Origin of the sequence: Paraliobacillus sp. JSM ZJ581 (assembly GCF_044383835.1) — a bacterium.
Lineage (GTDB): Bacteria > Bacillota > Bacilli > Bacillales > Amphibacillaceae > Paraliobacillus.
Window position 1 is genome coordinate 1 of record NZ_JBISEP010000014.1, and the last position, 57671, is coordinate 57671.

58 protein-coding genes (1 of these 58 running past the window's edge) are annotated in these 57671 nt (G+C 33.8%); 13 read left to right on the forward strand and 45 right to left on the reverse strand.

Annotated elements, in window-relative coordinates; translation table 11 throughout:
- Nucleotides 1–219: 219 nt before the first annotated feature.
- The 5 genes from ACH6CY_RS09130 to ACH6CY_RS09150 form a co-directional block, all read right to left on the reverse strand.
- Complete coding sequence (locus ACH6CY_RS09130) at nucleotides 220–1116, reverse strand: FMN-binding protein (protein WP_374067030.1); 897 nt, start codon at nucleotides 1114–1116, stop codon at nucleotides 220–222.
- A 201-nt stretch (nucleotides 1117–1317) separates the two neighbouring features.
- The gene (locus ACH6CY_RS09135) at nucleotides 1318–2235 is read right to left on the reverse strand and encodes a glycine betaine ABC transporter substrate-binding protein (RefSeq protein ID WP_374067031.1); all 918 of its coding nucleotides are present in this window, start codon (nucleotides 2233–2235) and stop codon (nucleotides 1318–1320) included.
- Between the two features lie 137 nt (nucleotides 2236–2372).
- Nucleotides 2373–3284 (reverse strand): glycine betaine ABC transporter substrate-binding protein, encoded by a 912-nt coding sequence (locus ACH6CY_RS09140; RefSeq protein WP_374067032.1) that lies wholly within the window; start codon nucleotides 3282–3284, stop codon nucleotides 2373–2375.
- A 78-nt stretch (nucleotides 3285–3362) separates the two neighbouring features.
- The gene (locus ACH6CY_RS09145; RefSeq protein WP_374067092.1) at nucleotides 3363–4208 is read right to left on the reverse strand and encodes an ABC transporter permease; all 846 of its coding nucleotides are present in this window, start codon (nucleotides 4206–4208) and stop codon (nucleotides 3363–3365) included.
- Nucleotides 4201–5397, reverse strand: coding sequence for a quaternary amine ABC transporter ATP-binding protein (locus ACH6CY_RS09150; protein ID WP_374067033.1), 1197 nt, complete (start codon nucleotides 5395–5397; stop codon nucleotides 4201–4203). The genes ACH6CY_RS09145 and ACH6CY_RS09150 overlap by 8 nt, the downstream gene beginning before the upstream one ends.
- Before the next feature lie 340 nt (nucleotides 5398–5737).
- Here ACH6CY_RS09150 and ACH6CY_RS09155 point away from each other — a divergent pair, with 340 nt between their 5' ends.
- From ACH6CY_RS09155 to ACH6CY_RS09165, 3 genes are all read left to right on the forward strand, one after another.
- Nucleotides 5738–6226, forward strand: a complete 489-nt coding sequence (locus tag ACH6CY_RS09155; protein WP_374067034.1) for a GbsR/MarR family transcriptional regulator — start codon at nucleotides 5738–5740, stop codon at nucleotides 6224–6226.
- A gap of 143 nt (nucleotides 6227–6369) precedes the next feature.
- Entirely contained in the window at nucleotides 6370–6909 is a 540-nt protein-coding gene (locus ACH6CY_RS09160; protein WP_374067035.1) for a DUF3267 domain-containing protein, read from the forward strand.
- Nucleotides 6910–7013: 104 nt separating this feature from the next.
- Nucleotides 7014–7193: a hypothetical protein gene (locus tag ACH6CY_RS09165; RefSeq protein ID WP_374067036.1), complete on the forward strand. Its 180-nt coding sequence runs from the start codon at nucleotides 7014–7016 to the stop codon at nucleotides 7191–7193.
- 76 nt (nucleotides 7194–7269) lie between these two features.
- On the opposite strand, the gene ACH6CY_RS09170 is transcribed toward ACH6CY_RS09165, so the two are convergent.
- Nucleotides 7270–7353: a YjcZ family sporulation protein gene (locus ACH6CY_RS09170; protein WP_374067093.1), complete on the reverse strand. Its 84-nt coding sequence runs from the start codon at nucleotides 7351–7353 to the stop codon at nucleotides 7270–7272.
- Nucleotides 7354–7553: 200 nt separating this feature from the next.
- Here ACH6CY_RS09170 and ACH6CY_RS09175 point away from each other — a divergent pair, with 200 nt between their 5' ends.
- On the forward strand, nucleotides 7554–8438 hold the full coding sequence (locus tag ACH6CY_RS09175) for a peptidylprolyl isomerase (RefSeq protein WP_374067037.1): 885 nt from the start codon (nucleotides 7554–7556) through the stop codon (nucleotides 8436–8438).
- Between the two features lie 110 nt (nucleotides 8439–8548).
- Nucleotides 8549–9775: an HD domain-containing protein gene (locus tag ACH6CY_RS09180; RefSeq protein WP_374067038.1), complete on the forward strand. Its 1227-nt coding sequence runs from the start codon at nucleotides 8549–8551 to the stop codon at nucleotides 9773–9775.
- A gap of 153 nt (nucleotides 9776–9928) precedes the next feature.
- Here the strand turns inward: ACH6CY_RS09180 and ACH6CY_RS09185 are convergent, their stop codons facing one another.
- The 7 genes from ACH6CY_RS09185 to ACH6CY_RS09215 all read right to left on the reverse strand — a co-directional run bounded on the left by ACH6CY_RS09185 (nucleotide 9929) and on the right by ACH6CY_RS09215 (nucleotide 19368).
- Complete coding sequence (locus ACH6CY_RS09185) at nucleotides 9929–10480, reverse strand: GbsR/MarR family transcriptional regulator (RefSeq protein WP_374067039.1); 552 nt, start codon at nucleotides 10478–10480, stop codon at nucleotides 9929–9931.
- A gap of 206 nt (nucleotides 10481–10686) precedes the next feature.
- Nucleotides 10687–13647 carry an ATP-binding protein gene (locus ACH6CY_RS09190; protein WP_374067040.1) on the reverse strand — a complete coding sequence of 987 codons (2961 nt, stop codon included), beginning with the start codon at nucleotides 13645–13647 and terminating at the stop codon, nucleotides 10687–10689.
- Complete coding sequence (locus ACH6CY_RS09195) at nucleotides 13647–14873, reverse strand: metallophosphoesterase family protein (protein ID WP_374067041.1); 1227 nt, start codon at nucleotides 14871–14873, stop codon at nucleotides 13647–13649. Before ACH6CY_RS09195 ends, ACH6CY_RS09190 begins: the two co-directional genes overlap by 1 nt.
- Before the next feature lie 186 nt (nucleotides 14874–15059).
- Entirely contained in the window at nucleotides 15060–16325 is a 1266-nt protein-coding gene (locus tag ACH6CY_RS09200) for an ABC transporter permease (RefSeq protein WP_374067042.1), read from the reverse strand.
- On the reverse strand, nucleotides 16318–17217 hold the full coding sequence (locus ACH6CY_RS09205) for an ABC transporter ATP-binding protein (protein WP_374067043.1): 900 nt from the start codon (nucleotides 17215–17217) through the stop codon (nucleotides 16318–16320). The genes ACH6CY_RS09200 and ACH6CY_RS09205 overlap by 8 nt, the downstream gene beginning before the upstream one ends.
- A 211-nt stretch (nucleotides 17218–17428) precedes the next feature.
- Nucleotides 17429–18784, reverse strand: coding sequence for an IS1182 family transposase (locus ACH6CY_RS09210; RefSeq protein WP_374067044.1), 1356 nt, complete (start codon nucleotides 18782–18784; stop codon nucleotides 17429–17431).
- Between the two features lie 224 nt (nucleotides 18785–19008).
- Entirely contained in the window at nucleotides 19009–19368 is a 360-nt protein-coding gene (locus tag ACH6CY_RS09215) for a YlbF/YmcA family competence regulator (RefSeq protein ID WP_374067045.1), read from the reverse strand.
- A 234-nt stretch (nucleotides 19369–19602) separates the two neighbouring features.
- On the opposite strand from ACH6CY_RS09215, the gene ACH6CY_RS09220 reads away from it, so the two are divergent.
- Complete coding sequence (locus ACH6CY_RS09220; protein WP_374067046.1) at nucleotides 19603–20499, forward strand: PucR family transcriptional regulator; 897 nt, start codon at nucleotides 19603–19605, stop codon at nucleotides 20497–20499.
- A gap of 124 nt (nucleotides 20500–20623) precedes the next feature.
- Nucleotides 20624–21727 carry an ABC transporter ATP-binding protein gene (locus ACH6CY_RS09225; RefSeq protein ID WP_374067047.1) on the forward strand — a complete coding sequence of 368 codons (1104 nt, stop codon included), beginning with the start codon at nucleotides 20624–20626 and terminating at the stop codon, nucleotides 21725–21727.
- 43 nt (nucleotides 21728–21770) lie between these two features.
- Here ACH6CY_RS09225 and ACH6CY_RS09230 read toward each other — a convergent pair whose 3' ends face one another.
- The 6 genes from ACH6CY_RS09230 to ACH6CY_RS09255 form a co-directional block, all read right to left on the reverse strand.
- Nucleotides 21771–22025 carry a hypothetical protein gene (locus ACH6CY_RS09230; RefSeq protein ID WP_374067048.1) on the reverse strand — a complete coding sequence of 85 codons (255 nt, stop codon included), beginning with the start codon at nucleotides 22023–22025 and terminating at the stop codon, nucleotides 21771–21773.
- 92 nt (nucleotides 22026–22117) lie between these two features.
- The gene (locus ACH6CY_RS09235) at nucleotides 22118–22318 is read right to left on the reverse strand and encodes an alpha/beta-type small acid-soluble spore protein (RefSeq protein ID WP_374067049.1); all 201 of its coding nucleotides are present in this window, start codon (nucleotides 22316–22318) and stop codon (nucleotides 22118–22120) included.
- 76 nt (nucleotides 22319–22394) lie between these two features.
- On the reverse strand, nucleotides 22395–23786 hold the full coding sequence (fumC, locus tag ACH6CY_RS09240) for a class II fumarate hydratase (RefSeq protein WP_374067050.1): 1392 nt from the start codon (nucleotides 23784–23786) through the stop codon (nucleotides 22395–22397).
- Between the two features lie 110 nt (nucleotides 23787–23896).
- The gene (locus ACH6CY_RS09245) at nucleotides 23897–24733 is read right to left on the reverse strand and encodes a M15 family metallopeptidase (RefSeq protein WP_374067051.1); all 837 of its coding nucleotides are present in this window, start codon (nucleotides 24731–24733) and stop codon (nucleotides 23897–23899) included.
- A gap of 162 nt (nucleotides 24734–24895) precedes the next feature.
- Nucleotides 24896–25141 (reverse strand): IDEAL domain-containing protein, encoded by a 246-nt coding sequence (locus tag ACH6CY_RS09250; protein ID WP_374067052.1) that lies wholly within the window; start codon nucleotides 25139–25141, stop codon nucleotides 24896–24898.
- Nucleotides 25142–25265: 124 nt separating this feature from the next.
- Nucleotides 25266–26489 carry an MFS transporter gene (locus tag ACH6CY_RS09255; RefSeq protein WP_374067053.1) on the reverse strand — a complete coding sequence of 408 codons (1224 nt, stop codon included), beginning with the start codon at nucleotides 26487–26489 and terminating at the stop codon, nucleotides 25266–25268.
- A 219-nt stretch (nucleotides 26490–26708) separates the two neighbouring features.
- Here ACH6CY_RS09255 and ACH6CY_RS09260 point away from each other — a divergent pair, with 219 nt between their 5' ends.
- The gene (locus tag ACH6CY_RS09260) at nucleotides 26709–27587 is read left to right on the forward strand and encodes a cation diffusion facilitator family transporter (protein ID WP_374067054.1); all 879 of its coding nucleotides are present in this window, start codon (nucleotides 26709–26711) and stop codon (nucleotides 27585–27587) included.
- A gap of 197 nt (nucleotides 27588–27784) precedes the next feature.
- On the opposite strand, the gene map is transcribed toward ACH6CY_RS09260, so the two are convergent.
- From map to ACH6CY_RS09320, 12 genes are all read right to left on the reverse strand, one after another.
- The gene (gene map / locus ACH6CY_RS09265) at nucleotides 27785–28540 is read right to left on the reverse strand and encodes a type I methionyl aminopeptidase (RefSeq protein WP_374067055.1); all 756 of its coding nucleotides are present in this window, start codon (nucleotides 28538–28540) and stop codon (nucleotides 27785–27787) included.
- Between the two features lie 101 nt (nucleotides 28541–28641).
- Nucleotides 28642–28767 (reverse strand): hypothetical protein, encoded by a 126-nt coding sequence (locus ACH6CY_RS09270; RefSeq protein WP_374067056.1) that lies wholly within the window; start codon nucleotides 28765–28767, stop codon nucleotides 28642–28644.
- Nucleotides 28768–28778: 11 nt separating this feature from the next.
- Nucleotides 28779–28877, reverse strand: a complete 99-nt coding sequence (locus tag ACH6CY_RS09275) for a YjcZ family sporulation protein (RefSeq protein ID WP_079709084.1) — start codon at nucleotides 28875–28877, stop codon at nucleotides 28779–28781.
- A gap of 172 nt (nucleotides 28878–29049) precedes the next feature.
- Nucleotides 29050–29808 carry a (S)-benzoin forming benzil reductase gene (locus tag ACH6CY_RS09280; RefSeq protein WP_374067057.1) on the reverse strand — a complete coding sequence of 253 codons (759 nt, stop codon included), beginning with the start codon at nucleotides 29806–29808 and terminating at the stop codon, nucleotides 29050–29052.
- A 516-nt stretch (nucleotides 29809–30324) separates the two neighbouring features.
- Nucleotides 30325–30618, reverse strand: a complete 294-nt coding sequence (gene qoxD, locus ACH6CY_RS09285) for a cytochrome aa3 quinol oxidase subunit IV (protein ID WP_374067058.1) — start codon at nucleotides 30616–30618, stop codon at nucleotides 30325–30327.
- 1 nt (nucleotide 30619) lies between these two features.
- Nucleotides 30620–31216, reverse strand: a complete 597-nt coding sequence (gene qoxC, locus ACH6CY_RS09290) for a cytochrome aa3 quinol oxidase subunit III (RefSeq protein WP_374067059.1) — start codon at nucleotides 31214–31216, stop codon at nucleotides 30620–30622.
- Nucleotides 31216–33159: a cytochrome aa3 quinol oxidase subunit I gene (gene qoxB / locus ACH6CY_RS09295; RefSeq protein ID WP_374067060.1), complete on the reverse strand. Its 1944-nt coding sequence runs from the start codon at nucleotides 33157–33159 to the stop codon at nucleotides 31216–31218. Before qoxB ends, qoxC begins: the two co-directional genes overlap by 1 nt.
- 29 nt (nucleotides 33160–33188) lie before the next feature.
- Nucleotides 33189–34124: a cytochrome aa3 quinol oxidase subunit II gene (qoxA, locus tag ACH6CY_RS09300; protein ID WP_374067061.1), complete on the reverse strand. Its 936-nt coding sequence runs from the start codon at nucleotides 34122–34124 to the stop codon at nucleotides 33189–33191.
- A gap of 345 nt (nucleotides 34125–34469) precedes the next feature.
- The gene (locus tag ACH6CY_RS09305) at nucleotides 34470–36260 is read right to left on the reverse strand and encodes a diguanylate cyclase (RefSeq protein ID WP_374067062.1); all 1791 of its coding nucleotides are present in this window, start codon (nucleotides 36258–36260) and stop codon (nucleotides 34470–34472) included.
- 373 nt (nucleotides 36261–36633) lie between these two features.
- On the reverse strand, nucleotides 36634–37728 hold the full coding sequence (locus ACH6CY_RS09310; protein WP_374067063.1) for a GerAB/ArcD/ProY family transporter: 1095 nt from the start codon (nucleotides 37726–37728) through the stop codon (nucleotides 36634–36636).
- Nucleotides 37729–37982: 254 nt separating this feature from the next.
- Nucleotides 37983–39182: a Ger(x)C family spore germination protein gene (locus ACH6CY_RS09315; RefSeq protein WP_374067064.1), complete on the reverse strand. Its 1200-nt coding sequence runs from the start codon at nucleotides 39180–39182 to the stop codon at nucleotides 37983–37985.
- A gap of 14 nt (nucleotides 39183–39196) precedes the next feature.
- Nucleotides 39197–40693 (reverse strand): spore germination protein, encoded by a 1497-nt coding sequence (locus ACH6CY_RS09320; RefSeq protein ID WP_374067065.1) that lies wholly within the window; start codon nucleotides 40691–40693, stop codon nucleotides 39197–39199.
- A gap of 151 nt (nucleotides 40694–40844) precedes the next feature.
- On the opposite strand from ACH6CY_RS09320, the gene ACH6CY_RS09325 reads away from it, so the two are divergent.
- Together ACH6CY_RS09325 and ACH6CY_RS09330 are read left to right on the forward strand one after the other, a co-directional pair.
- Entirely contained in the window at nucleotides 40845–41747 is a 903-nt protein-coding gene (locus tag ACH6CY_RS09325) for a cation diffusion facilitator family transporter (RefSeq protein ID WP_374067066.1), read from the forward strand.
- 16 nt (nucleotides 41748–41763) lie between these two features.
- Nucleotides 41764–42072, forward strand: coding sequence for an ArsR/SmtB family transcription factor (locus ACH6CY_RS09330; protein WP_374067067.1), 309 nt, complete (start codon nucleotides 41764–41766; stop codon nucleotides 42070–42072).
- A 65-nt stretch (nucleotides 42073–42137) separates the two neighbouring features.
- Here ACH6CY_RS09330 and ACH6CY_RS09335 read toward each other — a convergent pair whose 3' ends face one another.
- The 6 genes from ACH6CY_RS09335 to ACH6CY_RS09360 all read right to left on the reverse strand — a co-directional run bounded on the left by ACH6CY_RS09335 (nucleotide 42138) and on the right by ACH6CY_RS09360 (nucleotide 47140).
- Nucleotides 42138–43556, reverse strand: coding sequence for a SpoVR family protein (locus ACH6CY_RS09335; RefSeq protein WP_374067068.1), 1419 nt, complete (start codon nucleotides 43554–43556; stop codon nucleotides 42138–42140).
- A 94-nt stretch (nucleotides 43557–43650) separates the two neighbouring features.
- The gene (locus ACH6CY_RS09340) at nucleotides 43651–43911 is read right to left on the reverse strand and encodes a metal-sensitive transcriptional regulator (RefSeq protein ID WP_374067069.1); all 261 of its coding nucleotides are present in this window, start codon (nucleotides 43909–43911) and stop codon (nucleotides 43651–43653) included.
- A 27-nt stretch (nucleotides 43912–43938) separates the two neighbouring features.
- Entirely contained in the window at nucleotides 43939–44304 is a 366-nt protein-coding gene (locus ACH6CY_RS09345) for a rhodanese-like domain-containing protein (RefSeq protein ID WP_374067070.1), read from the reverse strand.
- Between the two features lie 150 nt (nucleotides 44305–44454).
- Nucleotides 44455–45825 carry a dipeptidase gene (locus ACH6CY_RS09350; RefSeq protein ID WP_374067071.1) on the reverse strand — a complete coding sequence of 457 codons (1371 nt, stop codon included), beginning with the start codon at nucleotides 45823–45825 and terminating at the stop codon, nucleotides 44455–44457.
- Nucleotides 45826–45917: 92 nt separating this feature from the next.
- Nucleotides 45918–46385, reverse strand: a complete 468-nt coding sequence (locus ACH6CY_RS09355; protein ID WP_374067072.1) for an S-ribosylhomocysteine lyase — start codon at nucleotides 46383–46385, stop codon at nucleotides 45918–45920.
- A gap of 146 nt (nucleotides 46386–46531) precedes the next feature.
- On the reverse strand, nucleotides 46532–47140 hold the full coding sequence (locus ACH6CY_RS09360) for a YhcN/YlaJ family sporulation lipoprotein (RefSeq protein WP_374067073.1): 609 nt from the start codon (nucleotides 47138–47140) through the stop codon (nucleotides 46532–46534).
- A 234-nt stretch (nucleotides 47141–47374) separates the two neighbouring features.
- On the opposite strand from ACH6CY_RS09360, the gene ACH6CY_RS09365 reads away from it, so the two are divergent.
- Complete coding sequence (locus ACH6CY_RS09365; protein WP_374067074.1) at nucleotides 47375–47614, forward strand: YhdB family protein; 240 nt, start codon at nucleotides 47375–47377, stop codon at nucleotides 47612–47614.
- A gap of 83 nt (nucleotides 47615–47697) precedes the next feature.
- Here the strand turns inward: ACH6CY_RS09365 and sigI are convergent, their stop codons facing one another.
- Both sigI and ACH6CY_RS09375 read right to left on the reverse strand, forming a co-directional pair.
- A complete protein-coding gene (sigI, locus tag ACH6CY_RS09370) occupies nucleotides 47698–48459 on the reverse strand; it encodes an RNA polymerase sigma-I factor (RefSeq protein ID WP_374067075.1) in 762 nt (253 codons plus the stop codon).
- Between the two features lie 247 nt (nucleotides 48460–48706).
- Entirely contained in the window at nucleotides 48707–49519 is an 813-nt protein-coding gene (locus ACH6CY_RS09375) for a S1C family serine protease (protein ID WP_374067076.1), read from the reverse strand.
- An 851-nt stretch (nucleotides 49520–50370) separates the two neighbouring features.
- On the opposite strand from ACH6CY_RS09375, the gene ACH6CY_RS09380 reads away from it, so the two are divergent.
- Entirely contained in the window at nucleotides 50371–50919 is a 549-nt protein-coding gene (locus ACH6CY_RS09380; RefSeq protein WP_374067077.1) for a beta-class carbonic anhydrase, read from the forward strand.
- A 27-nt stretch (nucleotides 50920–50946) separates the two neighbouring features.
- Here the strand turns inward: ACH6CY_RS09380 and ACH6CY_RS09385 are convergent, their stop codons facing one another.
- The 6 genes from ACH6CY_RS09385 to ACH6CY_RS09410 all read right to left on the reverse strand — a co-directional run bounded on the left by ACH6CY_RS09385 (nucleotide 50947) and on the right by ACH6CY_RS09410 (nucleotide 57108).
- Complete coding sequence (locus ACH6CY_RS09385) at nucleotides 50947–51276, reverse strand: hypothetical protein (protein WP_374067078.1); 330 nt, start codon at nucleotides 51274–51276, stop codon at nucleotides 50947–50949.
- Between the two features lie 15 nt (nucleotides 51277–51291).
- Nucleotides 51292–52365, reverse strand: a complete 1074-nt coding sequence (locus ACH6CY_RS09390) for an undecaprenyldiphospho-muramoylpentapeptide beta-N-acetylglucosaminyltransferase (protein WP_374067079.1) — start codon at nucleotides 52363–52365, stop codon at nucleotides 51292–51294.
- A 102-nt stretch (nucleotides 52366–52467) separates the two neighbouring features.
- On the reverse strand, nucleotides 52468–52956 hold the full coding sequence (locus ACH6CY_RS09395) for a hypothetical protein (RefSeq protein WP_374067080.1): 489 nt from the start codon (nucleotides 52954–52956) through the stop codon (nucleotides 52468–52470).
- A gap of 232 nt (nucleotides 52957–53188) precedes the next feature.
- Complete coding sequence (locus tag ACH6CY_RS09400; RefSeq protein WP_374067081.1) at nucleotides 53189–53938, reverse strand: sirohydrochlorin chelatase; 750 nt, start codon at nucleotides 53936–53938, stop codon at nucleotides 53189–53191.
- A gap of 52 nt (nucleotides 53939–53990) precedes the next feature.
- Nucleotides 53991–55142, reverse strand: a complete 1152-nt coding sequence (yhbH, locus tag ACH6CY_RS09405) for a sporulation protein YhbH (protein WP_374067082.1) — start codon at nucleotides 55140–55142, stop codon at nucleotides 53991–53993.
- Between the two features lie 70 nt (nucleotides 55143–55212).
- Nucleotides 55213–57108, reverse strand: coding sequence for a PrkA family serine protein kinase (locus ACH6CY_RS09410; protein ID WP_374067083.1), 1896 nt, complete (start codon nucleotides 57106–57108; stop codon nucleotides 55213–55215).
- Between the two features lie 225 nt (nucleotides 57109–57333).
- On the opposite strand from ACH6CY_RS09410, the gene ACH6CY_RS09415 reads away from it, so the two are divergent.
- On the forward strand, nucleotides 57334–57671 hold the start of the coding sequence (locus ACH6CY_RS09415; protein WP_374067084.1) for a metal ABC transporter solute-binding protein, Zn/Mn family. It continues 589 nt past the right edge of the window; the window shows 338 of its 927 coding nt (coding positions 1–338); it begins with the start codon at nucleotides 57334–57336; its stop codon lies beyond the right edge, outside the window.

Consider the following 57671-nt stretch of genomic DNA (forward strand, 5'->3'; position numbering starts at 1 on the left):
GTTAGCTGAGGCCGTGCCCGCGGAAAGCAAGCCTATTTCCGCAGCGGAATAAACATTATTCCTCGTCTTTGATAGATATTCAAATAAAAACTATATCATCACTTAGAACATGAATTTAAAAATGACGTTCGTGAGTTTTTTTACTCACCAACGTCATTTATTGTACAACCGGAAAAGCCTTAGAGAATATTCTCTAAGGCTTTTCTATATTTCAATTAATTATTTTGCATCTGCTAAAGCTTCCTCAGCTAAAGTAAAGAACGTACCTACTTTAATCGTTACTCCAGAAATTGCATCTGTCGCACCTTCATCATTTGTATACTCAATTTCTGTAGGATCTTGCGTTTCTACTAAGTGTGCTTCTACCTTTTCTGCTTGTTCATGCCATTCAGCTTGAGCACCACCGTTTTCTACCATTCCATACTCTCCATTAGCAGATACTGTATCCTTATCGTCTCCGCCATCTTTATGAACACCGTTCCAATCAGCTGCAACAACGTTTCCATTAACTACAGTTAAATCTACAGTATACTTCCAACCAGACTCTTCACTGAAATCAGCCTCTTCAGCATGATAAGCTCCATCTTTATAAGCACCTTTCTCTACCGGACCATCTGCTAAAGCTTTTTCAGCTAAAGTAAAGAACGTACCTACTTTAATCGTTACTCCAGAAATTGCATCTGTCGCACCTTCATCATTTGTATACTCAATTTCTGTAGGATCTTGCGTTTCTACTAAGTGTGCTTCTACCTTTTCTGCTTGTTCATGCCATTCAGCTTGAGCACCACCGTTTTCTACCATTCCATACTCACCATTAGCAGATACTGTGTCTTTGTCGTCTCCTGCACTTTTGTGAGCACCGTTCCAATCAGCGGAAACAATTTTCCCATCTTCCACTTCTAAAGTGACCATGTATTTCCATCCGCTTTCTTCAGAAAAGCTATCTTCTTGTGCGAAATAAATCCCATCTTCATATTCACCAGGTGTTACCTTTTTTTCTTTCGAATCATTATCTGCTGGTGCATTCGCGTCTTCTGTGTCATTATTACACCCTGCCAATAATAAAATTGAGAAAAGTGCAGTGAGTGCTACTAACATCCAATGTTTTCTTTTCATAACTATCTTCCCCTTTTTTATTTTAATATTCATTCTGTCACATTTAGTATTATAGTCCTTTTTATACTGAAAAGTCTATATAAAAGTTCAATCTTTCACATATTCGACAAAAATATAAACGATCTACATGTAATATTATGAAAATAGCATATTCCTTTTGTTCATTTAAAAACCGCTCATAATTGAGCGATTTTTAAATGTTTATTCTTTTGGTTTTAGATCTTCAATAGAGTCAATTTCCATATATGCTGGGACAACTAACCCTAATTTAGCGCCTTCTAAATTTGGTCCTAAGTCAATCACTTCATCTTTATATTCTTCATAAAATGAACCGTGTGTCTTTGGTAACCATGGTGCAACAGAAGCATCTGCATCATTTGTTGCTACTGCCTGAAACATTACCGCTGGGTCTACAGGAGTATCTGTTACTTCATACCCTAAGCTTGTCAATACATTTTTAACCACTGACGTAGAAGCGCGTTCAGTGTCCCAAGGAGTAGATACCAGTTCAATTTCTTCACCATCAACCTTTTCTACACCTTTTGTCCATTCTGCTACCTTATCTTCATTATCTTTAATCCATTGGCTAGCAGCTTCCTCAAAACTCATATCTTCTTCTTGAGTCATTAACATAACCGCTTCCATATCTTCTACTTCCCAAAAGAATCGATCAAGTACTGTATATGCTTCTGGCATATCTTTTTCTAATTCAAGTCGAGCAATTGTATTAATATTTTCTGCTTCACCAAATGAACCTTTTGGATCTTCTAAAAATTTCAGCTCATATTTTGCAAATTTCCAATGTGGTGTCCAACCAGTCACAACAATTGGCTCTTCTTTATCAATTGCTTCGTCTAAAGAAGTTAACATTGCTGCAGTTGAGCTTTCGTTTAGTGTATAACCTTCTAAATTAGAGTATTCTTCTAATGCATCTCCAGCTGATCCTGTAATTCCAGCACCTGGTTCAATCCCTGTAATTGTATACTCTATTGTTGCACCAACATCTTTTGTTTGACTTTCTTCCTCTTTATCATTCTCAGCCGAATCACATGCTGCTATAATCCCCAATATTAATACTACTAATCCTAATAAAATAAAAGATTTTAAATTTTTCGACATCTTAAATTTTCCCCTCTCTGGATAATTTATAAACATTCTCCATTCCTTTGTATAGTCAAATAAAATACTTGTGATGAAAAAGCTACCTTTAATATTCGTAAAGGTAGCTTTTATTTAATTAAAAGAATAGCTACAGACTATTCTAAACCACTAGTCCACTCATCGACTTTATCTTGGTTGTTTTCAATCCAGTTAGCAGCGGCATCTTCAGCAGAAGTACCACTTTGAATCTCTAGCATAACAGACTCAATGTCTTCAGGTGTCCATACAAAATTATCTAGTACTTGATATGCTACAGGACTATCTTCTTCTAAGCCTTCACGTACCATTGTTCCAAGATACTCATCTTCACCAAATGAACCTTTTGGATCTTCTAAATACTTAAGATCATACTTACTGAATTTCCAGTGCGGGGACCAACCAGTAACAACTATTGGCTTTTCGTTCTCTACTGCTTCACCTAATGCTGTTGCCATTGCACCACTAGAAGAAGCTTCCACAGTAAAACCATCTAGGCCGTAATCTTCTACGGAGCGTTCAGCAGCCTGCACTACACCTGCACCTGGCTCAATAGCTGTAATAGAGCTATCTAATTCATCTGCTACATTTTTTAAATCCTCAATCGTAGTAACATCCATATATTCAGGTACTACTAAACCAATTTTTGCACCTTCAAGGTTTGCACCTAAATCTACTACTTGATCCTTGTACTGCTCATACAAATTACCATGTGTTCCAGGTAACCAAGCTGATACCATACCATCTGCATCACCAGTAGCTACAGATTGCCACATTACAGCGTTATCTAATGGCGTAACTGTAACATTATACCCTTGTTCCTCTAAAACATGAGCCATAACGTTAGTAGAAGCTACCTCAGTATCCCACTCTACATAAACTAGTTCAATTTCTTTTTCACCAATATTAGATGTATCTTCACCATTGTTATCATCTGATGAAGTGTCATCTTCGCCACCGCATGCAGCTAACACAAGTGATAGCATTAGGACGAACACTAAACCTACATGTTTCCATGTTAATTTAAACATAGTAACTAAATCTCCCCTTTTTTAAAATTTATACTATATAGTGAACTTTTCAATATGAAAAGATTCCAACTTTACATTTTATTCCACTTTTCCTTTATTTAAGTTTTGTGTAAAGCGGTCAATAATAATTGCTAAAATAACAATCCCCATACCTGCTACAAACCCCGTACCTACTTGAGCACGTTGAAGTGCGGATAGTACATCTCTTCCAAGACCAGGTGCCCCGATCATTGATGCAATAACAACCATGGAAAGAGATAGCATAACTGTTTGGTTAATTCCAGCCATAATTGTGCTCTTTGCCATTGGTAATTCTACTTTGAAAAGTTTCTGAGAGCCTGTACTACCAAAAGCTTCAGAAGCTTCCACTAATTCTTCAGAAACTTGTCTGATTCCTAAATTCGTAAAACGAACCGTTGGTGGTGTTGCAAAAATTAACGATGCGAAAATCCCTGGCACCATACCAATACTAAAAAATGCTACCGCAGGAATTAAATAAACAAATGCAGGCATCGTCTGCATAAAGTCTAGAATTGGTGTAATAATTGTCTCTGCTGTTTTACTTTTGGACATTAGAATACCAACAGGTACACCAATAATGACAGATAATACACTAGCTATAAGTACTAAAGCAAAAGTATTCATTAATTGTTCCCATAGACCTTGATTATAAATCAGCCATAAGCCTACAACGGAGAATGCTGCTAGTCCAAACTTTTTACCTGTAACAAAAAACGCTAATACTGCTACAATTATAATAACGATAACGGGTGGAATTTCAGCTAATTTATCAGCAAAAAACTCCATGAAATTGCCAAATTGATTCTTGATAGGTTCAAATAAAAATGAAAAGGTTTCTGTAATTTCATCAGTGAGAACACTTATCCACTGCGCTATCGGTATTTTCGGCATAAAATCAAGCATCTGCTTCAACCTCACTTTCTCCAGCCAATGCTGCGATTACTGCACCACGAACAATAATGCCTTGCAATTTATTATCTTCTACAACTGCAACTGGTACAGGTGTATCATGAATAATATCAAAGATCTCTTGCATTGGTTTATCTCTTCCAACTGTAGGAACGTCCGTTTGTAAAATTTCATTTAGATCTCGAATTTCCTTCTTTCGAGCATCCGATGCACCATCAGCTGTCACATAGCCTTTTAAATTACGTTTACTATCAATCACATAAATACTTGACAGTCCTTCTTCACGCATACGCTCTAATGCAACACGAGGCCCGTGCTTCTCTATATTAATTGTTTCTGGACGCTTCATAATATGTTCTGCGGTTAGTACTTTTGAGCGATCAACATCTTCAACAAACTTCTCTACGTAGTCGTTTGCTGGACTAACTAAGATTTCTTCCGGTGTACCAATTTGTACAATGGAACCATCCTTCATTAGTGCGATACGATCACCAATACGAAGGGCTTCATCTAAATCGTGGGTAATAAATATGATTGTCTTTTGCATTTTTCCTTGTAGATCTAATAACTCATCTTGCATATCTTTACGTATTAATGGATCTAATGCGGAAAAAGCTTCATCCATAAGTAATACTTCTGGATCATTCGCTAGTGCTCGAGCTAGTCCCACACGCTGTTGCATACCACCGGATAACTGTCCAGGGTATTGATTGATATAGTTTCCTAAGCCAACTAATTCTAAAGATTCTTTCGCTTTTTTCGCACGCTCTTCTTTGTCAATCCCTTGTATTTCTAAACCAAATTCAGCATTTTCTAAAATTGTACGAAACGGGAATAGTGCGAATTTTTGGAATACCATGCTTAATTTCTCTCTTCTAACACGACGAAGATCATCTTTGTTCATTGTTGCTAGATTTTCTCCCCCAACAAAGACACTTCCTTCTGTAGGTTCAATCAGTCGATTAATTAAACGAACTAACGTAGATTTTCCACTACCTGATAAACCCATAATAACAAAAACTTCTCCTTGTTTTACTTCAAAGGAAGCACGGTTAACACCTACTGTGTCACCTGTTTTTTTCAATATTTCTTCTTTTTTCATACCTTGATCTAAGAGCTTTAATGATTCTTTTATATTTTTACCGAATACTTTTGACAAGCCCTCAACTTTAATTACAGGCATGCTTTTCACCTCTCTTACTTTCTTTGTCGACACAAACATATAACAGTACCCGTTTTTATCACTTTTGAAACAAACATTATATTCAAATGGATATTCATTACTGTTTTTCGCCCATAAATTGCTACTTTAATACTATACCCTTTTTGTAACATATAATTCAAACGATAAAAACCATTAATTTTGCGTATATTATACGTACAGTTTAAACTGTACGGAATTCACACAAAACATTCTCTAATTTACTTCTATTTCCTCTATTTTTTATAGAGATACTCAATTTCCTTTTTCTACTAAAATCGTGTAATCTTGATACAGTACTTTATTTATACAGGAGGTAAATATGTCTATAAACAATAGAGAAACAGTGTATCACAATGTTATTCATACATTCTCAAAAACAATTGAATTTTTTGATATTTCTCCTTCCGAAGCTCGACTGTTTTCCTTGTTATATTTAGAAAATAGCCCGATGACATTAGATGAAATGAGTCAAGCATTAGGTAAAAGTAAAACTGCAGTTAGCACAGGTATTCGAACATTATTGGAATTAAACCTTGTAAAGCGAGTATGGAAAAAAGGAATTCGAAAAGATTTATATGAAACAAACAATGATTTATATAAAAGATTCATGCAAACCTATATTAATAACTGGATAAAGCACGCACAAAACCAGCATTATTTGCTTAAAGAAATCGAGAAACAACTGACTTTTTCAAATACCTCAGAAGAAGAAGCAATTTTATTAAACAAATTAGCTACGATCATTGATTTTCACCAGTCAATAGAAAAGGCTTTTACTATGATTGACCCTAAACATAACAGGCTATAATACCGCACACATCAGTATTTTATTCCATTTGATGTGTGCTTTTATTTTTTTTTATAAAAGCTATTGATTTTTCCATTAAATCATACTATAGTCATTGAAGGATATTTGCCAACATTAGTATTCTTAGCAGGGAGGTATCGATGATGAATTGTTGGAAAACAGTTAATGTGCAAAAAGAAGTAGGCATTAATCGAATCTACCTTTTATCATTTTTAATCGGATTTTTATCATTTATATTTTTATTCGTGCCATTTTCTATCTTTCATCAAACGAGTAATTTGAAAGATCATGGTATCTTCCCTTTTATTTTAAGTTTAGTCTTATTACCTTTAGTGCATAAATTATCACACTATATACCATTACTATTCTCTAATCGTACATTTAAAATAAAATGCCGCGTTAATAAAAAGAAGTTTCCTATTATATCAATATTATCAACAGCTAAAATGTCAAAACTAACATCAATTATTTCGTTATTAGCACCAACTTTAATTATTACAATACCTTGTTTAATTGCAAGCTACCTATTTCCAAATCACTTTGTTTATTTTCTTATATATGCTTCTATAAACATCGGTTTATCTTCAACCGATTATATATATATGAATCGTTTTCTTCGAGCACCGAGAAAATGTATTGTTGAAAATGATGGTTCAAGTTATGACATTCTTATTATTAAATAGAGAGGTATCTTTTAAATAAAGATACCTCTCTTTTTCTTATTAAATACTATTCAAATATACATTTTTTTGATAAGGTAGTTAAAGAAGTTAAGGGAGGCATGAGTATGATATTATTTTTTGTTCCTTTTGCATTACTTACATTGTTCATATTTAACTCATTGACATACCGTTTGTGCGTACAAACCGAAATGTCTCAAGAAAAACAACCAAATGTATTCCGAACAATAAATGTATTGATCACCATTTTATTACTTTCTTCTTACATTGAGATTATTTACACATAAGACACAAGATTTATGTAAAGCATAAAGTAACCCATCAATAAGATAAACATAGAGGGTTACTTTATGCTTTATTAACCTATACCCATGTAGCACCAACAATAATTAACAAAATGAACAACACGACAATTAAGGCAAACCCTCCACCATAAGTTTTTCCCACGTAACACACCCCCTCTTTGATACCTATTTATATCGTATGCAAACATAGCTAAATAGATATTGTATATCCACCCAAAAATATGTAAAAAGTGAGTAATTTAAATATTGATTGTTTATTTAGCAGTAAAATGTGTTATATTGTGTCAAGAGCAATTCATTTTGTTGTTAAATTTTTATCTTAAAGAGTAGGAGTGTAATAGAATGAAAAAATTAGTAATGGCAGCAACGATCGCAGCAGGAGTAATTACGTTATCTGCTTGTTCATCTGATGATTCAGAAACAGTAGTTGAAACAAAATCTGGTAACATTTCAAAAGAAGCGTTTTATAATGAATTAAAAGCAGCAAATGGCGAGTCCGTCTTACAACAATTAGTTACTGAAAAAATTTTAAATGATAAGTATGAAGTATCAGATGAAGAAATTGATAAACAAGTTGAAACGTATAAAGAGCAATATGGTGAGCAGTGGGAAACTATTCTCGAACAAAGTGGCTATGCAGATGAAGATGCTTTCCGTGATGATTTAAAGACCCAATTACTACAACAAAAGGCAATCACTGAAGATATTAAAGTAACGGATGAAGAAATCGAAGCACGCTATGAACGTATGCAACAAGAAGTAAAAGCAAGTCATATCCTTGTAGGAGATGAAAAAACTGCAAAAGACATCAAATCGCAATTAGAAGATGGCGGTGATTTTGCAAAGCTAGCTGAGGAACATTCAATTGATACACAGTCCGCACAAAATGGTGGTGACCTTGGTTACTTTACTGCTGGTGATATGGTTCCAGAATTTGAAGCAGCTGCTTATGATTTAGAAATTGAGAAAATTAGTGATCCTGTTAAAACACAAAATGGTTGGCATATCATTAAAGTAGTTGACAAACGTGAAACGGAAGAAAAGATTGAACCATTAGAAGATATTAAAGGCGAAATTAAAGACGAAATTGCTCGTACCAAAGTAGATAACACAGTAGCTCAAGAGAAGTTGAATCAACTTTATAAAGAAGCAGATATTGATGTAAAAATTGATGAGTTTGAAAATCTTTTTGAAGCGGAAGATAAAGAAGATAAAGAAGACGAATAAATAAACTAAACTACAATGACGTTATTGTCATTGTAGTTTTTTCTATTCAACTACAATAGATTACGTTACAATGGAAGAAGACGAGTTGAACTTTGAATGGAGTGCATTGTATGACAAAGCAAGGTCATTACTTTTATCAATTTATACCAATCTCATATCAACTAGAAGACGAAAAGGCAGATCACATACTAAATCAGTTCTCACCTCCTTCTTTACCAGAAGGAAATCATTTCTTTTCTATTCAGGATAAAGTTAAAGGCGAATCGATCAATGAATTATTGTTATTAAATGAAAGTGAGATTCGTTTAACAAAAACAAACAAGCAATTTTTAAAAATGTCTTTTAGTAATAATACAGGTATGATCGATGCAAAAATGTGGGACAACAATGGAAACATTAACGATGTCCAGCAAATGTTAAGTCAGCATAGCGTATTTCGTGTACAAGGGGTTGTAGATGAATTTAAAGGAAATAAGTCAATTACTGTTAATCATTTGACACCAGAAAACAATCAAATCAACCCTTTCTCTCTCATGCCTTATACGAATCAAAACATGGAAGAGCTAACACTTGAATTATTCGCCTATTTGGATGAATTAAAAGAACCGTATCAATCGATTTGTTTAAAAGTAATGGAAGAACTTTGGCAAGACTTCTCTATTGCACCAGCAGCTAAAGGTTTCCACCATAATTACTTAGGAGGGCTATTAAAACATACGGTGGGTTTAATGCGATTTGCACGATATATTTTGAAATTAGAAAATAATCCAATTCAAGCTATTATAAAATTGGTTAGCGTTGTTGAAAAAGCCTACAAAAATGAATTATATCAATCTTTTCAACATACTTCAGCAACGAATTTAGTTTGGAAAGATACCATTGATCATTTATATGCTATGCTTCAAGGACTGAAAGCATTCCAAGAGAACGAACCTAATGATGATCTGTTGATAACAAGTATTTTATTCCATGATATCGGTAAACTATGTGAATATGATTACATTGGCAGATCGAATAAAGCTTTTGAACTTTTATACCCAACCGCTAAAGTAGCTAATTATAACGAAAGAATTCAATCTGGAATTACAATGGACCCACTTGGGGTGATGGTTGGTCATATTCCTTATGGCGTACTACTATTGAATAAAATAATTGAATTGTCACAGGTAGATATTTCTCTTTCATTAATTCACCAAATGAGTCATTGCATTCTTTGTCATCATGGATTACCAGAATGGGGAGCAGCTGTTAGAGAACCACAATCTTTTGAAGGATATATCATACATATAGTCGACTATCTAGACAGCAGGTATGAGAATACTGAATCTGTCAAATAATTCATGTTACGTTACAACAAGCTACTTATTTTCTATAAAGCACATAACCAGAAACTTCTTGGTAAACGAAAAGAGTATGCAGTTAGCAAATTACAAAATCCCTCAACCTACGAAAACAGGTTGAGGGATTTTAAAATGAAGGTCACATTATAATTATTTATCATGTTTTGGAATATACTTAAATATTTCTCCTGTTTCAACTACTTGAATAAATCGCATTAACCACCGATAATAATTTTGAGCATACCGCAATCGGTCGATATCAGTGGTAATCTTCTGGACTAATGGTTCATCCACTGTTTCCTCCCGAATTAACTTTAACTCTTGTATCGCTTCTTCTGCCTCTTCAATGTTTGTTTCTGTGTGATGTCTCCAACGATTCCCAAATAAAGAGGTGAATGATTTATACCAATCCTCTTCTGATTGGTATAAATCCTTTCGTATTCCCTTTTTAAAAGAAGGTTCTACCATCTTCATTTCAGATAACGCACGTACTCCAGTGGACATGCTAGTTTTGCTCATTTCCAAAGCATCACGCATATTATCTAAAGTCATTGGCCCATCATTAAAATACAATGTCCCGTACAGTCTACCTACAGAAGGAGTAATCCCATAAAGATTCATATTTTTCGCTATAACTTGAATAAACTTATCTACAATTTCTTCATAAGTTTCCCATTCTTCGGTGCTTTTTTCACTCGTCATCATTCAATCCTCCAATTACAACCTATACTTGTAAAAAGGTATGTTTGTTATCCAGTTATTAGTTCGTGTAAAAAGTTACATCATTTACTTACCCTTATCTAATAACATGCAAACTATCCCTACCTTTAGGTAACAATAAATAGATTCATTTGAAAATATCTTAAAATATTTTACCATTATTGCATGAAGAATGCGAATAGATTTAATTAAATCTTGTGTATTGTTATGCCCTCACTCTCGAGCCAGAATGGTGGAACATACTCTTTAGTAAACCAAATGACTTGACTCGTCTTAGATAATTCATTAAAAGCAATAAGCATGTTGTGTAATCGAGTAGAGTCAAAATGAACAAATGCATCATCTACAAAGAATGGCATATTATGTTGATGTTTAATAACGATACTCATTCCAATTCGCAAAGAAATATAAAGTTGATCTTGGGTGCCCTGTGACAGCTCCTGTATAGCATATCGAAATCCCATTTTATCTTCAACTAATAACTCAGCGCTATCTTCATCAATGAATACACAAAGGTAGCTACCTGATGTTATTTTTTTAAAATAAGTAGTTGTATGTGATAAAACATTAGGTAAGTAATGGTTATAATAAATTAGTTTTGTCTTATTTATCTTGTTTTTTGCTAATTGGTAGATTGCCCACTGTTTCGCTTGTTGCTGCAATTCATTTTGTAATTGGTAATAGTGATGTTTTTCATCTACTAACACTTGTGATGTTTCTAATTGGTAAATGTGTGCATTTATATCAGAAATTTGTTGCTGCATATGTTGCATTTTTTCGTTACTTTCTTTCATATTATATTGCATTTTCTCATATCTTGCTTCCAAGTCGGATTTTATTATTTTTTCTCCATTATTAATTATCATCCAATCTTTTTCAGACAATAACAAATTAAGTTGATTCTCATATGTTTTATATTCTTTATACAGCATGTCAAATGCTTGTTTTTGTCTTCCTTTCTCCAAAAAAGATTCTTCATCTTGAACGTTTGCGTGTTCCCACAGCGTGTTGATTTTAGTTTGTAAAGGTATCATTTTTGCCTGTAGTTCATCTAATTGGTTTACTAATTGTTTCCTATTTTCTACTACCTCATCTTTTTTGTGTACTAAAACATTGTCTTTATCTATAACTTGACGCACCCTCTCACCAATAGATGGGATGGTATCTGTTAATTCTTTTTTTGCTACCTTTTCTTGATATATTTGCTTAATGTTTTTTTCTAAATCATCCAATTGTTGTGTCAACACATCCACTTGATTCGTTACATTCGTGTATTTCTTTGTTTGATTCAATAGCGTTTCTAGATAATGATAGAGCTTTGGCCAATGCTCAACAGTGATTCCTTCTAAAAAAGGAAATTGCTCTATCTGTTCATTTATTTGTTGCTTGACTAGTTGTTGACGTTGGAGATGAAATTTTTTTACTTCATTTAATTTAAGACGCGCTGCATTCATTTCCTTGAGTTGTTTCGTTGACTTTTCCTGTTGTTCAACAAATATTTCTTGTTGTTTGAGCGTCTGTTTTCTTTCGGTCAATTCTTCATCTGTTAGTTTACGACTTTGCATATGATTCGGTAATGACTCAAAAAACGTCTCGATTGATTTTGTTGATTGAAACATACTCCATCTTACAAAGATAACCACTACCAAGATAACACCTGATAAAATGAACCAGATACGCTCTTCCAAGATCAGAGCTAGTAACCCAATGATCACTGTTAGACTAATACCAATTATACTAATTATGTTTGCTGTTCGTTTTTTTTGATGTTTTATTTTATTCCACTTATTCTGCTTTGACTGATTAGATTTTGATTGCTCTAGTTGATATATCGTTTCCTCTTCTCGTTCTATCTCTTGCTTTAATTGATGTAATTCTAACGGATCCATTAGCTGCTGATCGGTCTTCTTTTGTTCAGTTAATAAAACCTCATATTGCTCGTTGTCAACTTGTTGTTCATACTCTAATTTTGTAATTGCTTGGTAGAGTTCTTGCTGTTCTTCTTTCAATTGGATCCAACGTTCTTCTGTGGCAAATGGTAATGATAAAGCTTGAACATCTTCTAAACTCAAATCTAGCTGCAATTGATTCATAGCATATGTTATGTCTCGTTCTAATTCTAGTTTCTCTTGCTTTTTATTAGATAAAGCTTGATTGAATTGACTCCATTCTCTTATCTCCTCTAAAGTGAGATTCAGTTTCTTCTTCTCAGCTTCAGTTAATATAGACTGGTTGATATCATTTAATTCTTCCTGCTCTTTCTCTAATTTCATTTGAAGCATATTTGTCTCACTTTGCAAAGGGAACAAGTGACGATTCAGTTGATCAAAACGATCTAATCCTTGCTCAGGAAATTGTATCGTATTAGGATATAATTTTAGCTCGTCCTTTATTGTTTGGTAGGAAGTAATAGCATCGTATTGTTGAATCATTTGTTTTATACGCTGCATCTCTTGATGTAATACTTTCTGTTTCTCCTGAAAAGTAGTGAGGTGCTGCTTAAGCTTTTGTATTTCACGTTGTTTTTCTTGATAGTGGGATGCGTCTGCTTCTAGTTGTACTAGTGTTACCTGTTTTTCAGCTAATGTTTCCACTAGTTGATTGATTTTCGGCTTTTTTCCTTGTGGTTTAAAATAATCATTTAATTGTTGTTCTAGCCACTTCTCCGTCCAATAAATTTGATCAGTACCGGCCATACCAACCCCTAACAATACTTCACCTATATCTTTTTGTTTCATTTGATGAAGACGAGACAGTACCGTCGTATCAAATGAGAAGATAGACAAGAAGGTATCCTTATTTATTCCGAATAATTGTTTGTTCAACCAGTTCTCATCTTTTGTTAGTCCATCAGCTGTATAACATACTGCCTCTCCCTTATTTCGATCATGCATACGTTCGATTGTAAATACGTTGCCCTCATCTGTTTCGAGAGTAAGCCTTCCACCTAACTGACCTCCCTTTTTAGGAAGGTATAATTTCCGTTCCCTCGGAGGCATGCCAAACAGCATAAACAGAATAAATTGTCTTAACGTCGACTTCCCCGCTTCATTTTCACCAATTAAAATAATGAAATTCTGATCCGAAAAATCAAATTGTTTGTCTTGCCATTTACCAAAACCATATATTTCGACATGTTGAATTCTCATTAATTTTGCTTCCTTGTTAATTGATATAGTAATATATTTTCTGCTTCTTCAAGCAGTTCATCTTTTTCTTCTTTTGTTAGATCATGCAAAAACTTTCTTGCTTTCGGATGTTTCCACAAAGGATCGAGTTCACAATCTGTGTCTTCATCATCTTGCGATAACTTTAAAACTTCCCCTAGAAAATGTTCACCGTTTCGATAGCTTTCTTTATCAATTATGCCATGTCCTTTTAAATCAATTGATTCAATCCAAATCCAATCATTATTGTTAACCATTTTTTCATTAATAAAATCGATCATGTCTGTTAACATGCCTTCATAATAAAAATCTGCTACTTCTTTTGTATAATACTCGAAATTCACCCATACAAAGCTTTTTCCTTGTGTAGTTAATAGATTTAATTCTTGCATAATAGCTTTTTCAATTGATTGAATCGTTAGTAACTCACTAGCATTAATTGTAACTTGTTCAAATCGGATAGACTGTAATGGAATAAAGGTTAAATCCGTTCTAGATTTGCTAAGTTCTACGTAGTAGCAACCTTTTTCCCCAATTTCTTTCTTTGATCGCCCTTGGATATTACCAGGATAAATAATAGGAGGTGCTTCCTTCAAATGTTGTCGCTTATGAATATGTCCAAGTGCCCAATAGTCAAAGTCTTTGTTTACTAATTCTTGTACTTTAAATGGTGCATATGTATCATGTTCAGTATGCTGCTCAACACTCCCATGCAGCATACCAATATGGTAAGGTGTTGTTGTTTTGTTATATGATGATGTTTTATTTTCATAAACTGCTTGACTATGATAACTAAATCCATGAATAGTTACTAATGGATGATTGTTCTTCTTATATATATAAGTCGTTACGTCTTCCTTCTTGAATACATAGACATTTGGAGGATAATTCATGTTAATAAAGTCACGCTGCATATAATCGTGATTACCAAAAGATACATATACAGAAATATTGTACGCATTCAGTTGATTGCATGCTTGTAAAAACTGCATTTGTGCATACACGCTTTGTGTACTTTGATCAAATATATCTCCTACCATCAAAACAAAGTCTACACGTTTTTTTATTGCGGTTTGCACAAGATGCTCTAATGCTTTAAACGTACTTTGTTTCACTTCTTTAAATAACGATGTTGGTAAATTATCTAATCCTTTAAATGGGCTATCTATATGTAAATCTGCACAATGGATAAAACGAAGCTGCTCCATTATCGTAAGCTCCCTTCGAATATAGTTATAATAGTTTTATTCTATCAAAGAATAAAAACGAATGCACGTTCGATCCCTTTTAATTTATTGGATATTCATTCACAAAAGAACCCTATAGGTAGACTTTTTTAGTGTCTACTCTATAGGGTACATTTTTAATAAGTCACAGACTCTTTTTTCATTAAGTTATTCTTTTTTAGATAGCTGGATCGCTTGCTTGAAATCCTTTAGTGAAGAAGATCGACCATACATTAGTACGCCACCACGGTACACGCGCGCACCAATTACAGCAAAGATAAGTATGGTAGCAACCATAATCGCAATCCCTAAGCCTACTTCCCAAAATGGTATTTCTAACATACCTACACGCAAGAACATAACCATTGGAGTAAAGAACGGAATGTAAGAAGTAATCGTAATAAAGCTATTGTCTGGCGAGTTTAATCCAAACATAGATACCATAAATGCAATGATAATTAAAAGGATCACTGGCATCATGATTTGTTGCACATCTTCCATTCGACTAACCAATGAACCGAGCATAGCTGAAAGGGTTGCGTATAATAAATAGCCTAATAAGAAAAAGATAACCCCATACACAAATGTAGAAATCTCAATGTCTGATAATCCGAAAAATTCAAACATTCCACCAACTAATTCATCTTGCTTTTGTTTAATTAGCACATAACCTGCAGTAATAAATACAGCGATTTGTGTTAAGCCAAGCAAAGCAATACCAAAAATTTTAGCAAACATTTGCCCAACTGGTGAGGAACTTGAAATTAAGATTTCCATTACTCGAGAAGATTTTTCGTTCGCCACATCCATTGCAATCATATTTCCATAGGTTAAAACGGTCATATATAATAAAAACAACATGGCATAAACGAGACCTCTCGCCCCACTTAACTCTTCTTCTGTTTTTGTTGTTGTACCATTACCACTTTCAATAGCTACCATATCAAAGGTAACTGGTGCATAAATGGATTCAATTACTGACTGGTCTACTCCTGATTGACTCGTTGCCATTGCTATTTTTATTTGTTGGAGTTGGTTTTCAAGCATGGTAGAGATCGATGTATCTGATAGCTGATTTGTATGATAAGACCCGACTGGTAAGTTATCTTCATTATAGCTAACCTTCAACACACCTACATATGCTTCAGAACGCGCTTCTTTCTCTGCTTCTTGTAATGATCCATCATAAGATTCTAAAACAAAGTTAGCATCCATTTGTTCTATACTTTCTGATAAGACAGAATATATCGAATCTGTTTCATCGATTACCGCTACAACATCTGGTTCGTTATCTCCATCAAATACCCCAATGATAGATTGGATGTTAGCAAATCCAATAATAAATAATAGAAAAATACCTGTCGTTATAATAAATGATTTTGATTTAAATCGTGTCCAATACGTATGTGCTAAAACAATCCAGAACTTATTCATAGGATTCACCTGCCTTCTCAATAAAGATGTCGTTCAATGACGGTTCCTCAAGCTCAAATCGACGAATAAACCCTTTACCTTGAATGGCTTGTAAAACGTTTTGGGAAATGGCTTCACTTTCAATTTGAAGCTTACACCCTTCTGTGAATTTCTTCTGTGAAACAACTCCTGGTATATCCTTTAAAAAATCCAGTTCAAAATCTGCATGTATAAATAAATTTTTCTTACCAAACGATCGTTTGATTTCTGTTAACGCTCCGTGCACAATTGGTTTCCCATGCTGCATAATACATAAATGTTCACACAATTCTTCTACATGATCCATTTGATGTGAAGAAAACACAATAGATGTGCCCGATTCCTTTAAATCCTTCACCGCATCTTTTAGCATCTCTACGTTTACTGGATCTAAGCCAGAAAAAGGTTCATCAAGAATAAGTAACTTAGGTTTATGAATAACAGCAGATATAAATTGAATCTTTTGCTGATTTCCCTTAGATAACTCTTCAATTTTTTTATCGAAATACTCTGGTACTTTAAAGCGCTCTAACCATCCCTTAAGCTCTGTTAAAATATCACTTTTTTTCATTCCTCGTAATCGCCCAAGATAGACAATTTGATCACTTACCTTGAGTTTTGGATATAACCCTCTCTCCTCTGGTAAATAACCAATGTAATCACTCTTGCTATAATCGATGGTTTCTCCATTCCAACTAATCTTTCCATTAGTAGCATCGATCAATCCTAAAATCATTCGAAATGTAGTTGTCTTTCCAGCGCCATTCGCACCTAAAAAACCAAATATTTGTTTTTCTGGTATTTCTAAAGAAAGATTATCTACAGCGGTAAATGAACCAAATTGCTTTGTCACCTGTTCCAATCTTAACGTCATCTGCTTTGCTCCCTTCTATTCTTAGCTTCTTACTACATACGATACTAATTTAAAATAGTTTCAAAATTTCTATCATTTTCAATGATAATATATATTTAACATAAAAGTGAAGTTATTTTTTTACTTTATTATTAGAATGAATTTCATAATTGCTCTTTTTAAAAATACAAAGACTGACAGGATTTCTAAATTGTATTTTTAAAAACAGAAATCATGCAGCTTGTTGCTGATTTAATTGGGCATGAATACGATCTGCAGCCAGTTTTGATGCATTATAAACAAGTGTAACCATGTCAAAATGAACTTTCGCACGTTCTCCTGTCCGATAACGAACATTGTCAAGTTGAAAGAATTCTTTGAGATAGGCGTTAACACGTTCCACAGCGGTCCGACGTTTGAAAATATTTTTCCAAGCCTGTGAACCACGAGCTGGAGCTGTATATTTCCGGAGGTCTTCGGTTATTTTCACCTTATAAACTTTTTGACAGATACCTTCGTTGGCTAGTGGACAATTGTTGCACTCCTTTGGTTTCGTGTACTTCAATGTTTCATATTTAGAATCAAAGCTATCGTAACGATAGGAATGTTCACGAAAACAGGTCGGTGCGAAATGTTTGTCATAACCAAGGAGTTCGCTTTCATTTCGCTTGTTGTATGCAATGACAGATTGTTGTCCCATCCGATGTACCTGTTCGTAAATTGGTTCATAATCATACCCAGCATCCATGGTTTGATAACGCAAAAGAAGTTCGGGAAAGCGTTCATGAAGCCCTTTAAGTAATGGAATAGCTGCTTTTCCATCATTTAAACTGCCTGATGAAAAGAGAGAATCTAAAATGTATTGACTGGATGTACCAACGATTAAATGAGCCTTGTAGCCAAACCAAAAGACATTTTTCCCTTCCGAATTCTTTTTCACGCCCCATTTAGGGTCTTGAGGAACTTCGGCTCGTAGCTCAGCTAGCGGTACGTCTAATTGTGCTTCTATTTTCTTTTCATACAAAGGCAGGTTAGCTTCCTTTTCAGCTTTGTTTTTTAACCATTGTTCGCGCTCTTCTTTTGATTTGCGACCACGTTTTTTAGACTCGGGCTTTGGCTTTTCTTCTTTTGGTGGTGCTTGATCGCGTGCTTCGAAATGACAAGCATCCGTGGCGGCAGTGTCATCTGTAATAAAACCTTCTTCCATAGCTTGCCGTACTATGTTTTCCTTTTCGACTTCTAATATGTCACACTTCATCAATTTCGTTACGAGCCTAGAATAGGAAGCCTCTGAAGGAACGGAATCTGATACACGGAAACCACAATTCAGCTTAAAGGCTACATCATCACGAAGGCGTTTCATTAGATCTTTTATTGTTGGGATGCGTTCCACATATCTCACCACAAAGGAAATGATCATAGCTGCATAGTTCAATCCTTCTGGTGCACCTAGTCGTGATTTCTTCGTTACTTTGTGATATATCTTATCCAAATTTATCGCCGAAATAATTGCCTCATATTTTTGGGTAGGTTCCATGTCATATAATTCTTGGATGCTAAATAAGCTTGGTTGTCGTATAATGGTCATAGGAAGTATTCCTCCAGTCTTTATTGGATGTTGTGTCAACTACCATTATACAAGACTTGGGGAGGTACTTCCTTTTTTATGTTTTTAAACCCTTGTCACGCAAGGGCTTATAATTATGAAATTCATTCATTACAATAAATAAAAACGTAATAGATCATTTTATTAAACATGATATAAATCTTGTAATAAAAAATCTCGCTACATTAGCGAGATTTTTTACTATCTTATTCTTGTTCTTGATCCTCTACACCATATAACTGTTCAAGTGGTTTTGTGATAATTCTACTTACATCATTAATTAATATGTTCAAGCGTTGTTCTTCTTCCATAAGTTTAGAAATTTGCTCATGTTGCTGTACTGTTTCAACAACTTTTCGTGCTTTTTCTACTTCTTCTTCCGTAATCTCTTGACCTTGCATTTGTTTTTCTTGTAATTCGATTTGTGTATTACGGAAATCATCAAACATTCTCTTTGCGATTTCATCGGTCATTACTGTATCATACGCACGCTTTAAAGCTTGAAATTCATCACTGTTTCGAATTGCTTTCTCTAGATCATACGCACTATCATAAATATTTGCCATTAAAAAATCCTCCTAAAATTATAGCTTACTACTCATACACTATATCAAACCTATTTTAATTATCCAACCGTTATAATAATAATTCTTAAAATGAATTTCATTGTTTCACCAAATGCAGATCACAGTTGTTTCTAGCTTCCTGCATTATACATACTAAGTAATAGAAAAAACAGATATGTAGTTTATATAACTAATGATTTGTTATAATAAAAAGAAAACTAGAGGAGTCATCTCATGTTACAAAAATTGAAAAATATATTTCCGTCTTTAATACACGAAAATATGATTGATCCAATAAATAAAAAAGACTATCAATGGTTTATTACACCGAATGACGAAATTATTGGTATAAAACATCAGGAAATTACTACTAAAGATAATGCAATTTTAAAGACATTTTTAACCTCCTATCATGGTTTGCAATTACCAAGTACTGAAATAGAGAAGAAATGGAGTGCTTTTCTATTTGGCAATGATAACACTGAATGGATAGAAATGCCTGAAACTTATCGTTTTATCTTTTTTTCTTTATCCGAAGAGCCTACCGATTTAGCAGCGTTCCAAGAAGCAATTTACGGACTATTTCCAAATCGTGTACCAATTTTGTGGGAAACACCGTTCGAAGGATTAATTATTCAAGAAATTAGACCAATATTAGATGATGACATTTCTTTCACGGAAATAATTGACGTATTCAGTAGTGACTTCTATCTTGACTTACAATTATTTATTAGCCCGTTTTTCACAATCACTAATCGTGTACCTCAGTATTATTCATGGTTAAAAAAAGCTTATCAGCTGATTAGGAAAAACAACAATAAATCTGTGATACCTTATATAAGCGCTATACCCTACTTATTTATTGAGTCACTTCATCCAAAAGATTATCCAATATTAATTGAAACAATTTTACAAGAAGCAACAAATGATGAAGCATTACTTGACACTATTCAAGTCTTTTTAGAATGTAATTCAAACGTTAGTCTTGCAGCCAAAAAAATGTATATGCATCGAAATAGCCTCCAATACCGTATCGATAAATTTGTCGAAAAAACAAACATTGATGTCAAACAGTTTGAAGGAGCATTATGCGTATACTTAATTCTATTATTAAAAAAGCGCAATGAATAGATTATGTAAGCATGCACAAATTATAATATTTTTTTTGTGCACGCTTACTATTTATTAAATCCCAACCTTTGATTACACTATAGATATACTTAAAACGCTTTCAAAAAACTCAGGAGGGTTATACATGGCTGAATTAACTTTAAAACATATTGATAAAGTATATGATAAAGGAGCAATGAAAGCAGTTGATGATTTCAACCTTGACATTGCTGATAAAGAATTTATCGTATTTGTAGGTCCATCTGGTTGTGGTAAGTCAACTACACTACGTATGATTGCTGGCCTAGAGGAAATTACTGCAGGTGAGTTTTATATCGATGACAAATTGATGAATGATGTTGCTCCTAAAGACCGTGACATTGCAATGGTATTCCAAAACTATGCATTGTATCCTCACATGAATGTATACGATAACATGGCATTTGGATTAAAACTACGCAAATTCAAAAAAGATGAAATTGATCGTCGTGTTCAAAACGCTGCAAAGATTCTCGGATTAGAAGCATATTTAGATCGTAAACCAAAAGCACTTTCAGGTGGTCAACGTCAGCGTGTGGCATTAGGTCGTGCGATTGTACGTGATGCTAAAGTATTCTTAATGGATGAGCCTTTATCTAACTTAGATGCTAAGTTACGTGTACAGATGCGTGCTGAAATCCAAAAGTTGCATCAACGTCTACAAACAACTACAATTTATGTTACACACGACCAAACAGAAGCAATGACTATGGCAACTCGTCTAGTTGTTATGAAAGATGGTGTCATTCAGCAGGTTGGTGCACCGAAAGAAGTATATGATAAACCAAATAACATTTTTGTTGGTGGATTTATCGGATCGCCTGCAATGAACTTCTTTAGTGGTACTCTAGAAGAAGGGAAGTTTCGAGTTTCTGAAGCACAAACAATTGATGTACCTGAGGGTAAGATGAAGATTCTTCGTGAACAAGGGTATATTGGAAAAGAAATTATTCTTGGTGTACGCCCAGAGGATATCCATGATGAGCCAGTATTTATTGATGCAAATCCAGGTTCTAAAATTACTGCAACTATTGATGTAGCTGAACTTATGGGATCTGAGTCATACTTATACTCTAAACTTGCTGATCAAGATTTCGTTGCACGTGTTGATTCTCGTACAGATATCCATGGTGGAGAAAATATTGATTTAGCACTTGATATGCATAAATCTCATTTCTTCGATAAAGAGACAGAAGAAAGAATTAAGTAATTTTCTATTTTGAAAAGAAGCGGGCTCCCCTCCGCTTCTTTTTTTATGTGATATATTTTTCCTCTACTGCAGCCTGTAAGTAATAATCACAAGTGGAGCATTTCAGAAGATGAAGACAAAGATGTTTATGTTTGGAATAAATATCACCATCGACCAATTTCGTCGTTTCATCATCCATATAAGGTGCATAGTCATCAAATTGATTAATTACTCTACCTTCATCTACCATCTTATTATCACAATGCGTACAATTTCGTTTAATTACTTCCATACCATTACAAACCAAACACACATACATCCTGTTTTACCTCCATTCATATGACACACATGAGTACATGTATCAAAAAAGAGGCACACGATAGGTGGTGCCTCCTTAAGCCATCTTATTTATTATTGTTGTGAACCGAACTGTTGTTCAGCTTGTTTAACTAAGCGTTTCGTGATTTCGCCACCTACAGAGCCATTAGCTCGCGCTGTTTCTCCTGCACCAAGAGAAACACCGAATTCTTGTGCAATTTCATATTTCATTTGATCTAAAGCTTGTTCAATACCAGGAACTAGTAACTGATTTGATCGATTTTGATCTGCCATCTTTTACTCACCTCCTACAAACCTTAGTGTGAGCAAAAAATTAAAAACTATCATTTAAATGCATGGAAAATAGCCCTTAATTATCCGTTGGACCAGTCATATGATTTGGGTTGACCAAGTGATCATATTCTTGTTCACTTAATAAATTTAGTGATACTGCTGCTTGTTTTAATGTAAGATTCTCTTCATAAGCTTTTTTTGCAATGGTTGCAGCTTTTTCATATCCAATATGGGGATTAAGAGCTGTAACAAGCATAAGTGAATTTTCGAGATACTGACTCATTTTCGTTTGATTTGGTTGAATACCTTCCATGCATCTTTGATCAAATGATGCTATGCTATCCGCTAGCAATTGAATGGATTGCAGAAAATTATAAATAATGACAGGTTTATATACATTTAATTGGAAATTACCCTGACTGGCTGAAATACCGATTGTTGCATCATTTCCCATCACTTGTGCAGCTACCATCGTCATGGCTTCTGTTTGAGTAGGATTTACTTTACCTGGCATAATTGATGAACCAGGCTCATTAACTGGGATAGTAATCTCACCAATCCCTGCACGGGGACCACTTGCTAACCAACGAATATCATTTGCAATCTTCATCATATTTGCAGCTAGGCCTTTTAAAGCACCGTGGGTATGCACAATCGCATCATGGCTCGTCAAAGCATGGAATTTATTTGGAGCAGACGTAAATAAACGATTTGTATACTGACTAATTTGTTGACAAACTCTCTCACCAAAATCATCATGTGCATTAAGACCTGTTCCAACAGCAGTTCCACCGATCGCAAGGTCTCTTAAATAACGATAACTATCTTGGATCATTTTTTCAGATTGAACAATCATTTCTAGCCATCCACTTATTTCTTGAGAAAAGGTTAGTGGTGTTGCATCTTGTAGGTGTGTTCTACCTATTTTGATAATATGGTCAAAATCATCTATTTTTTTCTGTAACGTTTTCTTTATTTTTTCTAGGGAAGGGAATAAATACTCCTCGATAGACGTTACCGCTGCGATATGCATTGCTGTAGGAAACGTATCGTTGGAGCTTTGTGACTGATTGACATCATCATTTGGATGTAGCATTGCCTTACTTCCCTGTGATTCTAACCACTGATTACCAACATACGCAATTACTTCATTCACATTCATATTTGTCTGTGTACCACTACCTGTCTGCCACACCACTAATGGAAAATGTTCTGTTAATGTTCCAGCGACAATTTTATCAGCTGCATATTGAATAGCTAACATTTTTTCTTTCTCTAATTGATCAAATTGATGATTGACCACCGCTGCACTTCGTTTTAAGATTGCAAATGCGGCTATTAATTCTGTTGGCATTGTTTCTGTGCCGATTGGAAAATTCTCTATACTCCGCTGTGTTTGCGCACCCCAATATTTTAATTCATCTACTTTTATGTTACCAAGTGTGTCTTTTTCTATTCGATAAGACATCTATTCTACTCCTTTAAAAAAGATTTATCTATATCTATTGTAGCTTGTTTTCTTTCATAAAACTAGAAAAAATCCTTTCTCAAAATTATTGAGAAAAGATTCTAATCTAATTAATAATCATATCCAAAATGTTCTTCTAATGTGATGCCTTTTTGATAAATCGTCTCTGCAACCTCTTTACCAACAAAGCGTATATGCCATGGCTCATAACTATAGCCGGTGATATTACTTTTTCCTTTTGGATAACGAATAATAAACCCAAAATCATGGGCATGATCCGCTAACCATGTTCCTGCATCTGTCTGACTAAAGGTTTGTTCAAGCAACGTTGCTGATGTTTCTGTTGCAGATGCAACATCCATTGATAGACCTGTTTGATGTTCACTTGTACCTGGTATAGCTGAATATTTATCTGCATGGGCTTTTCCCTTTGTCTCTACATTATATTCATATATTTGTTTCTGACGTTCATAAGAACGGTAACCAGAAACAGCGATCAATCCTACCTGATTATTTTTAGCTGTTGCAAACAGATCTTCTAATGCATCTGCAGCTACCTTTTGTAATTGTCGCTTTGGATCTCCTTCGCTCGCATAATGCGGTACATCTGGTACAGTTAAATTAGGTGGAACATATCCTACTGGTAGCTGTCTTTGTTTATTGACATAGACTAATTTACTTTCAGGATTATCAACTACATGTAAGCCAGTTTCTTCTTCTATTTTAGCGATGTGCTTATTCGTTTCTTCTGCTTGTTCACCTTCATTTTTTTTTGTTCCATCTTCATTGTTTTCATTAGCATCAGATGACTCTTCCCCATCAATTGTTTGCTCTGTATTTCCCTTTTGTTCGGATTGATCATTTTCACCTAGATTATCACTCTCTTGTTGACAAGCTGTTAAAAAAGCTCCAATGAAAAATATCAAAATTACGATATATTTCTTCATGTTAAAACCCTCTCACTTTGCATTCTACCTATTACCTACATTTCACTATAACATAACTTTACATGCTGACGAGATAAAAATAAATGGAAATAACATGTTTTTTTATGGCATATTGATATAACAAAAAAATCCCTTGTCCTAAGCGACAAGGGATATGACTTATTAAAATTCATATGCATAAACTTGATAACGTTTACTTAATTCTAGAAAGGCAATTTCATCTCGATCGTCAATCGCTTGATTAATACGCTGTTCTAAATGCAATTTGTTCCGTGTTGAGACTAATTCATCTAAAAGTAATTGTGATGCCAGTTTAATTTCAAATGAAACTTCCTTTTTTGCTTTAATCGATGCATTCTCTAGTGCAGCATACTTAATTAAATAATAATTGACTTTTTGTTTTTTCATGGAACACGCCTCCTTGTTCCTTTTTTCTATTATCTTAGATTTTTAGCTTGATTGCAATAGTTATGCATATCATTTTCTGAATATTTAGTGCATATCTCTATTTGTAAAACAGTAAAAACAACAATTAACCTTCCCTTCGATGTATTTTGTTAATAGCAAAGTACAAAGCAAATAAACCAACAAAACTAAATATAGATACCATCCACCAAACATTATATTTCATCAATACTGCTGTTACCGGAGGACCGAGAGCAACGCCAATATATCTTGCTGAACTATATAAACAAGTCGTTGTTCCTCGTACATCTTTTTCAATTGTCTGCGTAATGATCGCGTCTAAACAAGGTAGTCCAATACCAATACCAATTCCTCCAATCACAAAAACAAACAGGATATAAATAAAATAAGTAGAAACACCGATTGCAATCGTTGAGCTACACAAAATAAGTAATCCAATAATTATAACTGTTCGCATCATTTTTATATTTGAACCAATTTTTTTCCCCATCATATAGGATGATAAACATAGCGCTGCAAGTGGAACAGCCAAATAAAAACCTTTTTTAATTCCTTCAATCTGATAACTATCTTCCAATACTGTCGAAAGATAAAAAAGAACACCAAATAAGACAAACATGAAACTAGCACCGATAACAAATACTGCAAACAACCATGTTCCATGCTCTTGAAACGTGTTTTTTGTATTCTTCCAATAGCGTTGAATCGAAAATGGAGGATCTTTTTTATTAGGGTTTTTTACTAGAAAAAACACCAACACTGCCGACAATATACAACATATCGGAATCATCCAGAATGGCAGGAACCAAATCACACTTGCTAAAGCAGCACCAAAAATAGGACTAAGTACTTTACCTAATGTATTGGATGTTTCTATTAGTCCTAAGGTAGAACTAATATCTTCATCACTCTCAAACATATCACCTACTAGAGGTAACACAATAGGTGCAGTACCCGACACGCCAATTCCTTGCAAAACACGTCCTAATAATATAAATAGATAAGGTGATTCCATTTTCCAAGCTGCATAACCAGATAAAAAACCGCCAACTCCCGCAATGAGTAACGACGGTATAATGACAATCTTTCTTCCATAACGATCTGATAAAAATCCTGCTACAGGAATTAGAAAAATAGCAACAATAGAATAAAAAGTTATAATGTAGCTTGACTGAATTGCTGAAATATTAATTTTCTTTTCCATTAATGGTAATACAGGAATTAACATTGAATTACCAAGTGTCATGATTAAAGGAATAGAAGCTAAAGAAATTATGGCCCATCTGTTGTCATTTAATGCTTTGTCTTTTTGATTAAGCTGATTACCCAACTGTTATCGCCTTCTTTCTAAGATGCTTTACCCTATTATGGTTTATAATTTTCAAATTAATGTATTGCATTATCATAAATAGACAGGATAGAAATGTTTGACAAAGTAAACATCCTTTCTATATTACAATTGATGTTCCTTGGCGAAGTATTGTTTCTCTAGACTCAACCATAATCTGTTTGATAAGCTAAGAATGCTATTAAAATAGGAGGAAAAGCCATGAATGAATATAACAATTTAAAAAAGGGTGAAAAAGGAGCATGGATTAGTATTATAGCTTACCTATGTTTAGCTGCTCTAAAATTAATCATTGCTTCACTTGGGAATTCCTCAGCTTTACGCGCAGATGGATTAAATAATACAACCGATGTGATTGCTTCTATAGCAGTTTTAATTGGCTTACGTATATCTAGAAAGCCTCCTGATTCCGATCACCATTATGGTCATTATCGTGCGGAGATGATTGCTTCACTCGTAGCTGCCTTTATTATGATTTCCGTCGGCTTACAAGTTATCATTGGGACAGCTCAAACGATTCTCTATTCAAACTATAATCAACCCACTATGCTAACAGGATGGACCGCTTTATTTGCTTCTTTAGTTATGTATGGTGTTTATCGATATAACTTGCAATTGTCGCAAAAAATCAACAGTAGCTCCTTATATGCAGCAGCACAAGATAATAAATCAGATGCTTTAGTAAGTATTGGAGCGTTTATCGGCATAACAGGTGCACAATTTGGTTTATTTTGGCTAGATCCGATTGCTGGTTTAGTTGTTGGATTCATTATTTGTAAAACAGCTTGGCAAATTTTCCGTGATGCAAGTCATACCTTAACAGATGGATTTGATGAAGATACCTTAGGAGATATCAGGCGAAGTATTAGTCAAGATAAAGAAGTATTAGAGGTAAAAGATATCAAAGGGCGTCTACACGGAAATCAAGCATTAGTTGAAATTACGCTTTACGTTGAACCTCGATTAACTGTAGCGCAAAGCCATGATATTACAGATCGAATAGAAAATTTATTAGCAAAAAAACATAATGTTCCACATGCTCATATCCATATTGAACCATTTCCTAGCGATAAAAAGTAAAAAAACCGTTTAGCAATGTAACATTTTAATCATGTTTTATTACTAAACGGAATTTTTTCAAAAAATTAATATAACATGAACAAGGATATTATCTTATTTAACATTTTTCGCCAAACTAAAAGTTGTTTAATTTTTCAAACACTTATAAAAACTAAGAAAACAGCACACATCTTTAATTGTGTGCCGAGATATCACGATTATGATTCATCTTGCGCTGTTAGAATAAGAGGATCATCCTTTGTAATAACGACCGTATGTTCAAATTGTGCGGATCTTTTACCATCAACTGTTCTTGCCGTCCAATTATTACTATCCATTTTACTGTGCCAAGAACCTTCGTTTAACATCGGTTCAATTGTAATAACCATACCTTCTTTTAAACGAGCACCTTTTCCTGGTAAACCATAGTGTGGAATATGTGGTGGTTCGTGAATAGTCGGTCCAATTCCATGCCCTGTAAAATCACGTACGACAGAGTATCCTTCTGCTTCAGCATATTGTTGTATCGCATGACCAATATCTCCGATTCGATTACCTACTCTCGCTTGATCGATCCCTTTATATAAAGATTCTTTCGTTACGTCTAATAAGTGTGCTGTTTTTTCATCCGGTTCACCTACTACATAAGTCCATGCAGAATCAGCTAAACCTCCGTTTAAGTTGACTACCATATCAATCGTAACAATATCACCCTGTTTTAACGGCTCATTGCGTGGAAAACCATGACATATTTCATCATTAATCGAAGCGCAAGTAGCATATTCATATCCGTTATACCCTTTTTGCTCTGGTGTTGCACCATTCTCAGCTAAGAATTTTTCCACAAACTGGTCAATTTGATCTGTTGTCACACCTGGTTTAATTCGCTTTGCTATTTCTTTATGGCAAGAGGCTAATAGCTCCCCTGCTTTTCGCATCATTTCTATTTCTCGTGTACTTTTTCGTGTAATCATTCCAAAATCCTTCCTTTCTTCTCTTACTATATCTTATTTTAATAAAGCTGGCTACAAAAGGCATCTACATCAATATAAGTGGGGATCAGTAATTTGTTAACTTATGTATACAATCTTTTTACTTTATCCATTACTACATTTTCTTCTTCTATTAAAATAATGTCAACATCAATCGCATAAAAATAGAGAACGCAAGTGATACGTTCTCTATCTTCAAACAATTTCATGCTTTTGATTTCTAGTAGCCGTAACCCCAAGAGGCACCAATGATAATCAATAAGATGAATAACACAACAATCAACGCAAAGCCTGCACCATAATTATAACCTGCACTCATCTTGTAATTCCCTCCTTTACTTATTTCACTATAGGATATGTCACTTTTAGCGAAGTGGGAGGGGAAATGACAAAAATGGGTAGATGCCTTGTGATTCTGTTTAGTGAACCATTGTAATAATTCCAGTATTTACACGCATTACTGATCGATTCATGTATCAATTTAATTATTTTTATAAAATATCTTTAACGCTATAGTAACCACCATTTTCTATCCTCTCAGGTGCCAGTAGTATGTCAATCAATACTTTTGCCACTGTATTAGTGCTTCTAAGTTTATTTTCTTGTTTATACTGTTGAAATTGCTCAACATCCTGAAAAGCTTCTTTTGATGAAGAACGAATTTCAGTTTGCATTTCGGTATCCATTATGCTTGGGTCAAAGATCATTACCTTACTATTCGTCTCTAACATATCTTGTTCCAATGCAATCGTTTTAGCATATCGATTAATTCCTGCTTTTGTTGCACTATAGGCACTCCATCCATAAACCGATCGATTTGCAGCACCTGATGTAACAAACACATTGATTAAAGGTGTATTGGACGTCTTTGCAACGTTTAAAAATAGGCTAGACGCAATCATCGGAGCAATAAGATTTACATGTACATGAGAAGTAATAGCCTCTGGAATATAATTTTCCGCTGTATTTATCGGATTAACCGTACCAGCATTATGAATAAGATAAATCATAGATATTTTTTTTCGAATGAATTGGCTCGCAATAATCGAAAAAATTTTATCCATCTTTTCCACGTTAGCAAGATCACATGTATAATGTTGATATGTTACATTATTTTCTTGAGCCACTTTTTCTAACTTTTTATCTTTGTTACGTGAAACACCTATCACATGCACACCTTGTTTTAATAATAATACTGCAATCGATGCACCCAAGCCTTTAGATGTACCAGTAATGACTGCATACTTCATTATGTTTCTCCTTTCAATTATGTTATATATGTTCTTATTTATTTCATTTGTGTTTTTATTGATAATTGAGCTAACTTTTTAACCATTTTTTACAACCATTAATCCGCTTTAAATTTAAATCTATATAGTTTAGTATAGCATGCATTTTCTGCTAAATAAATAAAAGCTATTCTCTAATATGTTAATTAGAAAATAGCTTTTATTTATTTTTATCAATTAAGATCGTCATATTACTAATTCTCCCTTCCGTATCATTTCAGTCGTCTATCAATAATTACTTGTTCGATCTCAAAAACATTCATTGCTCTCACTCCTTCTTTATTCAATATATAAAGTATAAGAAATGGAACAATATTTTTTAACAGCAGACGGAAGGAATTAACATCAGTCGTTAGACGGGTTTGCATCTAAGACTATTATGAAAAAGTTTACTACTTGACATTTGTATTTAAAAAGCTCTCTTGCAATATACTAATAAAAGTAAGTATGCTAGAGAGCTTTTATATTTATTATTTTTTAGTGTGCAGCGTGACCAGTAGTCAAAACCCAAATCGATCCTGCTACGATAACCACTGCTAAGAAAATGCTATATGAAATGTTAATAATATTAGCTACTTTAGCTTTACCTTCTGTCATATGCATAAACATGATTAACTGGACGAGTGCTTGAAAAATTGCAAATGCACCAATAATCCATAATTTAACGTTCATCGTAAAGTCTGTTCGGAACGCAATAAATAATGCAAAAACAGTTAAAGCAATGGATAAAAGAAAACCTACGACATGCTTGATTGGAAATTGTTTCATCATCTTACATCAATCCTTTCAAATACACAAAGGTAAAGATAAAAATCCACACAACATCCAGGAAATGCCAGTACAAGCTAACAATGAAAAATTTACGCGCTGTAACAGCCGTGATACCACGTTGTAGAAGCTGAATAATTAACACTACAACCCAACCAATACCTAGAGCTACGTGTACTCCGTGCGTACCTAATAATGTAAAGAATGCAGAACCAAATGCACTTGTTTGCATGGTAAGTCCTTCATTAACATAGTGTATAAATTCATTAATTTCAAAATATAAAAATCCCAATCCAAGTAGTAAAGTTAGCACTGTCCAAAATAACATAGCGTTTTTGTTGTTATCACGCATTTGATGTATCGCTAACCCCATTGTGAAACTACTTGTCAAAAGTAAAAATGTTTCAATTAAAACATCCTTCAGAATAAATAAATCACCTTGTGTAGGTCCTCCAGCGTAACTTTGTTCTAAAACAAAATATGTTGCAAACAAAGTGGAGAATAACACAATTTCAGCACCCAAGAAAATCCAAAAGCCTAATATGTTCATTTCATTTTGCTTTGTACTGTACTCTAATGGTGTTGATGTTTGTGATGCCATTATAGATCACCTCTCCACTTTCGTTCTGTTTCCCATACTTTTTTGGCAGGAATATGGTATCCGTCATCGTAATCAAAAGAATTGGCAATTAAACCACCAATAATACCGATAGAGAAAATTGTCGCTAAAGTAATCCATTCGAATACTAAGAAGAAACCAACGATACCCATTGCTACACTAAAGATAATCGGTATTCCTGAATTACTTGGCATATGAATGTCTTTAATATCTTCTTTTTTAAGCGTGTTTCGTCCTTGTTTTTTCATTAACCAGAATTCATCATGGTCGGTTACTTTAGGTGTAACAGCAAAATTATATTCTTGAACAGGTGAGGCAGTTGCCCATTCTAATGTACGAGCGTTCCAAGGATCTCCACCAATATCACGTGAAGCATATCGGAAACTCCAATAAATATTATAAACTAATGCCGCAAAACCAGCCGCTAAAATAAGTCCACCTACAGCTGAAATACCTAATAACCCTCCCCATCCAGTGCTTTCAGAGTACGTATACATACGACGAGTCATTCCGTCTAAACCTACAAAAAACATTGGCATAAATGTCAGATTAAATCCAATTACAAATAACCAAAAGTGCCATTTACCGATTTTTTCATTTAATTTAAAACCAAACATTTTTGGCCACCAGTAATACAAACCGGCAAACACAGCAAAAACAACACCTGGAATTAATGTATAGTGGAAGTGAGCAACTAAGAACATCGTATTATGATATTGATAGTCGGCCGCTGCCATTGCCAGCATTACTCCAGTTACACCACCAATGGTGAAGTTTGGTATAAAGGCTAAAGCCCAAAGCATCGCATTTGAAAATTTAATTCGCCCTTTCCGCATAGTAAACAGCCAATTAAATATCTTTACACCGGTTGGTATAGCAATCATCATTGTTGTAATTGAAAATACAGAGTTTACTGCTGCACTGTTCCCCATTGTATAGAAATGGTGAACCCATACAAGCATACTTAGAAATGCAATCGCTACAATCGAAACAACCATAGCAACATAGCCGAATAAATTTTTTCGAGAGAAGGTAGCAATCACTTCAGAAAACATACCGAATGCCGGTAAAATAACAATATACACTTCTGGATGACCCCATAGCCAGAACAGGTTTATCCAAAGCATTGGATCACCGCCACCAGCTACTGTAAAGAAGTGAGCCCCGAAAATACGATCTAATGTCATAAATGCTAAAGCTACAGTAAAAATTGGGAATGCTGCAACGATTAGTACAGATGTTACTAATGTTGTCCAAGAGAACATTGGCATCTTCAATAATTTCATACCTGGAGCGCGCATTTTAAGAATAGTAACAATAAAGTTAATACCTGAAGCTAATGTCCCAATCCCTGCAATTTGTAATGCGATTGCATAATAGTTGTTCCCTACATCAGGAGAGAATTCTTTACCTGCTAACGGGAAGTAAGATGTCCAACCCGCATCTGGTGAACCCCCGATAACAAATGAAATATTGAATAGCATCGCACCAACGAAAAACGTCCAAAAACTTAATGCATTAAGTTTCGGAAATGCAACGTCACGTGCACCAATTTGAAGTGGCATAACCACATTAATAATACCTATTAACATCGGCATCGCCATAAAGAGAATCATAACAATGCCATGTGTCGTAAATACTTCGTCATAATGTTGGGCATCTAGAAACTCCATATTGGGTCGAGAGGTTTGAGCTTTCATCATTAAACCATCTACCCCACCACGGAAGAACATTAATACACCTGAAATAATATACATCATACCTATTTTCTTGTGATCAACCGTTGTAAACCATTCATTCCACAACCATTTCCACTTTTTCAAATAAGTAATTAATACAACTAATCCGACCATTGTTAAACCAATCGCAATTTGTGATGCCAAAATTAAAGGATCACCTGTAACGAAAAATTCGTCTAAACGCATTATTTCTTCACCTCCGAATGAAAAATCATCTATTCTTTGTCTTTTGAATCACTATCAGTTACCGAATCATCATCTACTTCCTTACTATCAATTAAATGACCATCGTATGCATCTGGATCGATATATTTATCAGAACCGCCATGAGCATGGTCAATCCATTGTAAGTGCGTTCCATTGTATGTTTGTCTTCCAATAACTGTAGGAGCAAGTATTTCTTCATATTGATCTTCTGTTAAGTCATTTGCAGTATCCTTTACTTCCTCTACCCATTCATTGAATCCACTCGCAGATTGAGCAACTACTTCAAAATCCATATGTGCATAACCTTCACCATTAAAACTTGTATTACGTCCAATATATTCCCCTTCTCGATCTGCCACTAAAAACAGTTGGGTCTCCATATTTGCCATCGTATACTTTTGTCCACCAAGTGAAGGAATCCAAAATGACTGCATCGTACCAGCTGATGTCATTTTAAAATGAATCGGACGATTTGCAGGTATATTAATGTAGTTTACTGTTTCAATATCTTGTTCTGGATAACTGAATATCCACTTCCAATCAGCAGAAGTCACATGAATAACTAAAGGCTCTTGATCTTCATAGCCCTCAGGCACATCTTCTACATCTGATATTGTAATAACTGTAGGAATTGTTAGTGCAATGACAATAATAACTGGAATTAAGAACCAAGTTATTTCCAATGCCCTACTTCCTTCTTCATACGGTGGTTCATAATCTTTATTGTCCTCTCTTTCACGATACTTCCAGACAATAACGCCAAATAATATAAATACCGTTATTACAATAATCGCCATAAAAATAATTGAAAAAATAATTAGATCAGATAAGTTACGTGCGACTGGTCCCTGCGGATCAAAAACCGTTAAAGGCTCGCAGGCAGTCAAAGCTAATGTTGCCACGAATAAAATAAAAAGTTTCATTATAGAACGAACACGCTTCATTTCATTCTCTCCTTTCTCTTTCAACCTATTACTATCATACTATCACTCTACCGACAACAAAAGTTATTATACTTAAATGTATGTAAAGTGTAAATACTAACTTATAATAAATACATTCTAACAACTATTATGAAAGAAGTATTAGAAAAAACACAAATGTCACAAAAACTTCACAATTAGCTGAGCACAAAACAAAAACATCCTTATATTGGATGTTTTTAGCATGATATTCTCTCATAGCTTTATAGTTGATGGGGTTATTTATTATTAATTAACTTATATTGGAATTCGGATTTTCAAAGGTACAGATTTTATTATTGAAAATGTAATCTGCAACAAAATTTATTACTTTTCTTGTTGAAAAATTATATCATTTCTCTCTAAATATTCAACGAAGGAATTTACATAATATGGATCGAACTGTGTTCCTGCACAAGCCTCTAATTCAATAATCGCCTCTTTATACGTCTTCATTTTTTGATATGGTCTTTCTGTTGTCATTGCATCAAAAGAATCAATTACAGATAAAATTCTAGCTAATTTAGGAATATGCTGTCCTACAAGTCCTCTTGGGTATCCCTTTCCATCATATCGCTCATGATGAAATTCTACGAGTGGCAGCACTGCTTGATTTCGAGAGTCAATTGCAACAATGTCTTTCCCCCAGGTGACGTGTTGTTTTACTAATTCCCATTCAGCTTGGGTTAGTTTACCGATTTTCCGTATGATTTTACGTGGAATTTCAACCTTCCCGATATCATGGATTAATGCACCAAGAATAAGTACACTTCTGTCACGTTCAGATAGATTTAAAAAATTACCAAACTCTATAGCTAATTTAAAGACACGTTTACTATGCCGATATGTATATATATCTTTTGGTATAGTTACTTTTAATTGTTGTTCTAAATCATCCAAAGAATCCGCATGTAGCAAAGGAGCGCATCCTTGTCTATATATACGTATATTATTTTTTCCCTGTTTTTTTGCATCGTACATCGCTTGGTCTGCATAAGATAATAATTCACTTGATTCATTCATTGGTTGCTTCCATTCTGACACACCTGCTGAAAAGGACAAACACCCCTGTGGTAATTTTTCAACACCATCAATGTATGTACGGTTGATATCTATACGAAATTGCTCCATCAAACGTGCAGCTTCTGTTTCATTTGTGTTTGGCATTAGGATAACAAATTCTTCCCCTCCATACCTTGCAACAGTATATTGTTTATCTTTGCAAAAACCAGCTAACTTTTTACCGAATATTTCAAGAACTTTATCACCTTGCATATGTCCGTTAGTATCATTAAATATTTTAAAATCATCAACATCTAACATAACCAAGCTCATTGGCTTATCCCAATTAACCTTTTCTTCAAAATAATTGTTTAATTTTTCTTTAAAGTAACCATGATTGTATAAACCGGTTAAATGATCCCGGGTTGCTTTGTTTTTTATCGATTGGTACAGGTTATAATGTCGCTTAAAGGCGTGAGAGAGAAGCATGGATAATAGAGCAACAGTTGCTAAACCAAGATATGGTTCTCTTGCTAACATGAAACTAAGTACAATGGAAAGAAGCATTGTACTAGCATAGCTTTCAACTGTACCTTTCATAAGACTTTTTAAAGCATTTAATAATTTCCCTTGTTTCACCAACCAAAAATACACACCAATTAATAATGTGTTTGCAATAAAATAAGTTATCAAAGACAAAAAATAGGGAATATATTCATTTACCGATAATTGGTCACTAGAAATAACTAACATAGCATTGGCTACAGTTAAAATTAAAATATACATATTAAAATTAAATAGGTGTACTCGTTTTTTTGTCTTTCTATCAACAAAAGCATTAATCATATTAGTATAAAACAATATACCTAAAGTCATTTCTAAACCAAAAACAAACATACCACCTAAATAAATTATTGAATCTAGTGCTATGGAATTGTTATATGGTGGTACCTGTATATTATATTTTATTAATAATATCGCTACTCCAATCATGGCAAAAGCTAATAACCAGTTATTTAATAAATCAAATGATAACGTCCCATACATAAAAAACAGTATAAAGCCAGCTACATGAATAGAAAAGGTGTATAAATCTATTAGTTTTATTTTGCTCATGGCTTCATCACCTCAACTTTTCTGTGATGTGCTACATATCTTTTAATAAGACTTTAGACCTATGGCTTATATATCACAATTATATCATTTATTATTTATTTTAGTACATTTTATTTCTAGTTCATAATCTTTTTTCTCTCAAGTTTTTGTTGCAGCGCTTCTTCTAATCGTTTATGTCTTTTAATCGAGAGCATGACCCATTACCCTTCATTTCTTCTTTTCTTCAGTTGACAATTCCATGTTATACAAACAATAGATTTATCCTGCTTTCTGCTGTATCATAGAAGCTAAACATGGAGAAACATTTAAGTCAATTTTTTAATGTGATGATTCATCAGATAGGTAATTACCATAATTTAACAAATGGGTATTGTTACGTTTTATTTGATTGTCCATTATTTTTTTTAATTATTGTTGCTAACAATATAAGAATTGGTAGAATCACGCCAGCAATAATTGTAATTGGAACATATGTCGTATGATCAAAATCAAAATATGCATTTCTATATCCATTATATGCACCGGAAAATATTAAATATGCTACTGGTATGGTCCAAACTTTATAATCCTTCATTTTAAGTACATGTTGCATTCCCCTTAATAATACATAATAAGAGGTACAAATTTTAAAAAAGTTAGTGAAAAACCAAATAAATGCAGCGATTCCTTCAATTCGTTGAATAATTGTTGCTATATTAATTTTTTGACCAAGTACATAGATTGGATAGGTATAGTCCGAAGTTGCATCGACACCTAAAACCATAATACAAAGCAATGTAACAATCATAATAATTAAACTACCGGATAGTGTACCAATTAAAAAATACTTTTTAATTTTTTCTGTATGATTCACTTGATCCATAACACCGAGAAGAATGACTAATTCTAAAAAGGTAAAAGAAAGAATTGAAATTCCACCTATGAAAAGCTTCGATTTATCTGTTTGGAAAACAGGAAAGATATTTTCAGCCTTTATTTCTGGTAGTACAAATACACACAGCAATACTAAACTTAACACAATGAAAGGAAAAAAAACTTCCATCGTTCGTGTAATCACTTCCAAACCACTGCGAACCGCTATTACTGTAGTAAATAAAATAATGAAAATAATAACCCCTGAGGGAGTGCCAACTAATATTTGAGCAGCGATAAATTGACTTATCGTCCATAAATTAGCAATAATATTTAAAAATATATAGCTAATGAAAATAATAATAATAATAGAACCAAACCATTTTCCACATGTCCTATTTAAAAGTTCAAAAAAACTTTTTCCGTTACTTTTTAAAGACAATACACTATATAGACTAATAACAAAAAAACCGATAACTGTAGCAATTAATACGATAATCCAAGCGTCTTGTTTACCAAAATTCGCCGCAACCGTTGGTATAAATATAATGGATGTTCCTATGATATTCATAAAAGAAAGAATCGCAAATTGTTTTAGACTGATTTTTTCAATCATCATTTCTACCTCCACTATAAGCTATTGCTTAAACAAATGTACAAATGGTTTGGATATTGGTTCCATAGCCCAAATATATGCGTCAACAATTCTAAAGTGTAACACTTGACCAACTTGCAATGTAATTAGCGGCATGAAAATGATCATCGTTATTGAAAATATAAATAAATCTTTTATTTTCTTAGTACGCTTAATGCGTTTATATTCAAAGCAAAATAAAGCTATTGAAAAAACACCCATATAAATCATAATAACTATTGCTCCTCTTTTCGATTTTTCTCTATCTTGTAATAAAAAGGCTTTTTAATCACACCTGAATTTTTCAAATCAACATTCGCATTAACTTTTACGGGCATCTCAATAAAATGTTCTGTCCAATCTCCTTCCCATTCTTTCCATTTTTCATGATTAAAATGCTCAATATATTCGCCAAAACCAAATACATCTGTACCCATTTCTTTTGCTCTATTTATACTTAACTGACAAAGCTGTTCGATTTTCGAAGCAACTAACTCTTCTATTTGCTTTACATCAGATTGATTTTCTATTTTAAAACTTGTATCTATATCAGCAACGCTAACTTCACTTGATATATTCACTTGTATCTCCTGTTTATTTTTAAGTTTAAAAGACGCATTGCTTTTCTTTATTTCAACTGTTAATGTTCCATCTTTCATATCAACCGACTCTAGTGAGTTCTTGACCTCATCTGTAATATAATTAAACCCTCTACTTTCCTCCTCATTAAACCAACCGATTAATTGATCATTTTTAAAAATCCCCAGATTATCAATATAAACCAGTGCATCCGGTGAGATTTTTTCTACATTTTGTAATTTTGTACCTTCATCCAAATCGCCCTTCACATAAACACCGGTTAAAACGGAATCCTTACTCTTACTTATAATGCTACTTATTAACTCATCTATGTGCTCTAATTTACCTAATCCAAAAAAGTCATGGGTTGATTCAAGACTGCCAATAATTTTATTAGCTGGTATCTTTTCTAATGGAGTAAATGCTTTCATTAAAGTTTTGGCTGTGCTTCCCTTCGCAATAATCACCATAAAATCAGTACGCAATTCGTGATCTCGTACTAAGACATCAAGTGAATCGACTATTCCTTCTTTTGCAACCTCTTCACCATAAACGACAAGACGTAAATGACTAAAAAATAATTTTCTAGGTGTTACTTTAGTTAACTCTCGCAATGCTTCAAAAACCGTTTTACCGGTTTCTGAATAATTACTAACTGGTGATTGTGTAGTAACATTTGCACCACCGGCTATTTCATTTGGATTAAGTACTTGCAAGGTCACTTGAAATTCATCTTCTATTTTATCGATCCCTAATGTCGTAGCAATGGTGATATCCGTTAATTCACGGGAACTCCAACAACCAGTTAGTAAAAACAATAGGAGCAATAGAAACAAAAATAGTGAAATTTTCCTCATTTTTCCATACCTCTTCAATTCGATGATCTCCGCTTAATTTTAGGATTTTTCTTCCATATAGGTGACCGGAATAAAGTATCTTTTTGATCTTCTTGATTAAATGGAGCAATAGGTGCCAAATAGGAAACCCCGAATGAGCGTAAACTAACCAAATGCATTACTAAAAGGATTACACCAATGAATATGCCAAATAATCCAAAGGAAGCTGCTAGAATCATAAAAATAAATCGTAGCATACGGATCGAAATACCAAAATTATAGCTTGGAAAAACAAAGCTGGAGATCGCTGTTAACGATACAACAATAACCATCATTGCAGATACAATCCCTGCTTCGACAGTGGCTTGTCCTAAAACTAAAGCTCCCACAATAGAGATGGCAGATCCTACCGTTGTCGGCAAACGAATTCCTGCTTCTCGAAGCAATTCAAAAGTTATTTCCATAAGAACAGCTTCACCAAATGCAGGAAAAGGAATACCTTCACGCTGTGCTGCCAAACTAATTAATAATGTCGTAGGTATCATTTCTTGATGAAATGTTGTTAAAGCAATATAAATCGATGGTGTAAGTAATGATAAGAATAATGCAAGAGACCTCAACAATCTTAGCAAGGTAGCAACATCACTACGTTGATAATAATCTTCTGGTGATTGTAGAAAATGCTTTAACAACACTGGTACTAGTAACACATTTGGTGTTCCATCTACAAAAATAGCAATTCTGCCTTCCAATATACCTGCAGCAATAGCATCAGGTCGTTCTGTATTATATACAGTGGGAAACGGAGAGTATGTTTCATCTTGTATGAACTCTTCAATATTCCCACTTTCCAAAATAGAATCCACAGAAATTTTAGAAAGTCTCTCATCCACCTCTTTTACTAATCCCGGACTAACTACACCGTTTAAATACATATAAACAACATTTGTTTCAGTTTTTGTGCCAATTATCTTCTTTGTTGACCATAAATTCGAATCTTTAATTCTTTTACGTACCAATGCGATGTTGGTGTCAATGGATTCAGTAAAAGCATCCTTTGGTCCACGTACAACTTGTTGCGTCGTCGTTTGTTCAACACCTCTACTCGTTTGATCTCCTTTCGTGTTAATTGTAAATCCGCTTGTTTTTCCATCTAGAAACAAGAGTGTATCTCCATTTAAAACAGAACGTGTCATATCTTCTACTGATTCTACCTCTTCAGCAATTAACCGAAACTCTTGGTACAATATTTGTGGATCTTGTGATTTTTTAACCGTTAATTGTTCTACTTGTTCATCCATATCAATCATTAATGTTTCTAAAATGACATTTTGAATAATTTGTTGATCAACTAAACCATTGATATACATAAAAGTAATAGTTATTGGATTATTTTGACCTGAATAAACTGTTTTGTTTGTTATATCTGCACTTTCCCCTAGTTTATTCATAATTAATTTTTGATTTTGCTTAGCACTAGTAGATAGAGCCTGATCTATTTTCTTATTATTCGTTCTATAAAAAGGTGGCATCCTAAACATCCTTAAGAAAATAATTATTAAAAGACTGTAAGGAATAGTTTACACAAAATAACTTATTTTATTCTTTTATATAATCGCATTGATAAATAAAAAAACATATGATAACATGAATACATGAACATATGAATTGGAGTGATGAAGAATGGGACACGATCATGGGCATCATCATACGCATCAGGCAAATAAAAAAGCCTTATTTCTAAGCTTTCTTCTGATTGCAGGTTTTATGGTTGTTGAAGTGATAGGTGGATTACTTACGAACAGTCTTGCTTTGCTGTCTGATGCAGGACATATGCTGAGTGACGCAGCAGCATTGGGATTAAGTTTACTTGCATTTACATTTGGAGAAAAAGCTGCTTCAGCAGCGAAAACATATGGGTATAGACGCTTTGAAATATTAGCCGCTTTTATCAATGGATTGACATTGCTTGTCATCTCTCTTTATATTTTCTGGGAAGCTTATCACCGATTTTTAGAACCTCCGACTGTCAATGGTATGATGATGATTATTGCCATTATTGGATTATTAGTCAATGTCTTAGTTGCATGGATCCTTATGCGTGGAGATACAAAAGATAATTTAAACTTACGGAGTGCATTATTGCATGTGTTGGGTGATTTATTAGGTTCGGTCGGTGCAATTGTTGCTGGTATTTTAATTCTGCTATTCGATTGGAATATTGCTGACCCCATTGCTAGTGTTATTGTTTCTATACTAATCTTGGGAAGTGGTTGGCGTATTACTAAAGACTCTATTCACGTTTTAATGGAAGGAAAACCTGATAATATTAATATAGAAAAAGTAGAGCAACAGTTAGTTTCATTAGATGGTGTCCTACAAGTACACGACTTGCACGTATGGTCGATTACATCAGATTTCCCTGCATTAAGCTGTCATTTAATTGTAAAGAAAAATATTGACCGAGACAATTTGTTACAAGAAGCATCAATCGTACTGCACAAACAGTTCGATTTAAAACATACTACGATTCAAATTGAAGGGGAAGGAACGAATATCGCCGATCATGAAAATTGTTGTAATTAAAAAAGGAGAATAAAAAATGGAGAAACATACTTATCAACCAATTGATGAAGAAACTTTATTTCTAGTATCGCAAACATTTAAAGCTCTTTCTGACCCTACAAGGATTCGAATCCTACATTTATTGTTTGAAAAAGAATGTTCTGTTACAGAAATATCTAATTGCTTAGAACTAAAGCAATCAAATGTTTCACACCAATTACGGTTCCTAAAACAATTACGATTAGTGAAGTATAGACGTGATGGAAAAACATTATTTTATTCTCATGATGACGAACATGTTATTAACATGCTTCAGCAAACCATTCATCACGCAAGACACCATTAAACATTACTCATTTATCTATAGTATATCCGAATGACTTTGCTCAAACCCCAAAGCCATTCGGATATTTATTTTTCTTTTCTTATCACTCTAGTCCCGTTATATAAGAAAATCATACATTTATTTTCTATTACTGTTTCTAAATAAACATTCCTACCCCAAAGTTGATAGATAAAAGGCAACGTTTTTTCTAGTTCGTGTACATCCAATTCAACTTCTTCATAATGATGTAGTAGATATAACCCACCATCTCCACGATAATTCCCACTCTGAACAGTAAGATAAGGATACCCACCATTCATTCGCGTCTGAATTAATTGGTCACGAACAGTCATCCAGTCTTTGTCAATGACCGTATATTCACTTCCTTGTTTTTGAAATAAATATAAATCCTCTCGATCCACAAATCGCTTAGTTATATAATTTCTTAAAAAAGAGCTATCTGATTCCATTTCTCGCACTTCAAACATTTTCTCACGACCTGAATAAGGTAATACCCCCGCTTTTTTCATTTCTTCTGTCGGGTAATCAAATCGCTCTTCTATATCCTCAAATAGTTTCACACCTAAATAATACGGATTTATTTTTGTCTTTGATGGTCTCAACATACTCGCATTTAGTTTAGCGAATTCAATTACTTCATCACCATTTAAATCCATTTCCCGTAAAATACGTTGATGCCAATAGGATGCCCATCCTTCATTCATTATTTTCGTTTCTAGTTGTGGCCAAAAGTACAGCATTTCTACACGCATCATTTCCAATATGTGTCTTTGCCACTCTTCTAATTGCTCGCTATATGTTTCAATAAATAATAGTAAATCTTTTTCAGGTTGAGATGGAAACATGTTTGTTTTTGTTGGAGATGTAGCACCTATTTTTGAGGCTTGATTTAGTTCTTCTAAATGCCAAAGGTCGTCATACAAGTCCGGTTGTTGATCGGGCAGATGGTACTTTTTATCAAGCTTGTTCATACGAGGCTGTTTTACATGTGGCGGCTCTATATGTTCATGAATAGCTAATACAGCATCTAAAAATGATTCAACATTCTCTTTCCCATATTGGTTTTCATATGAAGCAATTCGTTCTGCTGTAACAGACATACTTTCAATCATGTCTCTTCGTGTATTAGAAAAATGGACATTATTTTTAAAGAAATCAGAATGCGCTAGCACATGGGCAACGATTAATTTATTTTGAATCAAACGATTGGAATGCAAAAGAAATGCGTAACATGGATTGGAATTAATGACAAGTTCATATATTTTACTTAAACCTAGATCATATTGAAGTTTCATCAAATGAAATTGCTTTCCGAAACTCCAGTGAGAAAATCTTGAGGGCATTCCATAAGAACCAAAGGTATAAATAATTTCTGGTGGACAGATTTCATAGCGCATAGGAAAAAAATCAAGTCCAAATCCCTTAGCAATCTCCGTGATCTCTTCAATCGAATTTTTCAATTGCTTCAGATCATCTTGCTTCATTCGATTCACCTCATTTTACTGAATTAATTTCAGTATATGACAAGCTAATTCGAATGATGAAAAGGATTGGACTTGATTATTTATCGTGCTTTTTTTAACGACTCTTCACCAAAAGGTTTACCGCTTCATTCACGTATTCAGCAGTATCTGCCCCTTCATCTTCTGCCCGTTTGACACAAGTTACTAAGTTGGAACTAACGACCACTCCCATCGTTCGATCCATTGCCGTACGAACTGCCGACATTTGAGTAATCACATCTTTACAATCAGTACCTTCTTCCATCATCTTTAAAATTCCACGAATTTGTCCTTCCATACGTTTAACTCTATTTTTCATTTGTTGCGTGTACTCCATAAAAAAACACCTCCAATATATTATTCATTACGCTACCTTCTTAGATTTTTCTTGGCAATCACAACTCGTAATTGTATACCCCATTATTTGAAAACCTTTTTGTTTTAGCATTCTAGTGGCTAAATTTCGCTCTATTTTATCTGATGCAATTAAATAAATTTGCTTGGAAGGAATTTGACTATAGTGCCTTTTTAAATAAGCAACAGGCATAGAAACAGAATCAGTCACTGCATTTTTTGAAGATGTATTATAATCTCTAATGTCTAATTTAACTTTTTTTGTGACATCACTTAATTGATTCATCTCTATACAAGGTATACCTTTGATTGGGTAATAACGTACATAAATCATATAAGTAATAGCGACTAATAATAAGAAGAAAAGCAAGAACATAGGTTATACCTCCAAACTATCTGTATACACGTTCATTTTATACCCATCACGGTATATAGTCAACTAAAAAGTATCAGCTAGTTATTCTATGTTCTTTCTAGAATAAATCACTATCAATCATTTTATCATGCTAATCAACAAATCATTATCTTAATTGTCTTGTATAGCGTTCCAATAATACACCAGAGTCTTCATTCCTTTTTGAAAGTTTTCTATAGGGAAACTCTCATTTGGTGAATGCAATCGATCATTTGGTGTTCCAAATCCTAACAACACAATTGGCATATCGTAAATCGCATCAATCCATTCAACTACTGGAATGGAACCACCCATTCTTACAAAAACAGTTTCTTTACCAAATGCTTTCGTATAACTGTCTGCCGCTTTCTTTATTAAAGAATGATCAGGATCGACTTTATATGCTTTTGCAGATAGCGGTTCCTTCTTTATATCTACTTTCACACCTGCAGGGGTATGGTTTTCTATATGTTTAATAACCAACTCTTGAATATGATCAGGTTCTTGACCTGGAACAAGCCGACAAGTAATTTTGGCTGTTGCTGTTGCTGGAATAATCGTTTTAGTTCCTTCACCTTGATACCCACTATACAAACCGTTGACTTCTAATGTTGGTCGTGCCATCGTATGCTCTTTTGTTGTAAACCCTTTTTCCGAAATAGTCTCTGTAATCCCAATCGTTGTTTTGAAATCTTCCCCGGGTACATTAGCGATTAATTCTCTCTCTGCTTGACTTAATGATTCTACTTGATCATAAAATCCACTAACCCCAACGACTTCATCTTGATTTTTTAAAGAAGCTAAGACATGTGCCATAGCAATCGCTGGATTTCGAACGGCTCCACCATAAATACCAGAATGCAGGTCACTTGAAGGGCCATGTAAAGTGAATTCTAGACCAGTAAAACCTTTTAACCCATAAAGAATAGTAGGTTGATTCTCTGCAACCATTCCTGAGTCAGATATGACAGCGAAATCTGCATTGAACTGATCTTTCTTTTCTTTAAGTATACGATACAAGTGTTCACTTCCTATTTCTTCTTCTCCTTCAATACAAACCTTTACGTTAATCGGTAACATTCCTTCTGTTTGCATAAAAGCTTCAAATACAGCTAGATGCATAAACACTTGTCCTTTATCATCACTTGCTCCTCTTGCATACAAACGTCCATCACGTTGTTCCGGTTTAAACGGTTCACTATCCCATAGCTCTAGTGGATCTGCTGGTTGAACATCGTAATGACCATAAAGCAAAACAGTTGGGGCGTCCTTGCCAGCACCAAGCCATTCACCATAAACAAGTGGATGACCTCCTGTAGATTGGATTTCCACTTTTTCAAATCCTATCGTATCCAGATATTCCTTAACAAAATTTGCTGCCTTTTTAACATCCTCTTTGTGAACTGGATCGGTACTTACACTAGGAATTGATAAAAAAGCATTTAATGCTTGGAAGTGCTGTTCTTGATGTTCCTCTAAATATTTAATCACTTTTTTTGACATGACTTATTCTCTATCCTCTCTAGTTCCGTTGTTTACACATACATATACTTTTTAAATAAAAAAGAGCAGAATAATACTGCCCTTTCAAACAATTATTCAGCAAAAATAATATGCCATTTGTCCTTATGCTTGAGCATGTTTGTTGCAATTTGTTTCGCTCCTGCAAGACTATGGTTGGCAGCCCACCCACATTGAACTTCATTACAAGCTGGTACTTCTTTTGCCTCTAACACATCATTAAGTGTCTGATGCAAGGCATCAATAATCGCATCGTAGCTATCATTGTTTAAAATTTGCAAATAAAAACCAGTTTGACACCCCATCGGTCCAATGTCTAAAATATTATCTATATGATTACGAATATTCTCTGCCATTAAATGCTCAATAGAATGGAGTCCTGCCATATCCATATGTTCTTTATTAGGTTGGCAAAATCGTACATCATATTTATAAACCTTATCACCATGTTGACCAGTTGTTACGCCTACTAAGCGTATATAAGGAGCTTGAACTTTTGTATGATCCAAATTAAAGCTTTCAACATTCATTTTATCCGCCATAATCCTCTTCTCCTTTGTGTATGAAATTTGTAACCGACTACTTGTATTAATCCTATCTATATATATTACTAAGATAACATACTTTAACAGTTGCTAAAAGTACGAACGAAAAGGAAAGCGACTGTCCATAGACAGTCGCTTTCGCACTATTGTTTCGCTCTTGGGAAAATACGCTGAATCATTTCACCCATTTGATCAAACAAACCTTCAATGGGCTTACCATTTTCAACTTGTTGGGCATAATCTGTTGTTAAATCAACAAAATCAGGGTTTGTTGAAACATAAACATAGTCAACATCTTTTTCTTCTTTTTTTACTATTTTAGCAATTTCTTTTTTAACTGCTTCGGTAGCTCTTGACTTGTTATTATTTCCTTGATCGAGTTCAGCAGCAACATATGCATTATTTCCCATTTTCAACACATATGCTTGATCAATTTGTTTCACTTCTTTTGAAATCCGTTTTGCCGCTACTTCTGACGTATTGTAATTTTCTTTACGATTTTGATTTGTTTTATTTTTTATATTGTCAGTCGTCAAATCTCTGCCTCTTTGATAGGTTCCATCATAATTGTTACTTCCATATCTATCGACTTTCCCATAATCACGTCGCATTGGCGCTTGCAACGATCCTTCATTTCTTACGGGTTCAATATTATTTGTATCACGTTGGCCAATTGCATTATCATCCCCATTACCACATGCAGTTAATGTGACTAACGCAGCTGCTGAAACAGCGATTTTTTTCCATTTCATAATTAACTCCTCCTTTAATTTAGAGTCAATATTATTATGAATAAAACCAAGACGTTCTATGCAAGTAAAATAATAAAAAAACACGCGTTACAGCTCACACGCATAACATTTAACATATGGTAATCATACCAATAAAATAACTGCTTGATTCTTATTAAAAATAACCATACTAGACATGAATCCTTTTATCTTCATTCCATCTTTTGGAACAAAATTAGAAAGAAGGGATTTGAAATGGATATTCCTGATTATGATAAAGCATTGTATTTTACATTGTGGGGGCAATGGGATGATTTATTAATACTGATGGTTCGAACCAAAGATGATTTACTATCCAAAAAAATAGAAGCATTTCTTCATGCTTTTCATTATAGCACTAACGAAAAAACAATTATATCGAATCATGATTCATTGCTCCATTATATTGATCATGCGATGGGACACACAACCATTAACATGATAAAATCCTTTTAATAAAAAGACACCCGTATGGTTATGTGATTTATACTAGAAAATACATAATCATACGGGTGCACAAACTTAACCCAACATCATTTTCATGAAGAAGGTGCTACACTAACAATGTCTATATTTAATTGTTCTTTTATACAATCTTGCAAATAAATAAATTCACCATCTAACATAATAAAAATGGCTAAAATATATTTTCGATTACGTTCTAACGTTTTTTTACTAACATCTACCTTTTGAACTAATTGTTTCATTGGAATTCTTTTTTTCTTAAGAATAAAGTTCCGCATTTCCATATCATTATACAATAAACAAGCAATATTAATCGCATTTCTTCTTGCATCTTTATGCTTAGGTGAAACTTTAACCAATTCACTTATGGATAACTTATAAGCTTGAAGTTGTTTGTTAAGCAATAAAATCTCTTGCCTTCTGTTCCAATTATCTTGTTGAATTCGAAACGCTTTATTTGCTGCATCAATCTCTAATGGGTTTTCTAACTTTTCGTTTTCTTGTACTTTATCTAATGAGACAACAACAGATTTCGCGCGCTCTTTTCTAATATAATCGATTGTCTTTCTTTTGATGACTAAGCGAGCAAAAGATAGAAAAGAACTCCCTTTTGTTTCTGAATAGCAATTGATTGCTTCATAAAACGCAAATAATCCAATACTAAATTCATCATCTTTTTTTGGATCAATATATCTTTTACAAACTTCTGAAACGCATTTTGCTATATATGGCTTATACGCCCGTAATAATTCATTCTGTAGTGTTCGATTTCCTAATTGAATTTCATAAACTTTACTTTCTAGAGAATCCATTTCTATAGCTAATTGGTTTCCCATTTAATCCACCACCAATTCCAGCCATTATTCTATTTACTTTCGTGTAGCTATTTGTCTTTCTCACACATACATTGTCATTTGTTCGTGTATTATACATACTACAAGACATCTGTCATGGAATCTATCACAAACACTTAACAATTTCTTAAAAAAGGATATCAAAACATAGTTCTTTCTCCCTGTTTTTTGACATGTTTGAAAAGAAAAACATACAAAAAAAACACATATAAGTTAACATGTGTTTCGATTAAGTATCTGTAAGTAATAACTGATGGTAATAATCAATTGGTACTGCCAAACCAACTTCACCATAGGTTTCATGATTCATTGTAGCAAATATTACTCCTATTACTTTCCCATTCTGAATAACCGGACTTCCACTGTTACCTCTATAAACAGGCGCACGTAACATGAGGACTTCTTTTTCCCAGCCATCTAAGTCCGTGTAACCAACTATTTCCCCTTGATTGGCAATCCCGTTGAATCTTAATGGGTTACCGATAAAATAGATTGGATCTTGCTTATCCAACACGGTGCGCTCAGCTATTTTTAAATGTGGTAAATCAATTTCATTCACTTGCAAAACCGCTAAATCAATTGAGGGATTCTCTGCAATAATCTCCGCTTCAAATAAACCCAATTCAGGAAAAGCAACAGAAATATGCTTGCTATTCTCCACTACATGGTGATTAGTAATAATAGTGCCATTTGGTGTTATTGAAAAACCTGTACCTTTACTGTCATCTGTCTCAATAACAACTACTGCTTCTTTATACGCACTAATGATAGGATTCGCAGATAATTCTGCTGAAGTTATTAAAAAATCAATAGCCGGAATGGAAAATGTTCTAGGAAGGATCGCAATGACATTTAATGATAAAGTAATTACGATAAGCCAAAAAATCCATTTTGGAAAACGTTGATGATTTTTTGGTGTATCTTCTTTTAAACTTGAGCTTACCGTTTGTTCTTTCTCTAGTATTTCTAAAAGCTCTTCTTCATCCAATTCCTCATACAAATCATCATCAATGATGTCTCTATTCTTGAAATTATCTCCCACTATCACACCCCTAACACTTTTCATTCATAACCTATTTTAACACAACATAAATAATAGTAATGATTTACACATACATGCTTGTTATTCATTGTTTTATTTCCTAGGAAATATTTTTGCTATCCGCTATCTTTCCATTTTCCATTTAAAAACACCATCAAAAAATTCAATGCCATTTCTTTTCCCCACCTTTTATTTTCTACATATGATTAAGATAATTTGCTTTATACAAAAACTGTTTTTTCTTTTTTTAATTATAAAAATTAATCTGTACCTTTGCATTAAGCGTTCATTAATAAAATTCATTTTTTTCCGAACAAATTGCACAACGTCACCTACTCTATTTGTTTTTCATTTTCAACCACCATCACCTTTTACATTTCCTCCGTGCTGTACTAAAATAAATCGCAACATATGACACAACTCCTTTCATTCGTATATATTATTATTCGATCAATAGGCTGAGAGATGATTAACTTTTTTTATTTTGTCTCTAAATGAATCAATGAAATCAAAAAAACGCATACATCCGAAGACATATACGTTCAATAACACAACAATAAATGAGCCACGGGGTAAATAACGTGACCAAAATATGCAAAATAAAAAAAGTTTATTATTCAGACAATTCAATCGAAGAGGTCACGTCACATATTAAATTAATTACAGCTGTGTATGCAAATCTTTTCATTGTCGTAACCTCCTTTTTTTATTCCTTTATATTATATAGATAACTTATAAGTTAGTCAATCAAATTTCAAAAAATTCAAAAATAAGCAATTTAATAGAAAAAAACGCTTGATAAAATGATATATTTTCGTCTAACATTATATTATGAAAGGGGATGGGGGAGTATGTTATTAGAAGAGATACTTCAATTTAACTACAAATTTGTAGAAAATGAAGATTATAAACCATACGAAACAGATGTTATACCAAATAAGCGAGCAGTTATCTTTACTTGTATGGACACACGACTTGTTGAATTATTGCCAAAAGCTTTAAATTTAAAAAACGGTGAAGTGAAAATAGTCAAAAATGCTGGTGCAATATTAACTAATCAACATGACAGTGTAATGAAAGCGATCCTTATCGCTCTACATGCACTTCAAGCCGAAGAAGTTTATGTTATTGCACACCACAATTGTGGTATGAATCACCTAGACACGGAGAATTTGATTGAGAGAATGAAAATACAAGGGATAACAGAGGAACAATTAAATCAGTTTGATTCAAACACTGGACAATGGTTAAAGGGTTTTGATTCCGTTGAAGACTCAGTAAAACATTCCGTTTCAGTCATTGAGGATCATCCATTAGTACCTGAGGACATTCCTGTTCATGGATTAGTCATAGATCCCCGTACTGGTAAATTAGATTTAGTCATTAATGGATATATTTAAAAAGGGCGGAGCAATGCTCCACCCTTTTTATTTAGGTACCTTTTTTTCATATAAGCAAAATGATGTCACATGAATCATGACATTATATAAAGAAATAACACCGATTAGTTCTCCTCCTAAACCTAAAGCATCTGTTAGTAAAAACCAAAGTGTTAACCCTAATAATATAACAAAACGAATCATCCCTACTGTACCATTAAGTGGTGTCCAAAAACTCCAGATCGTTTTCGTTTCTTGTTCTACTTTTTCATAGCAAATATTATGGTAAGGGCGAATACGGAACAAGTTACTTACGGTAACTAATTGCTCTCTCTTTTCAATCGGTTTATGACAATATGGACAGATAACCGTCTTCATCTTTTAACTCCTCAATTACTTCTTTGCAGTTTCTTTGATTATTTTAATAACTTTTTCTGTTGCTTCAACACTTTTATAATTTTGCATATTCTGTTTCAATGCAGACGACTCCGCACGCAATTCGCTTAGTGCATTCACTAATGCTTCACCAGTCAATTGTTCTTCTTCTAACACATGTGCATAACTTTGTTTTTTAAATGAGTTAGCATTTAAAATCTGATCACCTCGACTTGCTTTTCGAGATAAAGGGATTAACAACATCGGTTTCCTTAATGCTAAAAATTCAAAAATCGAATTCGCACCAGCTCGTGATAGCACAAAGTCAGTTGCATGTAACAAATCAGGTAACGCATCATTCACATATTCAAATTGTGTATAGCCCTCCAGCTTAGTCGTTTTATCTAAATTATTTTTACCACATATATGAATGATGTCAAATTGAAGGATTAACTGATCTAATTGTTCTCTTACTACTTCATTAATACGTCTAGCTCCAGCACTCCCCCCCATGATCAAAAGGACTGGTTTTTCACCGCGAAGGTTAGCATATGCTAAACCCTTTTCTCTATCACCATGTAACAACTCGCTACGAACTACTGCTCCAATCCATTCCCCTTTATTTTTTGAAATAGACTGTAAGGTCTCAGGAAAAGTTGTTAGAATTTTTTTTGCGAATGGCATTGCTAATTTATTTGCTAAACCAGGTGTAATATCAGATTCATGTATAACTGCAGGTATGCCTCGCATACGAGCAGCGACCAATACAGGTACAGAAACAAAGCCACCTTTTGAAAAAACAACATGCGGCCTTATTCTACCTAAAATATGAAAAGACTGAGCAATTCCCTTCATCACTTTAAATGGATCGGTAAAATTTTCTTTTGACATATATCTTCTTAATTTTCCAGTAGAAACAGAATGATAAGTGACTTCGGGAATTGGCTCAATTAATTCTCGTTCAATTCCACTTTTGGATCCAATATAATCAATTTGCCATCCTTCGTTTATAAAAGTAGGAATAATAGCTAAATTCACCATCACATGGCCTGCTGTTCCTCCACCTGTTAATACAATACGTTTTTTACTCATGGTATTTAATCCTTTCTTGTACACAGCTCTTCATTATTATACAGAAAATTTTAGCATAGATAGACTTAGTTTTGAAACAAATCCTATCCAAATGAGCAAAATTTATATTGCTTCAGCAACTTTTATTAAATCTTGTTTTGTAACCTTTTCAGAAACTTGTTTATGGTCCATATTAGAACGGAAAGTTATCACATAAGTTATATGATCTTTTTTCCAATATAATGACTTAGCAAATTGATTATTTGTAAAATTACCTTTTACATGTTGATTAATTTGTACTTCTTCACTATTCTTAGGATATTCGAACGTTCCCTCTGTTGCTTGAAAGGTTAACACATCATTTTCTTTCGAATAAAAACTAACATCGATCGCTTCTTGTTTAGTCCCCTCTAATACGAAATGATCCGTTACAATAAATACTACTTTCATTGGCAAAAATGTTGGCATTTCCGGATCAAATTTCAATTGATTGAGCAAAGCATTAACTTCAGAATGATCATAACTATAAAAACCTTCTGGAGGGTTCAGTTGTTGGGCACAACCGATTACTACTAATATGGTAAAGATAACGAATAATTTGTATCGTTTCACCTATGTACCTCCTATCAAACTTAGGCTATGTTTCTAATTATGTATACATCATAGACGATTTTATTAAACCATTCGTTTCAAAAAAAGACATTTCTGTCGGCAGAACGACAGAAATGTCTTTACGTTATACATTTATAATTAAAGAAACAATTTGTTGCAGTCCATATTTCTACTTCATTTTTAAATATTTTAAAAAAATGCTTCGAAGCTCGTATATGAAGTAAAAAGCTGATTAATCAATTTTTTTAGCCAATTCTATCTGCTTGCCCATTAATTGTTTCATCGTATTATTAAACGCTATTCCTTTTACAAAGACCAATTGTTTTGATGTCATATCTATTATTTTATTCTCAATAATCTTCGGAAACATCGTCATTGCAAAAAAGTGTGGCACGACAATAATCGTTGCATCGTTTTGTTCTTGTAATTTTTTGATCTGTTCCTCAATTGTAGGTGTTGTAGATTTTAAATATGCTTGATAAACAGGTATATTAGCTAATTTGTGCGCGAGTGCTTTGCAAAAATCTTGAAAGATATGTGAAGCTTGCGTATTTTTGCTACCATGGGAGATGACTAATACTGCTTGTTGTTGATAACCGGTACGTAGAGCTTGCGTATTTTTAATTCGGTTATACGTATCTTCTACTATTTCTTTTGCCTTATTAAAGGCAGGTGCATAATAAAAAGACAGACTTGGATATTGCCGATTTTTTTGTTGCAAAATATTCGGTATATCTCTCGTAACATGCATACCCGGCAATAAAAAAATAGGAACAACAATAACTTGAGTTGCTCCCTCTTGTTTACATTGATCTATGGTTTGATCTAATGCCGGATTCGCTTCAAGAAATGCTATCTTTTTCCTAGCTGCATTATTTATTTCAATCATTGATTTTATTGCTTTAACAAACTGCTGATTCGTTGGTTCCTTCTTACTACCATGAGCAACGTAAATCACCACTTTCACATCAATTTCCTCCATCCCGTTAGCCTATTTACATCTATGTTTCCACTGTTTCATATTGGATAAACTTTTAGATATCATGTTTTTTTGCAGAGAAAAAATGTTGCATTGCATAGTAAACGTCTGATTTCTTCTTAATCGTATACGAATCGAAGTTTGCTTCGTTTCTTTCTTTAAACAAGCGCATAAGTGTAGAATGTCGCTGATATTGATTCACTTCCACATAGCCAAATAAACTGGAATATTCCAACAACGCTTTAACTAAATGCTCACACCTTCGATTATCAGAAATTAAATTATCACCATCAGATACATGAAAAGTATAGATATTATACCGATTAGGGTCATACCTTTCATCAATTAACTCGATTGCCTTTCGATAAGCAGAAGAACAAATCGTACCCCCGCTCTGGCCTTTTGAAAAAAAAGACGCTTCATCAACGACATTTGCTTCTGTATGATGTGCAATGAATGCTATTTCAACCGTTTCATAATTTGACTGCAAAAATTGTGTCATCCAAAAGAAAAAACTACGTGCGATATACTTTTCAAAATCCCCCATACTTCCACTCGTGTCCATCATTGCAAGGACAACTGCTTTAGATTCAGGATTTTCTACCGTATTCCAAGTCTTATACCTTATATCCTCTAGATAAACAGGGAAAAAGGAAGATTGACCCCGGATCGCATTTCGTCGATAGGCTTCAAGCAAGGTGCGTTTTTTATCAATATTCCCTTGTAATCCTTTTTTTCGTATATCATTAAATTTAGTCGTCTTCGTCTTAATATTATCTTTTTCCTTTTCGATTAAATTAGGTAATTTTAATTGACTCAAAAACGCTTCTTCTACTTCTTTAAATGAAATTTCTGCTTCATAATAATCCTTACCCGACTTATCACCTGCACCTTCGCCTGTTTCAGTTTCTTGATGTATGTACCTAGATTTTGCTATGGCATCTCCTACTTTACTATTTCCATCTCCTTGTCCTATGTATTTATTTTTCTCTTGATTATAACGAATTTTGTATTCATTCATGAATCGAATAGGAATACGAATGATATTTTTTCCTTTAGACAATATCATATCCTCTTCACTGATAAGGTCGGGGAGCTTCTTTTTTAGTACTGATTTGATTTTGTCTTGATGACGTTTTTGATCACTATAACCTTTCCAATGAATCGACCAATCCTCTTCTGAAATAATAAAGCGATTATCCCCCATAGATACTCCCCTTCCTTATCATGTAGTTTCTCACCTTAAAGAAATTTTAAAAAAATTCGAATGAATTATTTTATCGATTTAACAAACTCCCAACATAATGAAGAAGATCATTTGCTGAAGTTTCCTGATAACCATATTCACCTATTAATGTTGCAACGACGTCGTTTATCCTCTTTAGCTGTTGTTCATCTGGTGTCCTCATTGATGTGGTCAGTTTAACAACATCTTTTAAATCTGCGAATAATTTCTTTTGAATAGCTTCACTTAACCGCTCATGTGATTGATAATTGAATTCCTTCCCTTTTCGTGCATAGGCTGAGATACGAATAAGTATCTCTTCTCGAAATGCTTTTTTTGTATTTTCTGAAATACCTATTTGTTCTTCTATCGAGCGCATGAGTCGTTCATTAGGTTGCATATTTTCTCCTGTTAATGGATCTTGCAGTTTTGTTTGATTACTAAACGATTCGATATTATCTAAATAATGATCCATCAATGCCTTAGCAGACGCTTCATACGAAGAAACAAAAGCTTTTTGTACTTCTTTTTTAACTATTTCATCATATTCCTTTCGTGCAATTGAAATTAAATTTAAATAGGTCTCTTTTTGTTTTTTTGTCATCGATAATTGCGTATCTAAACCATCTTTTAAAGACCGTAATACATCAAGCGGATTGATTGACGTCATTTCTTTTTTTATAATAGTAGAAGAAATACGGTTAAATACAAATCTTGGATCAATGCCACTCATGCCCTCATCAGGACATTCTTTTTTAAAAGCTCGAATGTCTGCTTCACTAAATCCATCTACTGTTTGGCCATCATATAAATACATTTTTTTCACTAATGTAATGTTTCCTTTTAGTGATTCTTTTAATCGCGTTAAAATTGTAAAAATCGCTGCGATACGTAAAGTGTGTGGAGCAATATAAACATCTTTTATATCACTTTCATTAATCATTTTTTGATAAATACGTTCCTCTGCACTCAATTTTAAATTGTATGGAATTGGCATAACCATCATTCTGGAATGTAAAGCTTCATTTTTCTTATTAGTAATAAATGAACGGTACTCCGATTCATTGGTATGTGCGACAATTAGTTCATCGGCTGAAATTAACGCAAATCTCCCCACTTTATAATTTCCCTCTTGAGTTAATGATAATAAATGCCAAAGAAATTTCTCATCACTTTTCAACAGCTCCTGAAATTCCATTAGACCACGATTAGCTATATTTAATTCACCGTCAAAACGATAGGCGTGTGGATCAGATTCAGAACCATACGCTGCAATTGTTGAAAAATCAATTGAACCGATTAAATCTGCAATGTCTTGTGATTTTGGATCAGATGGAGAAAACGTCCCAATCCCCGTTCGTTTATCTTCCGAGAAAAAAATTCGTTCTATTCGGACATCTTCTATCTTTCCTTCATACTCTTCTTCTAAACGGATCATATTTAATGGAGAGACAGATCCCTCTATTCTAATACCATAATCTTCTTCAAATTCTTTGCGAAGCTCTTGTGGAATAAGGTGAAGCGGATCTTCATGCATTGGACATCCTTTAATCGCATAAACGGCCCCTTCATCTGTATAGGTGTACGCTTCTAATCCTCTTTTTAATAACGTAACAATTGTTGATTTCCCTCCACTTACTGGACCCATTAATAATAAAATTCTTTTTCTTACGTCTAGTCGTTTAGCCGCAGGATGAAAATATTCTTCTACAAGTCTTTCTAAAGTATCTTCTAAACCAAATAATTCATTAGCAAAAAGATCATACATTTTCTTTCCAGCGACTTCTTTTATACCGCGTTTTTCAATCATTCGATATAGTCGCGCATGGGCTGATTGTGCCAAATATGGACGTTGCTTTAATAACTTTAAATATTCAGCGAATGTGCCTTCCCATTTTAGCTTTTGCTGTTCTTCTTGATATCTCTTCACTTTCGCTAATATATCCATCAAACGTCCTCCTTAATAAAAGTTCCTATAACTAGATACAACTAATCTATGTTGTTCCTGAGACGAAAATGATTACACCTTATTCATAATAAGAAAAACGAAAAGTAAAAAAATAAATGAAAAAAATTATCATTTAGGATTGACTTTTTTAGTTATAGGCATATAATTTTACTTAAGGCAACTTTTTTAGTCGGGGGCATAAAAATAAAAAGGGGACATGAAAATATGATTAGAAGAAATCTCGTACGTTTAGTAGGAATATTACTAATAATTAGTTTGGCAGCATGTACAAATAAAGAAGTGAGTCAAGATGCTGAAAAAATCCAAGCTGTTACTACCATTGCTCAAATTGGAGATATTGTTAAAAATGTTGGTGGTGAACATGTTGATGTTCTAAGCTTAATGGGACCAGGTACAGATCCACACCTTTACAATGCCGTTCAAGGAGATATTAAAAAGCTAAATGACTCAGATATTATTTTTTACAATGGCTTATCTTTAGAAGGACAAATGGGAGAAATTTTCGAAAAAATGAAAGATCAAAAGCCAACTATCCCTGTAGC

Excerpts from the sequence above, each read along its gene's own strand:
- ACH6CY_RS09315 (WP_374067064.1), bottom strand. The coding sequence starts at position 39,182 with ATGAGGAAAATTTCACTATTTTTGTTTCTATTGCTCCTATTGTTTTTA.
- ACH6CY_RS09380 (WP_374067077.1), top strand. The coding sequence starts at position 50,371 with ATGTTATTAGAAGAGATACTTCAATTTAACTACAAATTTGTAGAAAAT.
- ACH6CY_RS09235 (WP_374067049.1), bottom strand. The coding sequence starts at position 22,318 with ATGGCAGATCAAAATCGATCAAATCAGTTACTAGTTCCTGGTATTGAA.
- ACH6CY_RS09190 (WP_374067040.1), bottom strand. The coding sequence starts at position 13,647 with ATGAGAATTCAACATGTCGAAATATATGGTTTTGGTAAATGGCAAGAC.
- ACH6CY_RS09280 (WP_374067057.1), bottom strand. The coding sequence starts at position 29,808 with ATGAAGTATGCAGTCATTACTGGTACATCTAAAGGCTTGGGTGCATCG.
- ACH6CY_RS09155 (WP_374067034.1), top strand. The coding sequence starts at position 5,738 with ATGTCTATAAACAATAGAGAAACAGTGTATCACAATGTTATTCATACA.
- ACH6CY_RS09270 (WP_374067056.1), bottom strand. The coding sequence starts at position 28,767 with ATGAAATTGTTTGAAGATAGAGAACGTATCACTTGCGTTCTCTATTTT.
- ACH6CY_RS09165 (WP_374067036.1), top strand. The coding sequence starts at position 7,014 with ATGATATTATTTTTTGTTCCTTTTGCATTACTTACATTGTTCATATTT.
- ACH6CY_RS09355 (WP_374067072.1), bottom strand. The coding sequence starts at position 46,385 with ATGGCGGATAAAATGAATGTTGAAAGCTTTAATTTGGATCATACAAAA.
- sigI (WP_374067075.1), bottom strand. The coding sequence starts at position 48,459 with ATGGGAAACCAATTAGCTATAGAAATGGATTCTCTAGAAAGTAAAGTT.
- ACH6CY_RS09220 (WP_374067046.1), top strand. The coding sequence starts at position 19,603 with ATGTTACAAAAATTGAAAAATATATTTCCGTCTTTAATACACGAAAAT.
- ACH6CY_RS09135 (WP_374067031.1), bottom strand. The coding sequence starts at position 2,235 with ATGTCGAAAAATTTAAAATCTTTTATTTTATTAGGATTAGTAGTATTA.
- ACH6CY_RS09400 (WP_374067081.1), bottom strand. The coding sequence starts at position 53,938 with ATGGAGGAAATTGATGTGAAAGTGGTGATTTACGTTGCTCATGGTAGT.
- ACH6CY_RS09245 (WP_374067051.1), bottom strand. The coding sequence starts at position 24,733 with ATGAAGAAATATATCGTAATTTTGATATTTTTCATTGGAGCTTTTTTA.
- ACH6CY_RS09225 (WP_374067047.1), top strand. The coding sequence starts at position 20,624 with ATGGCTGAATTAACTTTAAAACATATTGATAAAGTATATGATAAAGGA.
- ACH6CY_RS09320 (WP_374067065.1), bottom strand. The coding sequence starts at position 40,693 with ATGCCACCTTTTTATAGAACGAATAATAAGAAAATAGATCAGGCTCTA.
- qoxB (WP_374067060.1), bottom strand. The coding sequence starts at position 33,159 with ATGCGTTTAGACGAATTTTTCGTTACAGGTGATCCTTTAATTTTGGCA.
- ACH6CY_RS09195 (WP_374067041.1), bottom strand. The coding sequence starts at position 14,873 with ATGGAGCAGCTTCGTTTTATCCATTGTGCAGATTTACATATAGATAGC.
- ACH6CY_RS09230 (WP_374067048.1), bottom strand. The coding sequence starts at position 22,025 with ATGTATGTGTGTTTGGTTTGTAATGGTATGGAAGTAATTAAACGAAAT.
- qoxA (WP_374067061.1), bottom strand. The coding sequence starts at position 34,124 with ATGAAGCGTGTTCGTTCTATAATGAAACTTTTTATTTTATTCGTGGCA.
- ACH6CY_RS09180 (WP_374067038.1), top strand. The coding sequence starts at position 8,549 with ATGACAAAGCAAGGTCATTACTTTTATCAATTTATACCAATCTCATAT.
- ACH6CY_RS09275 (WP_079709084.1), bottom strand. The coding sequence starts at position 28,877 with ATGAGTGCAGGTTATAATTATGGTGCAGGCTTTGCGTTGATTGTTGTG.
- ACH6CY_RS09145 (WP_374067092.1), bottom strand. The coding sequence starts at position 4,208 with ATGCTTGATTTTATGCCGAAAATACCGATAGCGCAGTGGATAAGTGTT.
- ACH6CY_RS09330 (WP_374067067.1), top strand. The coding sequence starts at position 41,764 with ATGGAGAAACATACTTATCAACCAATTGATGAAGAAACTTTATTTCTA.
- ACH6CY_RS09305 (WP_374067062.1), bottom strand. The coding sequence starts at position 36,260 with ATGAGCAAAATAAAACTAATAGATTTATACACCTTTTCTATTCATGTA.
- ACH6CY_RS09185 (WP_374067039.1), bottom strand. The coding sequence starts at position 10,480 with ATGACGAGTGAAAAAAGCACCGAAGAATGGGAAACTTATGAAGAAATT.
- ACH6CY_RS09360 (WP_374067073.1), bottom strand. The coding sequence starts at position 47,140 with ATGAAATGGAAAAAAATCGCTGTTTCAGCAGCTGCGTTAGTCACATTA.
- ACH6CY_RS09385 (WP_374067078.1), bottom strand. The coding sequence starts at position 51,276 with ATGAAGACGGTTATCTGTCCATATTGTCATAAACCGATTGAAAAGAGA.
- ACH6CY_RS09175 (WP_374067037.1), top strand. The coding sequence starts at position 7,554 with ATGAAAAAATTAGTAATGGCAGCAACGATCGCAGCAGGAGTAATTACG.
- ACH6CY_RS09310 (WP_374067063.1), bottom strand. The coding sequence starts at position 37,728 with ATGATTGAAAAAATCAGTCTAAAACAATTTGCGATTCTTTCTTTTATG.
- ACH6CY_RS09345 (WP_374067070.1), bottom strand. The coding sequence starts at position 44,304 with ATGTTCTTGCTTTTCTTCTTATTATTAGTCGCTATTACTTATATGATT.
- ACH6CY_RS09140 (WP_374067032.1), bottom strand. The coding sequence starts at position 3,284 with ATGTTTAAATTAACATGGAAACATGTAGGTTTAGTGTTCGTCCTAATG.
- ACH6CY_RS09200 (WP_374067042.1), bottom strand. The coding sequence starts at position 16,325 with ATGAATAAGTTCTGGATTGTTTTAGCACATACGTATTGGACACGATTT.
- ACH6CY_RS09250 (WP_374067052.1), bottom strand. The coding sequence starts at position 25,141 with ATGAAAAAACAAAAAGTCAATTATTATTTAATTAAGTATGCTGCACTA.
- qoxC (WP_374067059.1), bottom strand. The coding sequence starts at position 31,216 with ATGGCATCACAAACATCAACACCATTAGAGTACAGTACAAAGCAAAAT.
- ACH6CY_RS09325 (WP_374067066.1), top strand. The coding sequence starts at position 40,845 with ATGGGACACGATCATGGGCATCATCATACGCATCAGGCAAATAAAAAA.
- ACH6CY_RS09335 (WP_374067068.1), bottom strand. The coding sequence starts at position 43,556 with ATGAAGCAAGATGATCTGAAGCAATTGAAAAATTCGATTGAAGAGATC.
- yhbH (WP_374067082.1), bottom strand. The coding sequence starts at position 55,142 with ATGGGGGATAATCGCTTTATTATTTCAGAAGAGGATTGGTCGATTCAT.
- ACH6CY_RS09410 (WP_374067083.1), bottom strand. The coding sequence starts at position 57,108 with ATGGATATATTAGCGAAAGTGAAGAGATATCAAGAAGAACAGCAAAAG.
- ACH6CY_RS09390 (WP_374067079.1), bottom strand. The coding sequence starts at position 52,365 with ATGAGTAAAAAACGTATTGTATTAACAGGTGGAGGAACAGCAGGCCAT.
- ACH6CY_RS09215 (WP_374067045.1), bottom strand. The coding sequence starts at position 19,368 with ATGGCAAATATTTATGATAGTGCGTATGATCTAGAGAAAGCAATTCGA.
- ACH6CY_RS09365 (WP_374067074.1), top strand. The coding sequence starts at position 47,375 with ATGGATATTCCTGATTATGATAAAGCATTGTATTTTACATTGTGGGGG.
- qoxD (WP_374067058.1), bottom strand. The coding sequence starts at position 30,618 with ATGATGAAACAATTTCCAATCAAGCATGTCGTAGGTTTTCTTTTATCC.
- ACH6CY_RS09210 (WP_374067044.1), bottom strand. The coding sequence starts at position 18,784 with ATGACCATTATACGACAACCAAGCTTATTTAGCATCCAAGAATTATAT.
- ACH6CY_RS09260 (WP_374067054.1), top strand. The coding sequence starts at position 26,709 with ATGAATGAATATAACAATTTAAAAAAGGGTGAAAAAGGAGCATGGATT.
- ACH6CY_RS09150 (WP_374067033.1), bottom strand. The coding sequence starts at position 5,397 with ATGCCTGTAATTAAAGTTGAGGGCTTGTCAAAAGTATTCGGTAAAAAT.
- map (WP_374067055.1), bottom strand. The coding sequence starts at position 28,540 with ATGATTACACGAAAAAGTACACGAGAAATAGAAATGATGCGAAAAGCA.
- ACH6CY_RS09160 (WP_374067035.1), top strand. The coding sequence starts at position 6,370 with ATGAATTGTTGGAAAACAGTTAATGTGCAAAAAGAAGTAGGCATTAAT.
- ACH6CY_RS09205 (WP_374067043.1), bottom strand. The coding sequence starts at position 17,217 with ATGACGTTAAGATTGGAACAGGTGACAAAGCAATTTGGTTCATTTACC.
- ACH6CY_RS09350 (WP_374067071.1), bottom strand. The coding sequence starts at position 45,825 with ATGTCAAAAAAAGTGATTAAATATTTAGAGGAACATCAAGAACAGCAC.
- ACH6CY_RS09340 (WP_374067069.1), bottom strand. The coding sequence starts at position 43,911 with ATGGAGTACACGCAACAAATGAAAAATAGAGTTAAACGTATGGAAGGA.
- ACH6CY_RS09130 (WP_374067030.1), bottom strand. The coding sequence starts at position 1,116 with ATGAAAAGAAAACATTGGATGTTAGTAGCACTCACTGCACTTTTCTCA.
- fumC (WP_374067050.1), bottom strand. The coding sequence starts at position 23,786 with ATGTCTTATCGAATAGAAAAAGACACACTTGGTAACATAAAAGTAGAT.